The organism is Enterobacter sp. BIDMC 29 (assembly GCF_019378755.1).
GTDB classification, from domain to species: Bacteria; Pseudomonadota; Gammaproteobacteria; order Enterobacterales; family Enterobacteriaceae; genus Enterobacter; species Enterobacter ludwigii.
The window spans coordinates 2548460-2605173 of the sequence record NZ_CP080000.1 but is presented as its reverse complement, the minus strand read 5'-3'; the positions used below and the strand labels follow the sequence as shown (position 1 = coordinate 2605173).

The 56714-nt window shown below is 55.7% G+C and carries 53 protein-coding genes (1 of these 53 cut by a window edge); 30 read left to right on the top strand and 23 right to left on the bottom strand.

The genetic code is table 11. From position 1 onward, the window contains the following. The 3 genes in view from JTA15_RS11585 to celB are tightly spaced (at most 3 nt apart) and all read right to left on the bottom strand, a layout consistent with a single transcriptional unit that may run on beyond the window. Positions 1-1415, bottom strand: the 5' portion of a protein-coding gene (locus JTA15_RS11585) for a M17 family metallopeptidase (RefSeq protein ID WP_219372316.1). 7 nt of this gene lie to the left of the window's left edge; only the first 1415 of its 1422 coding nucleotides appear in the window; it begins with the start codon at positions 1413-1415; its stop codon lies off the left edge, out of view. After that, positions 1415-2371 carry a N(4)-(beta-N-acetylglucosaminyl)-L-asparaginase gene (locus JTA15_RS11580; protein WP_150343709.1) on the bottom strand — a complete coding sequence of 319 codons (957 nt, stop codon included), beginning with the start codon at positions 2369-2371 and terminating at the stop codon, positions 1415-1417. Before JTA15_RS11580 ends, JTA15_RS11585 begins: the two co-directional genes overlap by 1 nt. Before the next feature lie 3 nt (positions 2372-2374). Next, positions 2375-3694, bottom strand: a complete 1320-nt coding sequence (gene celB / locus JTA15_RS11575; RefSeq protein WP_014171124.1) for a PTS cellobiose transporter subunit IIC — start codon at positions 3692-3694, stop codon at positions 2375-2377. Positions 3695-3839: 145 nt separating this feature from the next. Here celB and JTA15_RS11570 point away from each other — a divergent pair, with 145 nt between their 5' ends. Next, entirely contained in the window at positions 3840-4664 is an 825-nt protein-coding gene (locus tag JTA15_RS11570; RefSeq protein WP_219372315.1) for a helix-turn-helix transcriptional regulator, read from the top strand. Here JTA15_RS11570 and arsC read toward each other — a convergent pair. Both arsC and bepA read right to left on the bottom strand, forming a co-directional pair. Next, the gene (gene arsC, locus JTA15_RS11565) at positions 4661-5017 is read right to left on the bottom strand and encodes an arsenate reductase (glutaredoxin) (RefSeq protein WP_014171122.1); all 357 of its coding nucleotides are present in this window, start codon (positions 5015-5017) and stop codon (positions 4661-4663) included. The two genes, JTA15_RS11570 and arsC, sit on opposite strands and share 4 nt — an antisense overlap. 18 nt (positions 5018-5035) lie before the next feature. Continuing rightward, positions 5036-6499, bottom strand: coding sequence for a beta-barrel assembly-enhancing protease (bepA, locus tag JTA15_RS11560; protein ID WP_020883065.1), 1464 nt, complete (start codon positions 6497-6499; stop codon positions 5036-5038). A 221-nt stretch (positions 6500-6720) separates the two neighbouring features. Between bepA and JTA15_RS11555 the strand changes: the two genes are divergently transcribed. Next, positions 6721-7785, top strand: a complete 1065-nt coding sequence (locus JTA15_RS11555) for an AI-2E family transporter (RefSeq protein ID WP_014171120.1) — start codon at positions 6721-6723, stop codon at positions 7783-7785. A gap of 121 nt (positions 7786-7906) precedes the next feature. Here JTA15_RS11555 and bcp read toward each other — a convergent pair whose 3' ends face one another. After that, entirely contained in the window at positions 7907-8377 is a 471-nt protein-coding gene (bcp, locus tag JTA15_RS11550) for a thioredoxin-dependent thiol peroxidase (RefSeq protein ID WP_219372314.1), read from the bottom strand. Further along, complete coding sequence (locus JTA15_RS11545; RefSeq protein ID WP_014171118.1) at positions 8377-8946, bottom strand: glycine cleavage system transcriptional repressor; 570 nt, start codon at positions 8944-8946, stop codon at positions 8377-8379. Before JTA15_RS11545 ends, bcp begins: the two co-directional genes overlap by 1 nt. A gap of 145 nt (positions 8947-9091) precedes the next feature. On the opposite strand from JTA15_RS11545, the gene dapA reads away from it, so the two are divergent. From dapA to ypfH, 6 genes are all read left to right on the top strand, one after another. Further along, on the top strand, positions 9092-9970 hold the full coding sequence (gene dapA, locus JTA15_RS11540) for a 4-hydroxy-tetrahydrodipicolinate synthase (RefSeq protein WP_014171117.1): 879 nt from the start codon (positions 9092-9094) through the stop codon (positions 9968-9970). 16 nt (positions 9971-9986) lie between these two features. Continuing rightward, entirely contained in the window at positions 9987-11021 is a 1035-nt protein-coding gene (bamC, locus tag JTA15_RS11535) for an outer membrane protein assembly factor BamC (RefSeq protein ID WP_020883067.1), read from the top strand. Between the two features lie 109 nt (positions 11022-11130). Continuing rightward, on the top strand, positions 11131-11844 hold the full coding sequence (gene purC / locus JTA15_RS11530) for a phosphoribosylaminoimidazolesuccinocarboxamide synthase (protein ID WP_008501631.1): 714 nt from the start codon (positions 11131-11133) through the stop codon (positions 11842-11844). A gap of 119 nt (positions 11845-11963) precedes the next feature. After that, complete coding sequence (locus JTA15_RS11525) at positions 11964-12833, top strand: neutral zinc metallopeptidase (RefSeq protein WP_020883068.1); 870 nt, start codon at positions 11964-11966, stop codon at positions 12831-12833. Further along, positions 12833-14806: a tRNA(Met) cytidine acetyltransferase TmcA gene (locus tag JTA15_RS11520; RefSeq protein ID WP_219372313.1), complete on the top strand. Its 1974-nt coding sequence runs from the start codon at positions 12833-12835 to the stop codon at positions 14804-14806. The genes JTA15_RS11525 and JTA15_RS11520 overlap by 1 nt, the downstream gene beginning before the upstream one ends. A gap of 73 nt (positions 14807-14879) precedes the next feature. Next, the gene (gene ypfH / locus JTA15_RS11515) at positions 14880-15575 is read left to right on the top strand and encodes an esterase (RefSeq protein WP_032680517.1); all 696 of its coding nucleotides are present in this window, start codon (positions 14880-14882) and stop codon (positions 15573-15575) included. 36 nt (positions 15576-15611) lie between these two features. Here the strand turns inward: ypfH and JTA15_RS11510 are convergent, their stop codons facing one another. The 3 genes from JTA15_RS11510 to JTA15_RS11500 are packed head-to-tail and all read right to left on the bottom strand — an operon-like array spanning position 15612 to position 17322. After that, the gene (locus tag JTA15_RS11510) at positions 15612-15809 is read right to left on the bottom strand and encodes a YpfN family protein (RefSeq protein ID WP_014171111.1); all 198 of its coding nucleotides are present in this window, start codon (positions 15807-15809) and stop codon (positions 15612-15614) included. Positions 15810-15833: 24 nt separating this feature from the next. Beyond that, a complete protein-coding gene (dapE, locus tag JTA15_RS11505; protein WP_014171110.1) occupies positions 15834-16961 on the bottom strand; it encodes a succinyl-diaminopimelate desuccinylase in 1128 nt (375 codons plus the stop codon). Positions 16962-16971: 10 nt separating this feature from the next. After that, positions 16972-17322, bottom strand: a complete 351-nt coding sequence (locus JTA15_RS11500; RefSeq protein WP_014171109.1) for an ArsC family reductase — start codon at positions 17320-17322, stop codon at positions 16972-16974. Positions 17323-17709: 387 nt separating this feature from the next. On the opposite strand from JTA15_RS11500, the gene ypfM reads away from it, so the two are divergent. Further along, complete coding sequence (gene ypfM / locus JTA15_RS11495; protein ID WP_015572204.1) at positions 17710-17769, top strand: protein YpfM; 60 nt, start codon at positions 17710-17712, stop codon at positions 17767-17769. 109 nt (positions 17770-17878) lie between these two features. Here ypfM and acrD read toward each other — a convergent pair whose 3' ends face one another. Together acrD and narQ are read right to left on the bottom strand one after the other, a co-directional pair. Further along, entirely contained in the window at positions 17879-20992 is a 3114-nt protein-coding gene (gene acrD / locus JTA15_RS11490) for a multidrug efflux RND transporter permease AcrD (RefSeq protein ID WP_014171108.1), read from the bottom strand. 142 nt (positions 20993-21134) lie between these two features. After that, positions 21135-22829, bottom strand: coding sequence for a nitrate/nitrite two-component system sensor histidine kinase NarQ (narQ, locus tag JTA15_RS11485; RefSeq protein WP_219372312.1), 1695 nt, complete (start codon positions 22827-22829; stop codon positions 21135-21137). 152 nt (positions 22830-22981) lie between these two features. Here narQ and aegA point away from each other — a divergent pair, with 152 nt between their 5' ends. The 3 genes from aegA to JTA15_RS11470 all read left to right on the top strand — a co-directional run bounded on the left by aegA (position 22982) and on the right by JTA15_RS11470 (position 26768). Beyond that, positions 22982-24958, top strand: coding sequence for a formate-dependent uric acid utilization protein AegA (aegA, locus tag JTA15_RS11480; RefSeq protein ID WP_219372311.1), 1977 nt, complete (start codon positions 22982-22984; stop codon positions 24956-24958). Positions 24959-25025: 67 nt separating this feature from the next. Further along, positions 25026-25616, top strand: coding sequence for a GDP-mannose pyrophosphatase NudK (nudK, locus tag JTA15_RS11475; RefSeq protein WP_219372310.1), 591 nt, complete (start codon positions 25026-25028; stop codon positions 25614-25616). Between the two features lie 108 nt (positions 25617-25724). Beyond that, the gene (locus JTA15_RS11470; protein ID WP_219372308.1) at positions 25725-26768 is read left to right on the top strand and encodes a DUF1176 domain-containing protein; all 1044 of its coding nucleotides are present in this window, start codon (positions 25725-25727) and stop codon (positions 26766-26768) included. Here the strand turns inward: JTA15_RS11470 and tkt are convergent. Both tkt and tal read right to left on the bottom strand, forming a co-directional pair. After that, positions 26765-28753 carry a transketolase gene (gene tkt, locus JTA15_RS11465; RefSeq protein ID WP_025203492.1) on the bottom strand — a complete coding sequence of 663 codons (1989 nt, stop codon included), beginning with the start codon at positions 28751-28753 and terminating at the stop codon, positions 26765-26767. The two genes, JTA15_RS11470 and tkt, sit on opposite strands and share 4 nt — an antisense overlap. Positions 28754-28772: 19 nt before the next feature. Continuing rightward, entirely contained in the window at positions 28773-29723 is a 951-nt protein-coding gene (gene tal, locus JTA15_RS11460; RefSeq protein ID WP_014171101.1) for a transaldolase, read from the bottom strand. A 290-nt stretch (positions 29724-30013) separates the two neighbouring features. Between tal and maeB the strand changes: the two genes are divergently transcribed. Beyond that, positions 30014-32293, top strand: a complete 2280-nt coding sequence (gene maeB / locus JTA15_RS11455) for an NADP-dependent oxaloacetate-decarboxylating malate dehydrogenase (protein WP_014171100.1) — start codon at positions 30014-30016, stop codon at positions 32291-32293. 18 nt (positions 32294-32311) lie between these two features. On the opposite strand, the gene hemF is transcribed toward maeB, so the two are convergent. Together hemF and amiA are read right to left on the bottom strand one after the other, a co-directional pair. After that, positions 32312-33211, bottom strand: coding sequence for an oxygen-dependent coproporphyrinogen oxidase (gene hemF / locus JTA15_RS11450; RefSeq protein ID WP_219372307.1), 900 nt, complete (start codon positions 33209-33211; stop codon positions 32312-32314). Beyond that, a complete protein-coding gene (gene amiA / locus JTA15_RS11445) occupies positions 33211-34086 on the bottom strand; it encodes an N-acetylmuramoyl-L-alanine amidase AmiA (RefSeq protein ID WP_014171098.1) in 876 nt (291 codons plus the stop codon). Before amiA ends, hemF begins: the two co-directional genes overlap by 1 nt. A gap of 212 nt (positions 34087-34298) precedes the next feature. Here amiA and JTA15_RS11440 point away from each other — a divergent pair, with 212 nt between their 5' ends. From JTA15_RS11440 to pdxK, 10 genes are all read left to right on the top strand, one after another. Further along, the gene (locus tag JTA15_RS11440; RefSeq protein ID WP_020883079.1) at positions 34299-34724 is read left to right on the top strand and encodes a GNAT family acetyltransferase; all 426 of its coding nucleotides are present in this window, start codon (positions 34299-34301) and stop codon (positions 34722-34724) included. After that, positions 34711-35160, top strand: a complete 450-nt coding sequence (locus JTA15_RS11435) for a DUF2919 domain-containing protein (protein WP_219372305.1) — start codon at positions 34711-34713, stop codon at positions 35158-35160. The genes JTA15_RS11440 and JTA15_RS11435 overlap by 14 nt, the downstream gene beginning before the upstream one ends. A gap of 63 nt (positions 35161-35223) precedes the next feature. Continuing rightward, positions 35224-35799 carry an RpoE-regulated lipoprotein gene (locus JTA15_RS11430; RefSeq protein WP_020883081.1) on the top strand — a complete coding sequence of 192 codons (576 nt, stop codon included), beginning with the start codon at positions 35224-35226 and terminating at the stop codon, positions 35797-35799. Between the two features lie 92 nt (positions 35800-35891). Then, positions 35892-36791 (top strand): Dyp-type peroxidase, encoded by a 900-nt coding sequence (locus tag JTA15_RS11425; RefSeq protein WP_014171094.1) that lies wholly within the window; start codon positions 35892-35894, stop codon positions 36789-36791. 175 nt (positions 36792-36966) lie between these two features. Further along, entirely contained in the window at positions 36967-37980 is a 1014-nt protein-coding gene (locus tag JTA15_RS11420) for a sulfate ABC transporter substrate-binding protein (RefSeq protein ID WP_219372303.1), read from the top strand. Further along, positions 37980-38813 (top strand): sulfate/thiosulfate ABC transporter permease CysT, encoded by an 834-nt coding sequence (gene cysT / locus JTA15_RS11415; RefSeq protein WP_020883084.1) that lies wholly within the window; start codon positions 37980-37982, stop codon positions 38811-38813. Before JTA15_RS11420 ends, cysT begins: the two co-directional genes overlap by 1 nt. Continuing rightward, positions 38813-39688: a sulfate/thiosulfate ABC transporter permease CysW gene (cysW, locus tag JTA15_RS11410; RefSeq protein ID WP_020883085.1), complete on the top strand. Its 876-nt coding sequence runs from the start codon at positions 38813-38815 to the stop codon at positions 39686-39688. Before cysT ends, cysW begins: the two co-directional genes overlap by 1 nt. Beyond that, on the top strand, positions 39678-40772 hold the full coding sequence (gene cysA / locus JTA15_RS11405) for a sulfate/thiosulfate ABC transporter ATP-binding protein CysA (RefSeq protein WP_014171090.1): 1095 nt from the start codon (positions 39678-39680) through the stop codon (positions 40770-40772). Before cysW ends, cysA begins: the two co-directional genes overlap by 11 nt. A gap of 112 nt (positions 40773-40884) precedes the next feature. Beyond that, positions 40885-41796, top strand: a complete 912-nt coding sequence (gene cysM, locus JTA15_RS11400; protein ID WP_014171089.1) for a cysteine synthase CysM — start codon at positions 40885-40887, stop codon at positions 41794-41796. Positions 41797-41801: 5 nt separating this feature from the next. After that, entirely contained in the window at positions 41802-42638 is an 837-nt protein-coding gene (gene pdxK, locus JTA15_RS11395; protein WP_025203495.1) for a pyridoxine/pyridoxal/pyridoxamine kinase, read from the top strand. A 44-nt stretch (positions 42639-42682) separates the two neighbouring features. Here pdxK and crr read toward each other — a convergent pair whose 3' ends face one another. From crr to cysZ, 5 genes are all read right to left on the bottom strand, one after another. Next, positions 42683-43192 (bottom strand): PTS glucose transporter subunit IIA, encoded by a 510-nt coding sequence (gene crr / locus JTA15_RS11390; RefSeq protein WP_003861316.1) that lies wholly within the window; start codon positions 43190-43192, stop codon positions 42683-42685. Between the two features lie 40 nt (positions 43193-43232). Beyond that, a complete protein-coding gene (gene ptsI, locus JTA15_RS11385; RefSeq protein ID WP_014171087.1) occupies positions 43233-44960 on the bottom strand; it encodes a phosphoenolpyruvate-protein phosphotransferase PtsI in 1728 nt (575 codons plus the stop codon). Positions 44961-45004: 44 nt separating this feature from the next. Beyond that, positions 45005-45262, bottom strand: coding sequence for a phosphocarrier protein Hpr (gene ptsH, locus JTA15_RS11380; protein WP_000487600.1), 258 nt, complete (start codon positions 45260-45262; stop codon positions 45005-45007). Positions 45263-45579: 317 nt separating this feature from the next. Further along, positions 45580-46551 (bottom strand): cysteine synthase A, encoded by a 972-nt coding sequence (cysK, locus tag JTA15_RS11375; protein WP_020883087.1) that lies wholly within the window; start codon positions 46549-46551, stop codon positions 45580-45582. Between the two features lie 163 nt (positions 46552-46714). Then, complete coding sequence (cysZ, locus tag JTA15_RS11370) at positions 46715-47476, bottom strand: sulfate transporter CysZ (protein WP_014171085.1); 762 nt, start codon at positions 47474-47476, stop codon at positions 46715-46717. A 230-nt stretch (positions 47477-47706) separates the two neighbouring features. Between cysZ and zipA the strand changes: the two genes are divergently transcribed. From zipA to JTA15_RS11355, 3 genes are all read left to right on the top strand, one after another. Next, a complete protein-coding gene (zipA, locus tag JTA15_RS11365) occupies positions 47707-48693 on the top strand; it encodes a cell division protein ZipA (RefSeq protein ID WP_219372301.1) in 987 nt (328 codons plus the stop codon). Positions 48694-48762: 69 nt separating this feature from the next. Next, positions 48763-50778, top strand: a complete 2016-nt coding sequence (ligA, locus tag JTA15_RS11360; RefSeq protein ID WP_025203500.1) for an NAD-dependent DNA ligase LigA — start codon at positions 48763-48765, stop codon at positions 50776-50778. Position 50779: 1 nt separating this feature from the next. Beyond that, the gene (locus tag JTA15_RS11355) at positions 50780-50995 is read left to right on the top strand and encodes a DUF3820 family protein (protein ID WP_014171082.1); all 216 of its coding nucleotides are present in this window, start codon (positions 50780-50782) and stop codon (positions 50993-50995) included. On the opposite strand, the gene JTA15_RS11350 is transcribed toward JTA15_RS11355, so the two are convergent. After that, complete coding sequence (locus JTA15_RS11350; RefSeq protein WP_014171081.1) at positions 50992-51987, bottom strand: bile acid:sodium symporter family protein; 996 nt, start codon at positions 51985-51987, stop codon at positions 50992-50994. The two genes, JTA15_RS11355 and JTA15_RS11350, sit on opposite strands and share 4 nt — an antisense overlap. An 89-nt stretch (positions 51988-52076) precedes the next feature. Between JTA15_RS11350 and JTA15_RS11345 the strand changes: the two genes are divergently transcribed. Then, a complete protein-coding gene (locus JTA15_RS11345) occupies positions 52077-53012 on the top strand; it encodes a LysR family transcriptional regulator (RefSeq protein ID WP_014171080.1) in 936 nt (311 codons plus the stop codon). Here the strand turns inward: JTA15_RS11345 and JTA15_RS11340 are convergent. Next, positions 53009-53350: a FlxA-like family protein gene (locus tag JTA15_RS11340; RefSeq protein WP_020883093.1), complete on the bottom strand. Its 342-nt coding sequence runs from the start codon at positions 53348-53350 to the stop codon at positions 53009-53011. The two genes, JTA15_RS11345 and JTA15_RS11340, sit on opposite strands and share 4 nt — an antisense overlap. A 207-nt stretch (positions 53351-53557) precedes the next feature. Here JTA15_RS11340 and xapA point away from each other — a divergent pair, with 207 nt between their 5' ends. The 3 genes from xapA to JTA15_RS11325 all read left to right on the top strand — a co-directional run bounded on the left by xapA (position 53558) and on the right by JTA15_RS11325 (position 56646). Continuing rightward, a complete protein-coding gene (xapA, locus tag JTA15_RS11335) occupies positions 53558-54382 on the top strand; it encodes a xanthosine phosphorylase (protein WP_014171078.1) in 825 nt (274 codons plus the stop codon). A gap of 51 nt (positions 54383-54433) precedes the next feature. Next, complete coding sequence (locus tag JTA15_RS11330; RefSeq protein ID WP_219372299.1) at positions 54434-55690, top strand: nucleoside permease; 1257 nt, start codon at positions 54434-54436, stop codon at positions 55688-55690. Between the two features lie 68 nt (positions 55691-55758). Then, positions 55759-56646 carry a LysR family transcriptional regulator gene (locus JTA15_RS11325; RefSeq protein WP_020883096.1) on the top strand — a complete coding sequence of 296 codons (888 nt, stop codon included), beginning with the start codon at positions 55759-55761 and terminating at the stop codon, positions 56644-56646. Positions 56647-56714: the final 68 nt, after the last annotated feature.

The window sequence follows — 56714 nt, the reverse complement described above, 5'->3', positions numbered from 1 at the left end:
TCTTCCAGCAAATGCTCAACCAGAAGTGGAATGGGTCTGCCTGAGGCCACGCTTTTTCCGTACTCACGCCACAGCGCCGTGCCGCTAATATCCAGATGGGCCCATGGAATGGTCGGCGGGCAAAAATGGTGTAACAGCCAGGCCGCCGATGCGCTGATCGCCGCATTATTGGGTGGGGTATTGCACAGGTCGGCGATGGCGCTGTCGGTCTGTTTTTTTAGCCGTGCATCCAGCGGCAGGGACCACACCTCATCACCGCTCCGTTTCCCCGCGCGGGTGAGCGCCTGACGCAGCGCTTCGTCCTGCGTCATTAACCCACTCAGCTCGTACCCCAGCGCTTTTACGACGGCACCGGTTAAGGTCGCCATATCAATAATATAGCGAGCCTGCGGATGACGCTGGCTGGCCCAGGCGATCGCATCCGCCAGTACCAGCCGGCCTTCGGCATCGGTATTGTTGATTTCAACCGTGATACCGTTGCAGGCGCTGGCCACCGTGCCCGGCTGCATCGCATCCGGTCCTATGGCGTTTTCCGCCAGCGCCAGTACGCCCATAATACGAACCGGCAGGCCGAGTTCTGCCACGCTCAGCATCAACCCGAGCACGTTCGCTGCCCCGCACATGTCATATTTCATGGTGTACATGCCCGCGCCTTCCTTCAGCCACAGGCCACCGGTATCAAACGTTATGCCTTTGCCCACGTAACAGCGTACCGGGCCATCAGCGATGCCGTTATAGTGAATGGCCAGCAGCCGCGGTGGACAGGTCGCGCCTTTACCGACGGCATGCAGAAGCCCCAGACCCTGTTCAATAATTTGCTTCTCATCAAGCACTTCACACCGCAGGGCGGGGAAGGCGGCGCACAGCTTTTGCGCTTCGTCGACGACATACTGCGGCGTACAGCGATCGGACGGCATATCCGCCAGACGTCGCGCGGCGACCATTCCTCGGGCAATGGCCTGCTGTTGCTGGAAGAGAGCGTCCAGCCTTTCACGCTGTTGCGGATGACACAGGGCGGTGACATGGCGAAGGCGAACGCTTTTGCCATCGGTTTTCTTAAGCTGCAGATCGCGAAGGTCATGCGCCTGGTTAAAGAGAAAACGCAGAACCTGCGTCAGCACCACCTCGTCAATATCCGTGACATCCAGTACCACATCGGCGCTGACCGGGGCTGCCAGCAGTGGACGGAGGGCGGCGAGTAACCCTTCTGTCAGACTGTCCTGCCAGAGCGCATCCGGCAGCAGCGTGATTCTGGCAAACGGGGCACAGCCAAAGCGGGTATCCGCGACGGCGTTTTGTTCACGCATTTCAGCGATGAGTGCGGTGTCCGGCAGTAACGCGCAGGCGGCCCGGGCAATAAGATGACTCTGGGGCTTTGCGTCTGCAAGGGCGGTGATAAGTTCAAAGGTAATCATTATGACTCCTCAACTGGCGCGCGGATCCGCGCGGCATAGGCCTGCATCCATTCCTCATCCACGGGCTGATAGTGCGTTTTTTCCCGCAGGCGCTCGGCGCGAAATACGGTGAGAGGCTGGCGGGCCGTTGCCACCACAAATGAGAAGGTTTTGATGTTGGTTGCGGCGCCGAATTCGCCTTTATTATTCATGCACACCACCGAGAGATCGCCCGCGCGGCCAAAGCGCGACATCAGTTTGTCTTCCAGTTCGAAGACCACCGAGTCCGCCGCCTGCTGCGGTGACATGCCCTGTGCCATGCGGCGAACAATTTCGTAGCTGGTGCAGCCTTTCATCAGGTCTTCCCCCACGCCGGTGGCGGTGGCGGCACCGGTTTCACTGTCGCAGTAAAAGCCGGAGCCGATAATCGGCGAGTCGCCAATACGGCCGCGCTTTTTCATAAACAGACCGCTGGTGGAGGTCGCCACGCTCATCGACCCCATTTTGTCGAGGCCAATAATCCCGACGGTGTCATGCCCATCGTACGGGCTTAAGCCTTTGTCCAGCGTCTCCCGGCAGCGCTTACGGTAATGCTGCATCGCGCGGTCGGTAAGCATGGTTTTGTTGGCAAACCCCTGACTCAGCGCCCATTCGCGCGCGCCCTGGCCGACCAGCAGGCTGTTATAGCGCTGGCGGCTTAGCGCATGGGCGACACGCACCGGGTTCGCAATATCAACCAGATCTCCCACGGCCCCAAACGCAAGCGTATCGCCATCCATATACGCCGCGTCCAGTTCGACTTCGCCATTTTCGGTTGGCAGCCCGCCGTAGCCGACGGATTTATACAACGGGAAGTCCTCGACGGCAGCAACGGCATCGACCACCGCTTCTGCTACCGGTTTCCCCGCAGCCAGCGCAGACGCAGACTCCGTGACCCCTTCAAGCGCCATTCGCCAGGTTGCGATAATTCCCCACATGCTTTACTCCTGTTTTGCAAGGGTTGGGTCGGTTTGCGTCACGGTGGCAATCTCCGCGGCGCGGTATTGTTTATCCACGATACGCATGAAAGGCAGATACAGCATGGCGCCAATCAGCAGGTTGATAAGCTGCATCACGCTGCCGCTGAGATGCCCCGTGACGATAAACCCGCTGATCACCGGCGGTAACGTCCAGGGGATAAACACCCCGGTGGTCACAGCGACGGCACCCATTTTCATCGCAGCATATTGCACGGTAACCAGGACCAGCGGCACCAGATTGAATGGGATCAGCATGATGGGGTTCATGATAACCGGCAGGCCAAACAGAATCGGCTCGTTGATGTTAAACACCGAGGCCCCCGCGCCGAGACGCGCCACCTCGCGCATGTTTTTGCTGCGGGCAAAAATCAGCATCGCAATCACCAGCGAGAGCGTTGCCCCTGCGCCACCCATCCAGATCATGTCAAAAAACTGTTCGGTGATAATGTGCGGCGGCGTCGTACCCGCCTGAATGGCGGCGATGTTATCGGTCTGGTTCTCCATCCACAGCGGGCGAATGATGCCGTTGATCATTGAGCCGGAGTTAATGCCCACAGACCACAGAATGGTGATGCTGAACACCGTCATCAGCGCGCCGAAATAGGAGGTCCCGTAGTGGCGAACCGGCGTGGCGACCACCTCGTAAATAAACTGGTGAATGGTGTTGTAGTGGGTGTTTTCGAAAATGATGCGGATAATAAGCACCAGAATCATTACCAGCAGGGCCGGGATCAGTGCGGCGAACGATTCCTGCACCGCCGGCGGCACGCCATCAGGCATTCTGATGACCAGCTTTTTGCGCTTCAGCCAGCAGAACAGCTCCGTCCACAGCAGAGAGCCAATCATCGCCACGAACAGCCCTTTGCTGCCAATCCACTCCACCGGCATGACCGTGATACCGCCGTTTTCGGCCACTTTGATAAAAGGTGTCAGGATTAAAAAGGCGACCAGAGCCAGAATGCCGCAGGAGATGCGATCTTCGCCGTAGTGTTCAGCCAGGCGAAACGCCACCAGGAAGCTGATAAACAGCGACATGGTTGAGAACACCGCGTTGAACGGAATTTCAATGATGGCACTCCAGCTTTCACCAAATGCCTGAGACATAAACTGCTGATAGGTTTGGTTCGGAAAAGAGGAGATGACCAGCAGAATCGAGCCGACGATGATAAACGGCATGAAGGAAACATAGGCCCCGCGTATGGCGCCCAGATGCCGCTGTTGCGCAGTTTTGGCCGCCAGCGGCATCAGTTTTGCTTCAAGAAATCCCAGAACATTGTTCATTGTGAACTCCGTACAAGATTGAGTGGTGTTGTTATGTTATGTCTGTGGATTATCAGTGAAGCGCGGTGGCTGAAAGGTGAAACAGGTCACAAAGCACTCGCTAAGATATTATAAATCTCATGAGATTGGTTATGGAGTTACAGCGATGGAAATCAAATTGCACGCCAATGCCACCACCACGCCGCGGATCCGTCGCTATCTGCAACAATCCAATAAAAGCGACAGAGAACTGGCTACGGAGCTGGGTATTTCCGTGACGACCGTGCGGCGATGGCGCAATCGCGATCGGGTTTCTGACAACCATACGACCCCAAAAGTGATACACAAAGCTATGAGACAAGAGCAGGTTGACCTCGTTAATGCCCTGCGTGATATCACGGGCGCACCGCTGGATGAACTGCTGCTGCTGGTTAACGCGGTGCTGGGGATTTCCGTTTCGCGGGCGACGCTGAACCGTTATCTCCGTCCCGCTTCTGCGAAACGCAAGGGCATTGAACTTCACGGGAAAAAAGCGCTAAAGGCAGGCGTTTTACCCACAAAACTGCTGGTGCATCACCAGCCTTTATCGCTGCATATGGATGATGGCGGGGAGCAGCATCTGCTGTGGGGGCGCGAGCCGGTGAGCGGCTGGTGTTATGCCCGGCTCTATGCGGGAATTTCATCACAGCTGCTGAACAACTGGATGTGTGAGTTGCTGAACGCCTGTCCGGCTGATATCCAATCTGTTGAGACTTTCGGTTTTGAACCCGACTTACCCGCGGGTGAACCTGTCGTAAAAGTACAGCCGACCAGGCACAAGGCTGTGCAGGTTGCGGTACCGCTCGGCGACATCATTCCACGAGTGAATGCTGTTCCGTTAGGACAGGTGTTGATCGAGATGTGCGAGTTTTACAATCGGGGCAAAGCGCAGAAAAAGCTGGGAGAGAGCACGCCGCAGGCCTTTCTGGAAGCGCTGCGGCGTAAGGATTAGAGAATCTCGAGCACTTCTTCCGGCGGGCGTCCAATACGCGCCTGACCGTTTGCGACCACAATGGGGCGCTCAATCAGTTTCGGATTTTCAACCATCGCCTGAATCAGCTCAGCCTCGGTTAGACGACTGTCATTCAGATTGAGCGACGTATACAGGTCCTCTTTCTGGCGCATTAGCTCTCTGGCACTGCCCATTCCCAGCATGTGCAGCAGCTGACGAAGCGTCTGTGCATCTGGCGGTGTCTCCAGATACAGCACCACTTCCGGGTCAATGCCGTTCGACTTCAGCAGGCTAAGGGTGTCGCGGCTCTTCGAGCAGCGTGGGTTGTGGTAGATTTTTACCGCGTCTGTCATGACCTGAATTCTCCTTTATTACATCTTCTCGTACGGCTTAAAGCGCTGCTGCAGACCGCGAAGCTGATCGATACGCGCATCGTAACGGGCCTGCTGCAGACTGCCGAGCTTAACCTGGGAACTGGCACTGCTCAGGAGGGAAATCGCCTGATCAAGACGCCCCACCAGGGCAAAGCCTTCGGCGCGTGCCGCAAGCTCCTGATCGCGGTTGCCCAGCTGCGCTTCTGCCTGGGCAAGCAGATCCCAGCCGTTCTGATCGTCTTTATTGTTAAAGGTGTAGCGGTTCAGAATGTTCGCCGCTTCAGCAGGCTGACCACCCTGTAAGTAAGCATTCGCCAGGTTAAGCTGCAGCACCGGGTTAGTCCGCACCTCTTTTGCCCCTTTCAGGCGATTAATCGCATCGGTGGCTTTTTTCTGCCCCAGATCGATATCCGTGGCGAGATCGAGATACCACGGGTTATTCGGATCGGCGGCGAGAAGTGGCTGCAGCGTTTTACGCGCTTCGTCATATTTGCTGGCTTCCATCGCCTGTAACGCCTGGCCATACTGAGCCGCGTTTTTCTCACGCACGTTGCCTTTCGCCAGCGCATCCAGCAGGTCGCTGGTCAGCTGGTTACGCCCGGAATTGTACATTCCAAGCGTTCGCACTTTTGCCATGTAGAAATCCTGCGACGACTGAACCACGACCGGGCGCATCTGGTTGGCACGGTTACGCGCATCCGACAGACGGCTTTCCGGTAAGGGGTGCGTCAGCAAAATTTCCGGCGGACGGGAGGAGTAGCGCGCCTGGTCGAGCAGCTTTTCGAGGAAGCTCGGCATGGCCTGCGGGTCAAAGCCCGAACGTTGCAGCACCTGAATGCCAATACGATCCGCTTCCTGTTCATTTTGCTGGGTGAAACTGATCATCCCCTGACGTGTTCCCGCCAGCGTACCGGTTAACGCCGCCATCCCGGCCTGCGGGCTGGCCATTGCCAGCAGAATGGAACCCAATGCGCCAACCCAGGTCAGCGGAGCGTTACGCTTCTGGTCTTCCATTGCCCGGGCAAGGTGGCGCTGGGTGACGTGAGAGATTTCGTGCGCCATGACCGAGGCCAGCTGACTTTCGTTATCAGAGTAGCGGAATAACGCCGAATGCAGCACCACGTTGCCGCCAAAGAAGGCGAAGGCGTTGATTTCGTCATTATTGATTAAATAGAAGTGGAAGGGGGTTTTTACCGAGTTGGCGTGCGCGACCAGGCGCATGCCCAGCCCGTTAATGTACTGAACCAGCAACGGGTCGTTAATCAGCGGCGCGCTGCCACGCAGCTGACGAACGTAATAATCCCCCATCTGCATTTCCTGCCCAATGGAGAGCGTGCTTCCTGCTGTAGTGCCCATGTCCGGCAATGAATCGGACGAGTCAGCGAAAGCTGGCAACACCTGACCGACCGTCAGTGCGGCAATCAGTGTCGCAACCAGTGTTTTTCTCAACTGCCTGAACATAACCACTGTCCTGTATTTGGGATGTGCTAATTTGACCGATGAACCGGCATATCGTTCATCTCCACTGCCCTGCGAGTGTAGCCGTGTTGAGGCATGAAGAAAATCCCATTCATCAGGGTTTTGCGGATCGTGGCAGAGAGACAAAAAGCGAAAGTCTTTTTTGTGACAGTTAGATACAATTCACGTTCTCACTCCCGCCATCCGATTCAGGGAAGGGTTGTATGCTCGAAATGTTAATGCAGTGGTACCGCCGTCGGTTTAGCGACCCGGAGGCCATTGCTTTGTTGGTTATTCTCGTCGCCGGGTTCGGCATTCTGTTCTTCTTCAGCGGTCTTCTCGCCCCCCTGCTGGTCGCGATTGTGCTGGCGTACCTGCTGGAGTGGCCAACGGCGCGTCTGGAAAATATAGGCTGTTCCCGTCGCTGGGCGACCAGTATCGTCCTGGTGCTGTTTGTCGGCATCCTGCTGTTAATGTCGTTTGTCGTTATGCCTGTGGCCTGGCAACAGGGGATTTACCTTATCCGCGATATGCCCGGCATGCTGAATAAGCTTTCCGATTTTGCCGCCACGCTGCCGCGCCGATATCCCGCCCTGATGGATGCCGGGATCATTGATGCGATGGCCGAAAACATGCGCGCCCGCATTATGACAATGGGCGATTCCGTGGTGAAATATTCCCTGGCGTCGCTGGTAGGGTTGCTCACGCTGGCCGTCTACCTTGTTCTCGTTCCGTTAATGGTTTTCTTCCTCGTCAAAGATAAAGAGCAGATGCTGAACGCGGTGCGGCGCATTCTGCCGCGTAATCGCGGGCTGGCCGGGCAGGTGTGGGAAGAGATGAACCAGCAGATCACCAACTACATTCGCGGCAAAGTGCTGGAGATGATTGTGGTGGGTGTGGCTACCTGGATTGGTTTTTTAATTTTCGGGCTTAACTACTCGCTGCTGCTGGCGGTGCTGGTGGGGCTGTCGGTGCTCATTCCCTACATCGGTGCCTTTGTGGTGACCATTCCGGTTGTCGGCGTTGCGCTGTTCCAGTTTGGTCTGGGGACCGAGTTCTGGAGCTGCTTCGCGGTGTACCTGATCATTCAGGGACTGGATGGCAACCTGCTGGTGCCGGTGCTGTTCTCCGAAGCGGTGAACCTGCATCCGCTGGTGATTATCTTATCCGTGGTGATTTTCGGCGGGCTGTGGGGATTTTGGGGCGTGTTCTTTGCCATTCCGCTGGCAACGCTGATCAAAGCAGTGGTTCACGCGTGGCCGGATGTGCCTGCGGTTGAGGATAAGTAGATAGTTGTGCGGCCTGATACCCTCTCCCGTGGGGAGAGGGGCAAATATCAAAAACGGTAACCTGCGTTACCGTATTGCATTTACCGCGTAGGTCGGGTCAGGCGAAGCCGCGGCCCAACGATCAGGCGCTTTGTTTGAGCCAGTTCAGCACCACGTCGTGGTGGTTGCTGGTTTTGAAGTCATCAAACACATGTTCAACTTTACCTTCAGCGTCAATCAGGAAGCTGATACGGTGAATGCCGTCGTAGGTTTTGCCCATAAAGGTCTTCTCGCCCCAGACGCCAAACTGCTCGCATACCTGGTGGTCTTCGTCAGAAAGCAGCGTGAAGTTAAGCAGCTCCTTTTCAGCAAATCGTGACAGCTTTTCTGGCTTATCGGTGCTGATACCCAGCACTTCCACGCCGACTTTTTTCAACTCGTCCATGTTGTCGCGTAAGCCGCAGGCCTGTACGGTGCAGCCCGGGGTCATGGCTTTCGGGTAAAAATAGACCAGAACACGCTGTCCCTGGAAGTCGGTCAAATTTACTTGCTCACCATCCTGGTCAGGTAAGCTAAATTTCGGTGCGATGTCACCGGCTTTCAGTGGGTTCATTACTCAACTCCATCCTGTTCATGCTGCGAATAATTGACGACGCTTATACTGCCTTGCGCGTTTAATTCTGTACAGAGGGCTTTGAACGCTTGCTCGATATTTGACGCATCCTGCGAGGCAGGGCTGTGCGCGGTAATCTGAATAAAAAGGGTGGGAATGGCGCTGCCGTCACCCGGCTGCGTTCGGGAAACGAGTTCGGCAATATTCATCTGATGGCTGTCAAATAACGCGGTGAAGCGCTCAATCAGATGGGGGGAATCGGGGACTTCAACCTGCACCCAGACGGTCGCGGGCAGGGCCGGACGTGGGCGAGCAGTGGTGCGTTTCATCACGATCAGCAAATCCAGCTCCGCACCTTTGAGCGGCAGGGTCGATTCGATAAGGGTAATGGCATTCCATGTCCCGGACAGCAGCATAATAAACGTGAACTCTTCGCCCAGCATAGCCAGACGACTGTCCTCGATATTACAGCCGCAGCTGCTCACATGGCGGGTGATGGTGTTCACGATACCCGGCCTGTCAGCACCCAGCGCAGTGATAACCAGGTAATGTTGTGATGAGGTTGTCAAACCTGTTCTTCCTTTGCATGGTTAAGTCTTCCTAAGGAAAGCATAAAAAAAACATGCATACAACCGCCTGAGGGCCTCAGGTCGCTTGCTTTTATTACAGTTCCAAACGTACCATTGAGGCTCTTGTTCGCACAGAGGATGGCTCATGTTCACGGGAAGTATTGTCGCGCTTGTTACACCGATGGATGAAAAAGGTAATGTCTGCCGGTCAAGCATGAAGAAGCTGATTGATTACCATGTCGCCAATGGAACCTCGGCGATCGTTTCGGTAGGGACTACCGGTGAATCTGCAACGCTAAGCCACGAAGAGCACGGCGATGTGGTGATGCTGACCCTGGAACTGGCTGACGGGCGTATCCCGGTCATCGCAGGGACAGGCGCTAACGCCACGGCAGAAGCTATCAGTTTGACCAAACGTTTTAACGACAGCGGCATCGTGGGCTGTCTGACGGTGACCCCTTATTACAACCGTCCTACTCAGGAAGGTCTGTTCCAGCATTTCAAAGCCATCGCAGAACATACTGACTTGCCACAAATTCTGTATAATGTGCCGTCCCGTACTGGCTGCGATATGCTGCCGGAAACCGTTGGTCGTCTCTCGAAAGTAAAAAATATTATCGGGATTAAAGAGGCGACAGGGAACTTAAGCCGCGTTCATCAGATCAAAGAGCTGGTTTCAGACGACTTTATCCTGTTGAGCGGCGATGATGCGACCGCACTGGACTTTATGCAGCTCGGTGGCCATGGCGTGATCTCCGTAACGGCGAACGTTGCGGCCCGCGATATGGCTGAAATGTGCAAACTGGCGGCTGCCGGTCACTTTGATGAAGCTCGCGTGATTAATCAGCGTCTGATGCCGTTGCATAATAAATTATTTGTCGAACCCAATCCGATCCCCGTGAAATGGGCGTGTAAGGAGTTGGGACTTGTAGCAACCGATACGCTGCGTCTGCCAATGACACCGATTACCGACCACGGTCGTGAAATTGTCACGGCAGCGCTGAAGCATGCCGGTTTGCTGTAGAGTTTAGGGAGATTTGATGGCTTATTCAGTACAGAAGTCGCGCCTGGCGAAGGTTGCGAGTGTTTCGCTTGTTATGCTGCTCGCTGCCTGTAGTTCAGACTCGCGCTACAAGCGCCAGGTGAGCGGTGATGAATCCTATCTGGATGCGACCCCGCTTGCTGAACTTCACGCACCGGCTGGTATGATCCTGCCGATTCAGAACGGCGATTACAATATTCCCGTGACCAACGGCAGCGGCCTGGTCGGTAAAGCGCTCGATATTCGTCCGCCAGCACAGCCTTTGGCGCTGGTGAGCGGGGCGCGTACCCAGTTCACCGGTGATACGGCGTCGCTGCTGGTTGAAAGCGCCCGCGGTACCACCCTGTGGCCGCAGGTTGTGAGCGTCATTCAGGCGAAGAACTACACCATCGATAAACGCGATGATGCCAGCCAGACCTTAACCACCGACTGGATCGAGTGGAACCGTCTGGACGAAGATCAGCAGTACCGTGGGCGTTATCAAGTCTCCGTTAAACCTCAGGGTTATCAGCAGGCGGTTACCGTTAAGCTGTTGAACCTGGAGCAGGCGGGTAAACCGGTTGCGGATGCCGCATCAATGCAGCGTTATAGCACTGAAATGCTGAACGTGATTGCCGCGGGTCTGGATAAGAACGCCAGCGACGCCGCTAACGCAGCGCAGAGCCGCAACGGCGCGACGTTTGACGTTCAGAGCGGTGCGGATGACACCGGTCTGCCAATGCTGGTTGTGCGTGCACCGTTTAACCAGACCTGGCAGCGCCTGCCAGCGACGCTGGAAAAAGTGGGCATGAAAGTGACCGACAGCACCCGTTCAACCGGGAGCATGACGGCAACCTATAAGCCGCTGTCTGACAGTGCATGGCAGGAACTGGGCGCCACCGATCCACAGCTGGCTTCCGGCGACTACAAGATTCAGGTAGGTGACCTCGATAACCGCAGCAGTCTGCAGTTTATCGATCCGAAAGGCCACACGCTGACCCAGTCGCAGAACGATGCGCTGGTGGCCGTCTTCCAGGCTGCATTCAGCAAATAAATACGAGGGCTGGTTAATCCAGCCCTTTTTATTTTCGTGCTACGCAAACGTGTGCGTGGCATAATATCCCCAGTTTTGAACACCAATCATCACACCAGGAGTAATGAAGATGCAGAAGCAAGCTGAGTTGTATCGTGGCAAAGCGAAGACCGTATACAGCACGGAAAACCCGGATCTGTTGGTGCTCGAGTTCCGCAATGATACGTCAGCAGGGGATGGCGCACGCATTGAGCAGTTCGATCGTAAAGGCATGGTGAACAACAAGTTCAACCACTTCATTATGACCAAACTGGCCGAAGCGGGTATCCCGACCCAGATGGAAGCGCTGTTGTCCGATACGGAATGTCTGGTGAAAAAACTGGATATGGTTCCGGTTGAGTGCGTCATTCGTAACCGCGCAGCAGGCTCCCTGGTGAAGCGTCTTGGTATTGAAGAAGGTATTGAGCTGAATCCACCGCTTTTTGACCTGTTCCTGAAAAACGATGCCATGCACGATCCGATGGTCAATGACTCTTATTGCGAAACCTTCGGCTGGGTAAATAAAGAGAACCTGGCGCGCATGAAAGAGCTGACCTACAAAGCCAACGACGTGCTGAAAAAACTGTTTGATGACGCGGGTCTGATCCTCGTCGACTTCAAACTGGAGTTCGGCCTGTTCAAAGGCGAAGTGGTTCTGGGTGATGAGTTCTCTCCGGACGGTAGCCGTCTGTGGGATAAAGAAACGCTGGATAAAATGGACAAAGACCGTTTCCGTCAGAGCCTGGGTGGCCTGATTGAAGCGTACGAAGCGGTTGCTCACCGTTTAGGCGTTAAGCTCGACTAACTCCCTCATCGCCAAAGGATATGTATATCCTTTGGCGTCTTACCCTTGTTTCCTATGGTAATCTTGCCGTTAACCGCCTACGATCATAGCTATTATTAATGGAATAGTTCGAGGTGGTTATGCGCTGGCAAGGGCGTCGTGAAAGTGACAATGTAGAAGACAGGCGCAGCGATAGCGGCGGCGGTCCTTCAATGGGTGGGCCTGGCTTCCGGTTACCCAGCGGAAAGGGCGGGATTATTCTGCTGATTGTGGTACTGGTCGCGGGGTACTACGGTGTCGATCTGACCGGTTTAATGACCGGCCAGCCTCTGCAGCAACAGCAGCATTCTGAGCGTTCAATCAGCCCGAACGAGGATGAAGCGGCCAAATTTACCTCCGTTATTCTCGCCACCACAGAAGAAACCTGGGGTCAGCTGTTCGAGAAAATGGGGCGTACCTATCAGCAACCCAAGCTGGTGATGTACCGTGGCGCCACCCGTACCGGATGCGGCACCGGACAGTCGGTGATGGGGCCGTTCTACTGTCCGGCAGACAGCACCGTCTATATCGATCTCTCTTTCTATGATGACATGAAACGCAAGCTTGGCGCTGACGGCGATTTTGCCCAGGGCTACGTCATTGCGCATGAAGTCGGGCACCATGTGCAAAAACTGCTGGGGATAGAACCCAAAGTACGCCAGCTTCAGCAAAACGCCTCTCAGGCTGAGGTAAACCGTCTTTCCGTACGCATGGAACTGCAGGCGGACTGCTTCGCGGGCGTCTGGGGGCACAACATGCAGCAGCAGGGCGTACTGGAATCCGGTGACCTGGAAGAGGCGCTCAATGCCGCGCAGGCTATCGGTGACGATCGTCTTCAGCAGCAGAGCCAGGGCCGCGTCGTGCCGGACAGCTTTACTCACGGCACGTCACAACAACGATACAGCTGGTTCAAACGCGGTTTCGACAGCGGTGACCCGGCGCAGTGTAATACCTTCGGCAAAGCCATGTAATGGTGGCGTTTGAACATCTGATTCGCGAGCTTGAGCACAAAGGTCATCGTCGGCTGGTGGTGCTGAGCGGCGATGAGCAGTGGACATTCACGCAGGCATCAGCCCTGCGTGATGCCTTGCCCGGAGACTGGCTGTGGCTGGCGGATAACGCGTCCAGAGCTATCAGCGGGCTGCTGGGACGCGAGTTTCGGCACGCAATTTTTGATGCCCGCGCCGGGTTTGACGTCTCAGCCTTTGCGGCCCTGAGCGGGACGTTGCGTGCCGGTAGCCTTCTGGTGCTGCTGGTACCGCCCCCTGACGTGTGGGCGGAACAACCTGATAGCGATTCACTGCGCTGGAGTGACAGCGCCGAACCCATCGCCACGCCAAATTTTATTCACCACTTTTGCCGGACGATTGCCGAGGATCCCGAGGCGATAGTCTGGCTTCAGCACCAGCCTTTATCGCTTCCTGCACGATCCGACGCCCCTGACTGGCAGCCTGCCAGCGGTGCGCCGCAGCGCGAGCAGGCTGAGATCCTGGCAGCACTCCTGGCCATGAAACGCGGCGTTGTGGCCGTTACGGCCCCGCGCGGACGCGGGAAGTCTGCGCTGGCGGGCATGCTGTTGAGCCGCACGCAGGGCAGTGCCATTGTCACCGCGCCATCAAAAGGTGCGACGGAGGTTATCGCCCGTTTTGCCGGCGAACGTTTTCACTTTATGGCCCCGGACGCGCTGCTGGCCTCTGAAGAGCAGGCCGACTGGCTGATTGTCGACGAAGCCGCTGCCATCCCCGGACCGCTGCTTGAAAAGCTGGTCGACCGTTTCCCGTGCGTCCTGCTGACCACAACGGTGCAGGGTTACGAAGGAACTGGAAGAGGCTTTCTGCTTAAGTTCTGTAGCCGGTTCAGCGGGTTGCAGCGGTATACCTTATCAACCCCGGTACGCTGGGCTGCAGGATGTCCTCTTGAGCGGGTCGTCGCCAGCGCACTGCTGTTTGACGATACGCTTATCGATCGCAGCCCAACAGGCGCCATACAGTTGACCTCTCTGGCTCCGGAAGCATGGGCGAGCAACCCGGCGCTGGCGGCGAGTGTGTATGAGCTGCTTTGTGCGGCACATTATCGCACCTCACCGCTTGATTTACGCCGCATGATGGACGCGCCCGGCCAGCACTTCGCCGTCGCCCAAACGGACTCTGTCATTGCCGGGGCGCTCTGGCTGGTGGAAGAGGGGGGATTAACGGCGCAGCTCAGCCGTGCCGTCTGGGCGGGGTTCCGCCGTCCTCGCGGGAACCTGGTGGCGCAGTCCCTTGCCGCGCATGGCGGCTCCCCGCTGGCGGCAACGCTCAAAGGCCGACGGGTGACCCGAATAGCGGTACATCCTCGTCGTCAACGGGAAGGCATCGGACAGGCGCTGATCCGCAACGCAAGCGGCGAGGATTACCTGTCGGTGAGCTTTGGCTATACCGATGAACTGTGGCGTTTCTGGCAGCGATGCGGCTTTGTGCTGGTGCGCATGGGCAGCCATCGCGAAGCCAGCAGCGGCTGTTATACCGCAATGGCCTTGCTGCCGCTCAGCGACGCGGGGCGACAGCTGTGTGAGCAGGCGCATCAGCGACTGCGCCGCGATGCGCGCGTGTTATCGGCCCTGAACGGTGAAAAGATCCCGGTGGACGATGGCTGGGAGGCTACCCTTAATAGTGACGACTGGCTGGAGCTGGCGGGCTTTGCCTTTGCCCACCGCGCGTTTTCTACCTCCGTCGCGGCGTTAACGCGGTTGCTGCTAAGCGTGGACATGCCGCTGCCCGCCCTGCGCGGGAAAGTGGAGGCGAGAAGTGATGACGCCCGGCTCAGCGCTGAACTGCTTCTTTCGGGGCGAAAAGCGTTACTGGCCAGGCTTCGCAGTGAAACGGCGCAAGCGCTTGAAAGCCTTGAATCTGCACGCTGTCAGCAGCTGAAAGACGACATTTTGCAATGGCAATTTTTTCAATGACTTCTTCAGTAAAGTGGCATGGTCATTCCTCCTGAGAGGCGTAGAATCCAGGCCATCAAATAAGGAGACCGCCATGAAACACGATCATTTTGTTGTTCAAAGCCCTGATAAACCGGCTAAACAGTTACTGCTTCTGTTTCATGGTGTTGGCGATAACGCCGTCAATATGGGCCAGATTGGCAGCTGGTTTGCCCCGGTATTTCCGCAGGCGCTGATTGTCAGTATTGGCGGAGTGGAGCCGTGTGGTCCGAACGGACGGCAGTGGTTCTCCGTTCAGGGCGTTACGGAAGAGAACCGCCAGGCACGTATTGACGCCGTCATGCCTGTCTTTATCGACACCGTGCGTTACTGGCAGCAGCAGAGCGGCGTTGGTGCCGATGCGACCGCGCTGATTGGCTTTTCGCAGGGGTCTATCATGTCCCTGGAGAGCGTAAAAGCGCAGCCAGGTCTGGTGTCGCGTGTGATTGCTTTTAACGGTCGCTTTGCGACGTTACCGCAACGCGCGACGACGCAGACCACGATCCATCTGATCCACGGTGGTGAAGACCGTGTGATTGAACTTTCGCATGCAGTTGCCGCGCAGGAAGCACTGATCCGCGAAGGCGGGGATGTGACGCTGGATATTGTAGACGATCTGGGGCACGCGATTGATGACCGCAGCATGCAGTTTGCGCTCGATCATCTGCGTTATACCGTACCGAAGCACTACTTTGATGAAGCGCTCAGCGGCGGCAAGCCAAATGACGATGATATCGTCGAGTTTATGTGATGTAGCCCCCTCTCCCACAGGAGAGGGGACAGAGAATCACTTCTTCTGGTCTTTCTTCGGCCAGTCGTCATCATCGTCCCACTTATCGTTAAAATCACGATGCGGTGGAAGATCCGGTTTGTTGGCGAGAAACTTTTTGTGATCAACGCGCTTAAGATCTTTAATGACGTTAAGTAACACGCCGACCAGAAACACTAACACCAGAATCCACCAGTACTTTGAAAGCCAGTCCATTCGCTATTCCTCTCAGAGCGTTCGTCAGGCGACGAGTTGCTCCATAATTCGTTGATACATACGGGCCAGCAGCTGCAAATCAGCAGCATTCACACATTCATTTATTTTATGAATGGTTGCGTTCACCGGCCCCAGTTCGACAACCTGGGCCCCCATCCGGGCAATAAAGCGTCCGTCTGAGGTGCCACCTGTCGTCAGCAGTTGTGGCTTAATTTCATTATAGTGCTCGATGGCGTTCACTACCGCATCCACCAGTTTGCCGCGCTGGGTCAGGAACGGCTGGCCGGAAAGCCACCAGTCCACGGTGTAACGCAGATTATATTTTTCCAGCAGCGCGATAACGCGCGCTTTGATCATCTCATCGGTCAGTTCAGTGCTGAAGCGGAAGTTAAACTGGACAAAGAAATCACCCGGGATCACGTTGTTGCTGCCGGTACCGGCCTTCAGGTTTGCAATCTGCATGCTGGTCGGCGGGAAGAACTCATTGCCTTTGTCCCACTCGATGGTCACCAGTTCATTCAGCATCGGTGCCGCGCGATGGACCGGGTTATCGGCCAGGTGTGGATAGGCAACGTGCCCCTGAACGCCATGAAGGGTCAAATTGCAGGTCAGCGAACCACGGCGACCATTTTTGACGACGTCTCCCACCACTTCCGTACTGGACGGCTCGCCGACCAGGCAGTAGTCGAGACGCTCATTGCGGGCCATCAGCGCCTCAACGACCTTCACGGTGCCGTTATGGGCGCTGGCTTCTTCGTCAGAGGTGATCAGAAACGCGAGGCGGTTTCTGTGGTTCGGATGTTGGGCAACGAAGCGCTCTGCCGCCACGACCATCGCCGCCAGCGAGCCTTTCATGTCTGCCGCACCGCGCCCGAACAACATGCCATCGCGGATGGTCGGTTCAAACGGCGGGTTGATCCAGCGATCCGCATCACCTGCGGGAACGACGTCGGTATGTCCGGCAAAGGCCAGCGTTTCGCCCTGACCGCGCCACGCCCAGAAGTTCTGGGTGTCGCCAACGTCCATGCGTTCAACGGTGAAACCGATGGCACGCAGGCGCTCAATCATTAATGCCTGACAACCTGCGTCGTCCGGGCTAAGGGAGGGACGGCGAATAAGCTGCTGAGTCAGCTCAATGACCGGGCATGACATAAACTACACCTCAACGAAAAAAGTCGGAATAAAGGGTTTCACTGAAACCCAGCAGCATAGGCTGCCCGGGCGCGCAGAGCAATGGGCGTTTGATGATTGCCGGCATTTCGAGCATCAGTTTGGCGGCACTGTCGGCGTCGTTGATGCCAGCCCGGACGGCTTCATCCAGTTTACGCCAGGTGGTACCACGGGTATTCAGCAGCGCCTCCCAACCCAGTTCCTTGATAGCGGTATGCAGAAATTCTGCATCAAGCCCGTCAACGCGATAGTCATGGAAACGGTACTCCACGTTGTTCGCTTCCAGCCAGCGGCGTGCTTTTTTGATGGTGTCGCAATTTTTAATGCCGTACATCACAACCATGGTGAATCCTTTTGTTCTTATGATGATTAAATGTTCAGTAATTTCGAAGATATATCCTTAAGTGGAATATAACACATTCAGGAATTGTCTTGATTTACACTTCTTCTTAATTCAACTCACAACTGTACGCTGAATATTCTTTCATCATTTAAGCATAGATGTCCATAAGACCGAAAATGCTAATGAACTCAGGCGGTAATTTAAATCTCACCTGCCTGTATGGTTATTTCAAAATATTGCTGAGCGTCACACAAAATTTAAGGCCCTGCGTTCATATTTATCATAAATCCCTGACAGTAGCGGGGTACAATCACAGCGATAGGTTAGACGGTCTTCACAATGATGATACGTTTTCGTAGAATGCGCATAATAATAAGAGAGGTAGTTATGATTGAACGTGAACTGGGGAACTGGAAAGATTTTATCGAAGGCATGCTTCGTAAATGACATTCAGTAAGAATTGCAAGAGCACTTAAATAAGTAAAATAACCATAGTGTGAATTAATCACACACCCTAAAAGGCGGCCCTGAGAGCCGCCTTTTTTATTACGCACTGTTATTCAGGACGTTCCTTCAGCGGGAAGCGGCGACGCACCAGCACAAAGAACAGTGGCACAAAATAAATGGCCAGGACGGTTGCCGAAATCATGCCTCCCATCACCCCTGTACCTACCGCATGCTGGCTGCTGGAGCCCGCACCGGTGCTGGTTGCCATCGGTAATACCCCAAAGACAAATGCCAGCGACGTCATCAGGATCGGACGCAAGCGCTGACGGCAGGCGTGCAGTGTGGCCGCCATCAGCTCGTGGCCTTTGGCATTCATCTCGTTGGCAAACTCAACAATCAGGATCGCGTTTTTCGCCGACAGGCCGATCACGGTGAGCAGCCCTACCTGGAAGTACACATCATTCTCCAGACCGCGCATCCAGGTCGCCAGCAGCGCACCGATGACGCCAAGCGGCACCACCAGCATGACCGAGAACGGAACGGACCAGCTTTCATACAGCGCGGCAAGACAGAGGAAGACCACCAGCAGGGAAAGCGCGTAAAGCGCAGGCGCCTGTGCCCCGGAGAGCCGCTCCTGATAAGACATCGCCGTCCACTCCAGCCCAAACCCGGCAGGCAGCTGTTGCACCAGTTTCTCCATGGTGTCCATGGCGGTACCGGTACTGACGCCCGGCGCGGCTTCACCGACGATTTCTACCGCCGAATAGCCGTTATAGCGTTCCAGACGCGGCGAACCACTCTCCCAGTGCGACGAGGCGAACGCCGAGAACGGCACCATCCCGCCAGCATTATTACGAACAAACCAGCGGTTAATATCATTCGGCAACATACGGAACGGCGCGGCGGACTGGACATACACTTTTTTCACACGCCCACGATCCATAAAGTCATTCACATAGCTTGAGCCCCAGGCCGTCTGCAGGGTGTCGTTAATGTCGTCGATGGAAACACCCAGAGCCTGCGCCTTACGCTGATCAATATCCACCTGCAGCTGCGGGCTGTCATCCAGGCCGTTATGACGAACGCGGGTCAGGTCAGCGTCTTTGCCCGCCAGCGCTAACAGCTTATCGCGCGCCGCCATCAGCGCCGTGTGGCCTGCACCGGCGTGATCCTGCAGCTCCATGTCAAACCCGGCAGAACTGCCCAGCCCGCTAATGGCCGGTGGGCTGCTGGCAAAGACGCGCGCTTCGTTGATCTTCGTAAACGCGTGGGTGGCGCGTTCAATGATGGCCGACGCGGTCCCCGTTTTTGTGTCGCGCTCGTCCCAGTCCTTCAGGCGTACAAACATACGGGCAACGTTCTGCCCGTTACCACCCGGGCCAGAGCCCACGGTGGAGAAGACCGACACCACATTATCTTTCTCCTGGGTGAAGAAGTACTGTTCGACTTTTTCGACCACTTTCAGCGTCTGCTGCTGCGTCGCGCCGCTCGGAAGTTGCACGGAGGTGGTGAACATTCCCCGGTCCTCCATTGGCAGAAACGAGGTAGGCAGATGCAGGAATAGCCAGACCATTCCACCCAGCAGCACTACGTAAATCAGCATCCAGCGCAGGCTGCGGTGCAGCACTTTACCGACAGCGGATTCATAGCGCGCGGCATTGCGGTTAAACATGCGGTTAAACCAGCCGAAGAACCCTTTCTGACCATGCTGCTCGCCTTTGTGCAAAGGCTTAAGAAGGGTAGAGCAGAGCGCAGGGGTCAGGATCAGCGCCACCAGTACCGAAAGCACCATTGCCGAGACGATGGTTATCGAGAACTGGCGGTAAATAGCACCGGTTGTGCCGCCAAAGAAGGCCATCGGGATAAAGACCGCCGAAAGCACCATGGCGATGCCGACTAACGCGCCCTGTATTTGCCCCATCGATTTACGCGTGGCCTGGCGCGGGGAAAGGCCTTCCTCGCTCATGATGCGCTCGACGTTTTCAACCACCACGATGGCGTCATCCACCAGAAGGCCAATTGCCAGCACCATTGCAAACATCGTCAGCGTGTTGATGCTGTAGCCAAACGCGTAAAGCACCGCGAAGGTGCCCAGCAGGACCACGGGGACGGCTATGGTCGGGATCAGCGTCGCCCGGAAGTTTTGCAGGAACAGGTACATGACCAGGAAGACCAGCGCGATGGCTTCCAGCAGGGTCTTCACCACATCCTCAATCGACGCTTTAACGAAGGAGGTGGTTTCGTAGGCGACTTTGTATTCAAGGCCGTGAGGGAAATAGTTCGACAGCTCGTCCAGTCGGTCTAACACCAGTTTCGCCGTCGCCATTTCATTTGCGCCGGAGGCCAGTTTAATCCCCAGGCCGGAGGCGGGATTACCGTTAAAGCGGCTCAGGTAGTCGTACTTTTCCGCGCCCATTTCCACCGTAGCGACATCGCCCAGCCGCACTTCTGAACCGTCCTGATTCACGCGCAGGGTGATGTTGCGGAACTGTTCCGGAGTCTGAAGCAGCGATTGCGAGTTAATGGTGGCATTCAGGGCTTGTTTTTCGACGGAAGGCGTTCCTCCCAGCTGCCCTACGGCAATCTGGGCGTTCTGCGATTTGATGGCGTCCGTCACGTCAGTCGCCGTCATCTGGAAGCTGTTCAGCTTGTCAGGATCGAGCCAGATGCGCATTGAATATTGTGACCCGTAGGCGTCGATATCCCCTACGCCGTTAATACGGCTGAGCGGGTCCTGAATGTTACTGGCAACGTAGTCCGCAATATCCTGCTTATCCATGGAACCATCGGTGGAGACAAACGCGATGGTCAAAATATTGGTATCCCCCGTTTTACGTACGGTAACGCCCTGATTCTGCACTGCCTGCGGCAGTTTTCGCATGGCTGACTGCAGCTGGTTTTGTACCTGCTGCACCGCTTCGTCCGGGTCAGTCCCGGCCGTAAAGCTCAGGGTCACCGTCGCCTGGCCCGTGGCGCTGCTTTGTGAGGACATGTACATCAGGTTATCCAGACCCGTCATGTTCTGCTCGATAACCTGCGTCACGGTATTTTCCAGCGTCTGTGCCGAGGCGCCGGGATAGTTTGCTGTGACACGCACGTTAGGAGGTGCCAGATCGGGGTATTGCTCAACGGGAAGTGAAGTAATGGCCAGGACACCTGTCAGACACAACAGAATGGCAAGTACCCAGGCAAAAATGGGGCGATCGATGAAAAAATTCGCCATGAAAAATTGACCTCGTTTTGCTGCACGTCATTATTGTTTATTGCCCGCACCACTTTAGCGGCAAGACGAAGACCAAACGTGGAGAAATAAAGGAGATAATGTAAATTATCATGCGCGTTTCTCTGCGCTGCCCCCTTTACGGTTATTTACCTGTTAACGCCAGCGACGAAGGGAATGTCACGCTCACCTGCGTTCCCCCATTTTGTGGCTGCGAAAAGTGCAGGGTACCGCCGAGCCGTTCCGCGCGTTCACGCATTATATTCAGCCCGTAATGTCCCGGCGGCTCGCTGGCTTCGCCAATCCCGATGCCATTGTCGCGAATGCTCACGCTGTGCGTGCCGTCCACGGCGGTGATACAGCTTACGGTGATCTCGCTGGCCTGCGCGTGCTTGATTGCGTTCAACACCGCTTCACGCACGATCTGCAGCAGATGCACCTGCTTTTGTGCGTCAAGGGCCAGCGAGGAGAGGCGACAGTCAAGATGCAGCTTTGCCTGCGTCTGGCTCTGCAGGCCGTCGAGTGACTCCTGAAGGGCTGCCGGCAGGTTAGCGTGGTTGAGCGTCAGGCGGAAGGTGGTGAGCAGCTCGCGAAGCTGATGCCAGGCATTGTTAAGCTCGCGGGAAAAGTCGGTGATGATGGTCTGCGCCGGGGCATTCTCTTGCGGTACGGCACGCTTAAGCAGCGCAAGCTGGATCCGCAGATACGACAACACCTGCGCGAGGGAATCATGCAGTTCGCGGGCAATCGTCGCGCGCTCCTCCATCAGCAGCAACTGCTGGTAATGCTTTTGCGCCTGGTTGAAGTAAAGCCCGCGCCCGAGCATTGTCGCCACGCTTCTCATCAGCGGAAGCGGGACGCTGTCCGTCTCGCTCTGCCAGCGCAGCTCGCCGTAGAGCGTGTCCTGCATCAGCACCGGCAGGTTTTGCAGCGGCATGTCGGCTGCCTCACTCCCTTCACACAGACGCCAGTCGTCGCTGGTCCGTAACTCCAGATAATTCATCCGGGTGTATTCATGGACGATTTGCAATATATGCCGGAAACAGTGGCTGTCTATCTGTCCGGTGTTGAGCGCCTGCGAACATTTGAACAGCATTTCGAGCTGCTGATGCGCCTCGTTCAGGTGCCGGGTCTTTTCCGCAACCGAATCTTCAAGCGAGCGATAGAGGGTGTGTAACTCCGCCGACATATGGTTAAAGGCGCGGGACAGCTGACCGAGTTCATTCGGCAAAGCGGTATCCGGTGCCGGGGTATCAAATTGCCCCCGTTCAACGCGTTCGCTTGCGGCGACCAGATTGTTGAGCGGCAAGACCACCTGGCGACGGATGCCTCGCAGGGTAAACACCGTCAGCAGCAGGATCCCCAGCGCGCCAGCCAGAGAGAGCAGGGTCACCGTCTGAATTTTATGTTCGGTATAGTGCTGAAGGGCGAGCACAAAGGCATCAATACGGCCAACAAAATCTTCGATATGGGTTTGATACCACGCGAGATCGCCGCGGGCGATGTGCGTATCCATCTCCTGCCAGGCCAGATGCAGCTGCTGGTAGCGCTGTATGACATCGTCCGGCACGTACCAGCGGTTCAGCTTTTGTAGTGCAGGTGCGCTCAGGGTGTGTTGCCAGTGTTGGCGATGCTGTGTCAGGGAAGGGCTGTTGCGCTGCATCTCATAGCCCAGCCGGTAACTCTGCATACGCAGTGAACCCGCAATATTGATGGCTTCGGCGTCACGCTGGCTGCTGGCAAGCGTCAGCAGCGCGACGGTGCTGGTCAGAACGGATAACACAATCATCGAAAAGAAAGCCCAGGCCAGGCTTGCGGAAACAGGGCGTTTAACGGTCACAGAACGGCTTCCTGAATAAAATTGATCTGCCACAGGTTCACTGGAAATAGTTTGGCATTCCGGGCAATTGAACATTGCCTGACGACGCTGTGATGAGTAAATACCATATTCATACAAAGAATAAGGTTATTGAACCAAAAACAGGTGTCGTTATGAATCGTTTTATTATGGCTAACAGCCAGCAATGTATTGGGTGCCACGCCTGCGAAGTTGCCTGCGTAATGGCGCATAATGATGAGCAACATGTCCTGAGCGAGCGCCATTTCCATCCCCGTATTACGGTCCTTAACTCTGGCGCGCAGAACAGCCCCGTCACCTGTCACCACTGTGAAAATGCCCCGTGTGCACTCAGTTGCCCGAACGGCGCCATCAGCAAACGCGATGACAGCGTACAGGTGAATCAACAAAAATGCATCGGTTGTAAAGCCTGCGTGGTTGCCTGTCCCTTCGGCACAATGGAGATTATCGTTACGCCACTCGACAACGGCAGTGCAAAAGCCTCGGCGTATAAATGCGATCTCTGCCTGACCCGCCCGCAGGGCCCGGCCTGTATCGAAAATTGCCCGGCAGATATGCTGACGCTGGCGACGCCAGACGTGCTGGATAACCTGGCAAAATCGCGCCGTCAGCGCACCGCCAGGCTGGAGGCGCAGCCCTGGCACAGTGAGGCAGTCAGCGAGGAGACGGCACCCACCAAACTGCAGCAGATGCACAGCACACCGCCACGCGGCGAACCCGACAAACTGGCTGCCGAAGAGCGGGTTGGCCATTTCAATGAAATATACCTGCCGTTTCGGACCGAACAGGCCAGACGCGAGGCATCGCGCTGCCTGAAATGCGGAGAGCACAGCATATGTGAATGGACCTGCCCGCTGCACAACCACATTCCGCAGTGGATTGAACGGATTAACGCCGGTGACATCCTCGGCGCGGTCGAACTTTCTCATCAGACCAACTGTTTACCTGAAATTACCGGCCGGGTCTGCCCGCAGGACAGGTTATGTGAAGGTGCCTGCACCGTGCGCGATGCGTCAGGGTCGGTGACCATTGGCAACCTCGAGCGCTACATCTCGGACCAGGCGCTGGCGTTGGGCTGGCGACCGGATATGTCTGGCGTTTCTTCGGTGGGAAAACGCGTCGCGATTATCGGCGCGGGGCCTGCCGGACTGGCATGCGCGGATGTGCTGGTGCGCAGCGGAGTGAGCGTGACGGTCTATGACAGGCATCCCGAAATCGGCGGCTTGCTGACCTTCGGCATTCCGGCCTTTAAGCTGGATAAATCCCTGCTCGCACGACGCAGAGAGATTTTTACTGCGATGGGGGTTCACTTCGAGCTGAACTGCGACGTGGGCAGCGATGTGTCGTTGTCTCAGTTGCAAACAGATTACGACGCCCTGTTCATTGGCGTGGGAACCTATCGTTCGATGAAAGCAGGCATCCCCCATGAAGATGCGCCGGGCGTCTACGATGCGCTGCCGTTCCTGGTGGGGAACACGCGCCACGTCATGGGGCTGGACGCGACGGCCAACGAACCGTTTATCGACACCCGTGGACTCAATGTGGTGGTGCTGGGCGGGGGCGATACCGCAATGGACTGCGTGCGCACCGCGTTACGTCACGGCGCGGCAAAAGTCACCTGCGCCTATCGCCGGGATGAAGCCAATATGCCGGGCTCGAAAAAAGAGGTGAAGAATGCGAAAGAAGAGGGAGCCGCATTTGAATTTAACGTCCAGCCCGTTGAATTGACCCTTGCTGCTGACGGCAAGGTTAACGGCATCCGGATGCTGCGCACCCGGATGGGAGAGCCGGATGCGCAGGGGCGTCGTCGACCCGTCCCGGTGGAGGGCAGCGAGTTTGTCATGCCGGCCGATGCGGTGATTATGGCTTTTGGTTTTAACCCACATGCCATGCCCTGGCTGGAGAGTCAGGGCGTCAACACCGATGACTGGGGGCGAATCATTGCCTCGGTGGAAAGCCGCTATCGTTACCAGACGTCTAACCCGCAAATTTTCGCCGGCGGTGATGCGGTGCGCGGCGCTGATCTGGTGGTGACGGCGATGGCGGAAGGGCGTCATGCGGCGCGGGGGATCCTCGACTGGCTTGAGGTCAGTGTGCCGAAAATGCACTAAACCAGGCGGGCGACAAAGCGGGTTTCACGGCGTACTATAGGAAGACTCATTGTGTCGTGGAGCCCGTATGACCCTGAAAATTGACGTTATCAAAGACAAAATCCTTTCTGAAAACTACTTTGTCCTGCGTAACATCACTTACGATTTAACCCGTAATAACGGTGAAGTGATCCGCCATAAACGCGAGGTCTATGACCGCGGCAATGGCGCCACCATTTTGCTCTATAACCGTGAAAAGCAGAGTGTGGTGCTGATCCGTCAGTTCAGGGTAGCAACATGGGTCAATGGCAACCCTGACGGAAGGTTGATTGAAACCTGTGCGGGCCTGCTTGATGACGACGAGCCGGAAGTGTGCATCCGCAAAGAGGCCGTCGAAGAGACTGGCTTTGAAGTGGGAGAGGTCAAAAAGGTCTTCGAGCTGTTTATGTCGCCTGGCGGCGTGACGGAAATCGTCCATTTCTTCATCGCGGAATACAGCGATGCGCAGCGTACTCACCGCGGCGGTGGCGTGGAAGATGAAGATATTGAAGTGCTGGAGTTGCCGTTTTCCCGGGCGCTGGAGATGATGCATGCCGGGGAAATCAGGGATGGTAAAGCTGTGATATTACTACAGTATCTTCAAACGACCGGGCTGATGAACTCCTCTTTCGAACGGTGATAGATTGTATTTCGGATAAATCTATCCGATAAATCCGATTGAGCAACCCGGGCGGGAACACGAAGATACAGCCCAGTTAAGCGTTTTCGTTCCGGGATTGTGCCATTCATGCGCTATTGCGTCTCTCTTCTCTGCCTGTTTTGCGTGCTCACCTCCTCGCAGGTGTGGGCTGCGCCTGCCCAGCAATTATTTTCTGACTGGCAGGTGACCTGCAATAACCAGAATTTTTGCCTCGCACGCAATACCGGTGAACACCGGGGGCTGGTCATGACGCTCAGCCGCAGTGCCGGCGCGAAAACCGACGCTACGCTGCGTATCGATCTCGGCGGCCTTGCTGACCCTGCAGTGAAAGAAGCGGATATTGCGCCACGGTTGTTGCTGGATAAGGTTCCTCTCAAGCTGGATCGGCAGCACTGGCAGTTAACCCCGTGGCATCTGAAAAGTGATGATGCCGCCACCATCACGGCGTTTCTGAAAAATATCCAGGAAGGAAAAGCCCTGACCTTGCGCGGTGGTGACCAGGTTATCTCTCTGAACGGCCTGAAAGCCGCGCTGTTGTTTATTGACGCGCAGCAGAAACGTGTCGGGAGTGAAACGGCCTGGATAAAAAAAGGTGACGATCCGCCGTTAAGCGTGCCGCCTGCACCCGCCTTAAAAAAGGTGGCGGTAGTCAATCCGACGCCGACGCCGCTCTCCCACGCCGAATTGAACGACCTGCTGGATTATGGCACCTGGCGGATGAACAACAGCCAGTGCTCGCTCGATCCTAACCGCCGTGAAGTGCGCGTCACCGCGTTAACCGATGAAAAAGCATTGCTGATTATTAGCTGTGAGGCGGGGGCGTATAACACGGTCGATCTGGCCTGGCTGGTATCGCGCAAAAAGCCGTTTTCTTCCCGCAATGTAAGGCTGCGTCTGCCTTTCACCCCTGCAGACGATAGCAGTGAAATCGAATTGATGAATACCCGCTTTGATGAGAAAACGCGCGAGCTGACTACGCTCGCGCTGGGGCGCGGTATTGGCGATTGTGGGGTCCAGACGCGCTGGCGTTTTGACGGCCAGCGTTTCCGCCTGGTGCGTTATGCAGAAGAGCCCAGCTGCGATAACTGGAATGGGCCAGATGCCTGGCCCACGTTGTGGATCACGCGCTAAATTACGCTCAGCGCCTTCTCAACCACATTCTCAACGGTAAAGCCAAAATACGGGAACAGCTTGTCGGCAGGCGCCGACTCGCCGTACCCACGCATCCCGACGATGGCACCCTTGAGCCCGACATATTTGTACCAGTAGTCGGCGATACCCGCCTCGACGGCCACACGGGCTGCGACGTTAGAGGGCAGGACCGATTCACGGTAGGCCTCATCCTGAGCATCAAAAATGTCGGTGGACGGCAGGGATACCACGCGTACCGCATGACCTTCGGCGGTCAGTTTTTCCGCGGCCTTCACGGTAATTTCCACCTCAGAACCGGTAGCAATCAGGATGACATCCGGTTTGCCGCCGCTGTCTTTCAGGATGTACCCGCCGCGGGCGATATTTTTTACCTGCTCCGGCGTGCGTTCAATCTGGGCCAGGTTTTGCCGCGACAGAATTAATGCCGTTGGCCCCGTGTGGCGCTCAACCGCCAGCTTCCAGCCAACCGCCGCTTCGACCTGATCGCACGGACGCCAGGTGCTGAAGTTTGGCGTCAAACGCAGGCTCGCCAGCTGCTCAACGGCCTGGTGCGTGGGACCGTCTTCACCCAGACCAATCGAATCGTGGGTGTAGACCATGATCTGCCGCGCTTTCATTAATGCCGCCATACGCGCCGCGTTACGGGCATACTCAACGAACATCAGGAAGGTAGCAGTGTAGGGCACAAACCCGCCGTGATGGGCGATGCCATTGGCAATGGCGGTCATCCCGAACTCACGCACCCCGTAGTGGATATAGTTCCCGGCAATATCCTCTTTCAGCGATTTTGAGCCAGACCAGATGGTCAGGTTACTTGGAGCCAGATCCGCGGAGCCGCCCAGCAGTTCAGGCAGGAGGGGGCCGATGGCGTTCAGGGTGTTTTGCGAGGCCTTACGGGTGGCAATTTTCGCCGGGTTAGACTGCAGATTTTCAATCAGCGCCTGGGTTTTCGCATCCCAGTCCTCCGGCAGGCCACCGCTCATGCGACGCGAGAATTCAGCGGCCAGTTCCGGGTGGGCTTTTTGATAGGCAGCAAATTTTTCATTCCACGCGTGCTGGGCTTTTTCACCCTCTTCGCGGGCGTCCCACTCGCGGTAGATCTCTTTCGGGATCTCAAACGGTGGGTATTTCCAGCCCAGTTTCTGCCGGGTCAGCGCCACTTCTTCTTCACCCAGCGCCGCGCCGTGGGCTTCCTCTTTACCCGCTTTGTTCGGTGAGCCGAAACCGATGGTGGTGCGACAGATGATCAGGGATGGTTTGTCCTTCACGCTTTGCGCTTCCTGAATCGCTTTTTTCACCGCTTCTGGGTCGTGGCCGTCAATTTCATGCACTACGTGCCAGTGGTAGGCCTCAAATCGTTTTGCCGTGTCGTCGGTAAACCAGCCTTTGGTCTCCCCGTCGATGGAGATACCGTTGTGATCGTAAAATCCGATCAGCTTGCCCAGCCCCAGCGTGCCCGCCAGCGAACAGACTTCGTGAGAAATCCCCTCCATCAGACAGCCGTCACCCATAAACACATAAGTGTAGTGATCGACAATCTCGTGGTCTGGCTGGTTAAACTGCGCCGCCAGCGTGCGTTCGGCTATCGCCAGCCCGACCGCGTTGGCTAACCCCTGGCCGAGCGGCCCGGTGGTGGTCTCCACACCCGGCGTATAGCCTATCTCCGGGTGGCCCGGCGTTTTTGAGTGCAGCTGGCGGAAGTTTTTTAACTCGGATAGCGGCAGGTCGTAGCCGGAAAGGTGCAGCAGGCTGTAGAGCAGCATGGAGGCGTGGCCGTTAGAGAGAATAAAACGGTCACGATCGTACCAGCTGGGGTCGTTCGGGTTGTGCTTCAGGAAATCATTCCACAGCACTTCGGCAATGTCAGCCATGCCCATGGGGGCGCCAGGGTGGCCGGAATTGGCTTTCTGCACGGCATCCATACTGAGGGCGCGAATGGCATTGGCTAGCTCTTTACGGGACATAATTCACTCCGTGGCAAGGTTAAAGTTTGGCGGCAAGAAGATCTTCAAGTTTGCGCTGGTCGACGGCGAACAGGCGGATGCCTTCCGCCAGTTTTTCGACGGCCATTGCGTCCTGATTGTGCTCCCAGCGGAATTCCGCTTCGGTCATGGCTTTAGGTTTGGGGAGAACGGTTGATGTGGGCACCAGTTTGCGGATAACCGTCTCCTCTTTGTCCTGCAGCTCTTTAAGCAGGTTAGGGGAGATGGTCAGGCGGTCACAGCCTGCCAGGGCGAGGATCTGCTCGGTACGGCGGAAGCTGGCGCCCATCACGATGGTTTCGTAGCGGTGCTGTTTGTAATAGTCGTAGATATTACGCACCGATTTCACGCCCGGGTCCTCATCCACCACGTACGGATCCATCGGCTGTTTAGCCTGATACCAGTCATAGATTCGCCCGACGAACGGAGACACCAGGAAGACGCCGGCTTCGGCACAGGCGCGCGCCTGCGCAAAGGAGAACAGCAGCGTCAGATTGCAATGGATCCCCTCTTTTTCCAGAACTTCCGCCGCGCGGATCCCTTCCCAGGTTGAGGCCAGTTTAATCAGAATGCGCGATTTATCGATGCCCTGCTCCTGGTAGAGCTCAACCAGGCGGCGGGCTTTCGTGATGCTCTTCTCCTGATCAAAGGAGAGACGGGCGTCAACTTCGGTAGAGACGCGTCCCGGGATACTTTTCAGAATTTCCGCACCGAAATTAACGGCCAGCTTGTCGCTCGCTTCGGCGACCTGCTGCTCCTGTGTTTTACCGCGCTGTTTACCGTAGTCGATAGCGTCATCAATCAGATGACTAAAATGAGCAAGACCGGCCGCTTTGAGCAGCAGCGAAGGGTTAGTGGTCGCATCTTCGGGCTGATAGTGGCGAATCGACTCGATATCACCGCTGTCGGCGACCACGGTAGTGAATTGTTTGATGCCGTCTAGTTGGTTCATAAATAATTACTCCTTGGAAATAAAAGAGTTACTCGAGTGCGTTAGTTCACACTTCTGCGAAAATCATGATGGACTTAACAAAAAAGCATAGCAGACGGGGGAGGCATTGCTTTCTGAGACGGGTAACATGGTTGTTATAAATTGATAACAATTTTTATTCTGCAATGGTGAGAGTTTGGCAGCCTTCAAAGTTTATGTGGCTGCCTGCGGCGATACTAGGCGGCACACCAGGGTGTGCTTCAGGATCGCAAACGTCACCCTTTTGACCGATACGTGAAAGGAAAAATAAGATGGATGATCAGTTAAAACAGAGTGCTCTCGATTTCCACGAGTTCCCTGTCCCAGGTAAAATTCAGGTCTCCCCGACAAAACCGCTGGCGACTCAGCGCGATCTGGCGCTGGCCTACTCACCCGGCGTCGCGGCGCCGTGCCTCGAAATCGAAAAAGATCCGCTGGCAGCCTATAAATACACCGCGCGTGGCAACCTGGTCGCCGTAATCTCTAACGGGACGGCGGTGCTGGGATTAGGCAATATTGGTGCGCTGGCCGGTAAGCCCGTGATGGAAGGCAAGGGCGTTCTGTTCAAGAAATTTGCCGGTATTGACGTGTTCGATATCGAAGTGGATGAGCTCGATCCTGATAAATTCATCAACGTGGTTGCCGCGCTGGAACCGACCTTCGGTGGGATCAACCTCGAAGACATCAAAGCGCCGGAATGTTTCTATATCGAGCAGAAACTGCGCGAGCGTATGAACATTCCCGTGTTCCATGATGACCAGCACGGTACCGCGATTATCAGCACCGCGGCCATTCTGAACGGTCTGCGTGTGGTTGAGAAAAATCTCTCTGACGTGCGTATGGTGGTCTCCGGCGCAGGCGCGGCGGCAATCGCCTGTATGAACCTGCTGGTGGCGCTGGGCATGCAGAAGCACAACATTGTGGTCTGCGACTCCAAAGGCGTTATTTACAAGGACCGTGAGCCGAACATGGCGGAAACCAAAGCGGCCTACGCGGTAGAAGACGACGGTAAACGCACGCTGGAGGACGTGATTGACGGCGCGGATATCTTCCTTGGCTGTTCAGGCCCGAAAGTGCTGACCCAGGAGATGGTGAAGAAAATGGCGCGTGCGCCAATGATTCTGGCGCTGGCAAACCCGGAGCCGGAAATTCTGCCGCCGCTGGCAAAAGCCGTGCGTGAAGATGCCATTATCTGTACCGGTCGTTCCGATTACCCGAACCAGGTGAACAACGTTCTCTGCTTCCCGTTCATCTTCCGCGGGGCGCTGGACGTGGGGGCGACGGCGATCAACGAAGAGATGAAGCTCGCGGCCGTTCATGCCATTGCGGAACTGGCGCACGCCGAGCAGAGCGAAGTGGTCGCCTCGGCGTATGGTGACCAGGATTTGAGCTTTGGCCCGGACTACATCATTCCAAAACCATTCGACCCGCGTCTGATTGTCAAAATCGCCCCGGCGGTTGCTAAGGCGGCAATGGACTCCGGCGTGGCGACGCGCCCCATCAAAGATTTCGATGCTTACGTCGATAAGCTCACCGAGTTTGTCTACAAAACCAACCTGTTTATGAAGCCCATTTTCTCCCAGGCGCGTGCCGACGCGAAACGCGTGGTGCTGGCGGAAGGGGAAGAGGCGCGCGTTCTGCATGCTACGCAGGAGCTGATCACCTTAGGTCTGGCGAAGCCAATCCTGATCGGTCGTCCGAGCGTTATCGAGATGCGTATTCAGAAGCTGGGGCTGCAGATCAAAGCGGGTGTGGATTTTGAGATCGTTAATAACGAATCCGATCCGCGCTTTAAAGAGTACTGGAACGAATACTACGCGATCATGAAACGTCGCGGGATCACCCAGGAGCAGGCGCAAAAGGCCGTGATCAGCAACACCACGGTGATCGGGGCGATCATGGTCCACCGCGGTGAAGCGGATGCGTTGATCTGCGGCACGATCGGTGATTACCACGAGCACTTCAGCGTGGTGCAGGAGATCTTCGGCTATCGCGAAGGGGTCCACACCGCCGGGGCGATGAACGCGCTGCTGCTGCCAAGCGGCAACACCTTTATTGCCGACACCTACGTTAACGACGATCCGAGCCCGGAAGAGCTGGCGGAGATCACCGTGATGGCGGCAGAAACCGTGCGTCGCTTTGGTATTGAACCGAAGGTGGCGCTGCTGTCGCACTCCAACTTCGGTTCGTCAAAATCAGCGGCGGCGTGCAAAATGCGCCAGACGCTGGAGCTGGTTCGTCAGCGTGCGCCGGAACTGATGATTGACGGCGAGATGCACGGTGATGCTGCGCTGGTGGAGAGCATTCGTAACGAACGCATGCCGGACAGTCCGCTGAAAGGTTCTGCAAACGTGCTGATTATGCCGAACGTGGAAGCGGCCCGCATCAGCTACAACCTGCTGCGTGTCTCCAGCTCTGAAGGGGTCACCGTAGGACCGGTGCTGATGGGCGTGGCGAAGCCAGTGCACGTGTTGACGCCGATTGCTTCGGTGCGTCGTATCGTGAATATGGTGGCACTGGCGGTGGTTGAAGCGCAGACGCAGCCGCTGTAAGCGCTGCGCCTGCCGGTATTACACCCAGTCCCGAATCGTAATAAAGTCTTTCAGGGCAGCCTCCGGGCTGCCTTCTTTTGGCTCGTAGCTGTACTCCCAGCGAACCAGCGGCGGCATCGACATCAAAATGGACTCCGTGCGCCCGCCGGTCTGCAGGCCAAACAGCGTACCGCGATCCCATACCAGGTTGAACTCTACGTAGCGCCCGCGGCGGTAAAGCTGGAACTCGCGCTCGCGCACGCCGTAGTCGGTATCTTTACGCCGCGCCACGATCGGCAGATAGGCCCCGGTATACCCTTCACCTACCGCCCGCATAAAGCTGAATGCGGTATCAAAATCTGGCGTGTTGAGATCGTCAAAGAACAGCCCGCCAATGCCGCGCTGCTCATCGCGGTGCTTCAGATAAAAATAGTCATCGCACCATTTTTTAAATTTCGGGTAGATGTCGTCCCCAAACGGCTGACAGAGATCGCGTGCGGTGGTGTGCCAGTGCACGGCATCTTCTTCAAACCCGTAGTAGGGCGTTAAGTCAAAACCGCCGCCAAACCACCAGACCGGATCGGACCCGGGTTTTTCAGCAATGAAAAAGCGCACGTTGGCATGGCTGGTCGGCACATACGGGTTGTGCGGATGAACCACCAGCGATACGCCCATTGCTTCGAAGCTGCGGCCTGCCAGTTCTGGTCGATGAGCCGTGGCGGAAGCGGGCATCGCGTCTCCGTGGACGTGGGAAAAATTGACGCCAGCCTGCTCAAAGATGCCACCGTTACGCAGCACGCGGCTGCGTCCGCCGCCACCGGCTTCGCGCTGCCAGCTATCTTCCTGAAATTCACCGCCATCTGCGGCGGCCAGTTTCTGGCAAATCTCATCCTGCAGCTGCAGCAGGAATGTTTTTACCAGCTGTGCATTGGGTTTCATCAACGTTTCCTGGAGTGCGCTTTCTGGTTATCGAACCAGTTGAAGTAACTGATTATGCCTGAGGCGATGGCGTTGGCGATCTTCTGGCGAAACGCGGTGGTGCCGAGCAGGCGCTCTTCCTCCGGGTTGGTGATGAACGACGTCTCCACCAGCACGGACGGAATTGACGGCGACTTAAGCACCACGAACGCCGCCTGTTCGGTGCTCCTGCTGTGCAGGCGATGCACCGGTTTAATCTTCTTCAGAATATGCGAGCCGAGCGTCAAGCTGTTTTTAATGGTGTCCGTCTGAACGAGGTCAAACAGCACCTGCTGTAACAGATGATCTTTGTCGGTGGCTTTTTTCCCCGCAACCTCATCCGCCCGGTTTTCACGATCGGAGAGATATTTCGCCATGGCGCTACTCGCCCCACGGTTGGAGAGGGCGAACACCGAAGCCCCCGCCGCCGACGGGTTGGTAAAACCGTCCGCGTGAATCGACATAAACAGATCGGCACCGTGCTGGTGGGCGATCTCTACGCGGTCGTACAGCGGAATAAACGTGTCGCCAGAACGCGTCAGGCGGGCGTCAATGCCATTGCTGCGTAAAATTGCGCGCACATTTTTTGCAATCGCTAACACGACATGCTTTTCTTTCGCACCGTTTTTACCAATAGCGCCGGTATCAATTCCGCCGTGACCGGGGTCCAGCATGACCAGACGCTTCGCGCCCGGCTTTTTCGATTTCGGTTTACTGTGTCCGTTACTGGTTTTGAGCGTGCTCTCTTCTTTAGCCTGAGCCTGCTGTGCGATGCCCGTTAACGTTAAGGCCGCCAGCCCCGCTTTGAGAACCTGACGACGCGATGTGAGTGCTTTTAATGGTTTGAATGTGCTCATGCGGCCTGAATTGTAAAAATTGGGGTCCTGGTGTTATATCGTATCGTGATTAGCGTTACGACAGTCCTTATTGAGAATTGTTTTACTTTTCATTTCAATACGTGACAAAGTGACATTATGCCAAATTTTGGCGAGTTTTTCCCCGGTTATTGGCTAAACGCGATGTTCACGCCATAATCACTGTTTTTAAACCCGAAAAGGCGGTTAATACCATGGAGATACGCGTTTTTCGCCAGGAAGATTTCGAAGAGGTGATCACCCTTTGGGAGCGCTGCGATCTGCTGCGTCCGTGGAACGATCCGGAAATGGATATTGAACGTAAGCTGAATCACGACGTCAGTCTGTTTCTGGTGGCAGAAGTCAACGGCGAGGTGGTGGGAACAGTGATGGGCGGGTACGATGGCCATCGCGGCTCGGCCTATTATCTGGGCGTGCACCCGGAATTTCGTGCGCGCGGCATCGCCAATGCGCTGCTCAATCGGCTGGAAAAGAAACTCATTGCCCGCGGCTGCCCGAAGATTCAGATCATGGTGCGGGAAGATAACGACGTGGTGCTGGGCATGTATGAACGCCTGGGTTATGAACACGCGGACGTACTGAGCTTAGGTAAGCGCCTGATAGAAGATGAAGAGTACTGAGATCCATCCGGCAGATTATGATGCGCAAGGGCGTGTCAGGCTGCCCTTTTTGTTCTGGTGCGTTCTGCTGCTGCAGGCCCGTACCTGGGTGCTGTTTGTGATGGCCGCCGCGTCGCGCGGGCAGGGCGATACCCTTCTGACGCTCTTTTATCCCGATCACGATGCCTTCTGGCTCGGCTTGCTGCCGGGCGTACCGGCAGTGATGGCGTTTTTATGCAGCGGGCGACGGCATACGATCCCGCGTCTGTGGGGTGTGCTTCGCTGGCTGCTGATCCTCGCTCAGCTTGCGCTGCTCGTCTGGCAACCGGTGCTCTGGTGGGGCGGTGAACCGCTTACGGGGATCGGTATTGCGCTGGTCGTAGCGGATATCGTGGCGCTGCTGTGGCTGCTGACGAATCCCCGCCTTCGCGCCTGTTTTACGCATCAGGAAGATTAACCTGGCACTTTTTGCCGATACCGCACTCCAACAAGCGTTGATTTAACACGTAAGGACGTTTCAATGAAATCGCTGCGTTTACTTTTATGCGCTCTCCCGCTGGCGTTAACCGGCTGTTCAACGCTCTCATCAATTAACTGGTCTGCGGCCTATCCGTGGAACTGGTTTGGCTCTTCAACGGAAGTGACCGAGCAGGGCGTGGGTAAAATTACCGCCGCGACGGCGCTGGATCAGGACGCCCTTCAGGATGCACTGGGTGGCGGTTATCGCCTGCGCAGCGGCATGAAAACAGAAAACGGCAATATCGTGCGTTATTTCGAAGCGCTGAAGGGTGACACGCTGGCGCTGGTGATTAACGGTGATAAAGGCACGGTAAACCGCATTGCTGTGATGGACGACGACATCCCAACCGAAAGCGGTGTGAAAGTGGGAACCCCGTTTAGCGAACTCTATAAACAGGCCTTCGGCAACTGCACCAGTGCCCCGTCTGACGACGGCGTGGCGGTGGAATGTAAAGCGCAGGGCAGCCAGCACATCAGCTATCTCTTCACCGGTACCTGGAGTGGTCCGGAAGGTTTAATGCCGTCTGACGACACGCTGAAAAGCTGGAAAGTGAGCAAAATTATCTGGAAGCAGTAATTTGCGCCTGGACAAACCGTCTCGCTGAAATACGGGTATAATAGCCGCCATCAATGCCACGCTGACGTGGCATCTTTATTTCAGGAGGAGCGATGTCTCAGGTTCAGAGTGGCATTTTGCCAGAACATTGCCGCGCGGCGATTTGGATTGAAGCCAATGTTAAAGGGGATGTGGATGCCCTGCGTGCGGCCAGTAAAGCGTTCGTTGATAAGCTGGCCACCTTCCAGGCCAAATTCCCGGACGCCCATCTGGGCGCGGTCGTTGCCTTTGGTCATAACGTCTGGCGTCAACTGAGCGGTGGCGAAGGCGCCGAAGAGCTGAAGGATTTTATCCCTTACGGTAAAGGCCTGGCACCCGCAACGCAGTTCGACGTGCTGATCCACATTCTCTCGCTGCGTCATGATGTGAACTTCTCTGTTGCCCAGGCGGCGGTTGCGGCTTTTGGTGACAGCATTGACGTTCAGGAAGAGATCCACGGTTTCCGTTGGGTGGAAGAACGCGACCTGAGCGGCTTCGTTGACGGAACTGAAAACCCGGCGGGTGAAGAGACGCGTCGTGAAGTGGCGGTGATCAAAGACGGTGTCGACGCGGGCGGCAGCTATGTGTTCGTCCAGCGCTGGGAGCACAACCTCAAGCAGCTGAACCGCATGAGCGTGCATGACCAGGAGATGATGATTGGCCGTACGAAAGAGGCCAACGAAGAGATCGACGGCGATGCCCGTCCTGTCACCTCTCACCTGAGCCGCGTTGACCTCAAGGAAGACGGGAAAGGTCTGAAGATTGTTCGCCAGAGCCTGCCATACGGCACAGCAAGCGGTACCCACGGTCTTTACTTCTGTGCGTACTGCGCGCGCCTGCATAACATCGAACAGCAACTGCTGAGCATGTTTGGCGATACCGACGGCAAGCGTGACGCCATGCTGCGCTTCACCAAACCGGTGACCGGCGGCTACTACTTCGCCCCGTCCGTCGAGCGTCTGCTGGCGCTGTAAGTGCTGTCCACCCTCTCCCGCACGGAGAGGGCTGGGGTGCGGACCACGACGGGCTGCACCCTTATTCTCTTTTCTGCTTGTAAATCACCAAACGGTATATAAAACCGTTACTCCTTTCGTCCTCGTTATAAATATTATGACTATAAGATAGTCATCACATTTATAAGGGTGCGCAATGGCCGTTACTGTACTGAAAAAAGGATCGCTGGCACTGGCAGGTTTGCTGCTGGTGGCACAGGCGCAGGCTACTGAGCTGCTGAACAGTTCGTATGATGTTTCCCGCGAGCTGTTTGCCGCCCTTAACCCACCGTTTGAACAGCAGTGGGCGAAAGACAACAACGGCGACAAGCTGACCATTAAACAGTCACACGCAGGGTCGTCCAAGCAGGCGCTGGCCATTCTCCAGGGGCTGAAAGCGGATGTGGTGACCTATAACCAGGTCACTGACGTGCAGATCCTGCACGACAAAGGCAAGCTGATCGCCGCTGACTGGCAGAGTCGTTTGCCGAACAACAGCTCACCGTTCTACTCCACCATGGGTTTCCTGGTGCGTAAGGGCAACCCGAAAAATATCCACGACTGGAATGACCTGGTGCGTTCCGACGTGAAGCTGATTTTCCCGAATCCAAAAACCTCCGGTAACGCGCGCTATACCTATCTGGCAGCGTGGGGCGCGGCGGACAAAGCTGACGGTAACGATAAAGCGAAAACCGAGCAGTTCATGACCCAGTTCCTGAAAAACGTCGAGGTGTTTGATACCGGCGGTCGCGGCGCGACCACGACCTTTGCAGAGCGCGGCCTGGGCGATGTGCTGATCAGCTTTGAGTCGGAAGTGAATAATATCCGCAAACAGTACGAGGCGCAGGGTTTCGAGGTCGTTATCCCGAAAACCAATATCCTCGCCGAGTTCCCGGTAGCGTGGGTAGATAAAAACGTGCAGTCCAACGGCACAGAGAAAGCGGCAAAAGCTTACCTCAACTACCTGTACAGCCCACAGGCGCAGACGATCATTACCGATTACTACTACCGCGTGAATAACCCGGATGTGATGAACAAACTGAAGGATAAATTCCCGCAGACCGAGCTGTTCCGCGTGGAAGACCATTTCGGCTCCTGGCCTGATGTCATGAAAACGCATTTTGCCAGCGGCGGTGAGTTAGACAAATTGCTAGCGACGGGGCGTAAGTAATGTTTGCAGTCTCTACCAGACGTGTGCTGCCGGGCTTTACCTTAAGCCTCGGGACCAGCCTGCTGTTCGTCTGCCTGATCTTATTGTTGCCGCTCAGCGCGCTGGTGATGCAGCTTGCGCAAATGAGCTGGGCGCAGTACTGGGAAGTGATAACCAACCCGCAGGTCGTCGCAGCCTATAAGGTGACGCTGCTGTCGGCGTTTGTGGCGTCCATTTTTAACGGGGCCTTTGGCCTGCTGATGGCGTGGATCTTAACCCGCTACCGTTTCCCGGGCCGTACGCTGCTCGACGCGTTAATGGACCTGCCGTTTGCGCTGCCGACGGCGGTGGCGGGGTTAACCCTTGCCTCGCTCTTTTCCGTGAACGGATTTTACGGTGAGTGGCTGGCGAAGCTTGATATCAAAGTGACCTATACCTGGCTCGGTATCGCGGTCGCGATGGCGTTTACCAGTATTCCTTTTGTTGTACGCACCGTGCAGCCTGTGCTCGAAGAATTAGGCCCTGAATATGAAGAAGCGGCGGAAACGCTGGGTGCCACGCGCTGGCAGAGCTTCCGCAAGGTCGTCCTGCCTGAGCTTTCTCCGGCGCTGCTGGCCGGTATCGCGCTGTCGTTTACCCGTAGCCTCGGTGAGTTCGGCGCGGTTATTTTCATTGCCGGGAACATTGCGTGGAAAACCGAAGTCACCTCGCTGATGATTTTTATCCGCTTGCAGGAGTTTGATTACCCGGCGGCGAGCGCGATTGCCTCGGTCATTCTTGCCGCATCGCTGCTGCTGCTCTACTCAATTAACACTCTGCAAAGTCGCTTTGGTCGACGCGTGGTAGGTCACTGATGGCGGAAGTTACTCAATTGAAGCGATACGATGCTCCCCGTATCAACTGGGGAAAATGGTTTCTGATTGGTACGGGCGTGTTGGTGTCCGCCTTCATTCTCGTCGTGCCGACGATTTATATTTTTGTTCAGGCGTTCAGCAAGGGGTTGATGCCCGCGCTGGAAAACCTGGCGAACCCGGATATGCTGCACGCCATCTGGCTGACCGTACTGATTGCACTTATCACGGTGCCGGTCAACCTGGTGTTCGGTACGCTGCTGGCCTGGCTGGTAACGCGCTTTAACTTCCCGGGACGTCAGCTGCTGCTGACCCTGCTGGATATCCCGTTTGCCGTGTCGCCGGTAGTGGCCGGTCTGGTGTATCTGCTCTTCTACGGCTCTAACGGCCCGCTGGGCGGCTGGCTGGATGAGCATAACCTGCAGGTCATGTTTGCCTGGCCGGGCATGGTGCTGGTCACGGTGTTTGTAACCTGTCCGTTTGTGGTGCGCGAACTGGTCCCGGTGATGTTAAGCCAGGGCAGCAACGAAGATGAAGCAGCAATTCTGCTGGGCGCATCCGGCTGGCAGATGTTCCGCCGCGTGACGCTGCCGAATATTCGCTGGGCGCTGCTCTACGGCGTCGTGCTGACCAATGCCCGCGCCATTGGCGAGTTCGGTGCAGTTTCGGTCGTCTCGGGCTCCATCCGCGGCGAAACGCTGTCGTTACCGTTACAGATTGAATTACTGGAACAGGACTACAACACCGTCGGTTCCTTTACTGCCGCAGCGTTACTGACGCTGATGGCGATTTTGACCCTGTTTTTGAAGAGTGTGGTGCAGTGGCGTTTAGAGAACCAGGAAAAACGTCAGCACCAGGAGGGAAATCATGAGCATTGAGATTGCCAATATTAAGAAGTCTTTTGGTCGCACCCAGGTGCTGAATGATATCTCGCTGGATATCCCTTCCGGACAAATGGTGGCACTGCTCGGGCCGTCTGGCTCGGGTAAAACCACGCTGCTGCGCATTATCGCCGGGCTTGAGCATCAGACCAGCGGACATATTCGTTTTCACGGTACCGACGTAAGCCGTTTGCACGCCCGCGACCGTAAAGTGGGCTTTGTGTTCCAGCATTACGCGCTGTTCCGCCATATGACCGTGTTCGATAACATCGCTTTCGGTCTGACTGTGCTGCCTCGCCGCGAGCGCCCGGATGCGGCCACCATCAAAGCGAAAGTGACCAAACTGCTGGAGATGGTACAGCTTGCGCATCTGGCTGACCGCTTCCCGGCGCAGCTTTCCGGCGGCCAGAAGCAGCGCGTCGCGCTGGCGCGGGCCCTGGCCGTTGAGCCGCAAATTCTGCTGCTGGATGAGCCGTTTGGCGCGCTGGATGCGCAGGTGCGTAAAGAGTTACGCCGCTGGCTGCGTCAGCTGCATGAAGAGCTGAAATTCACCAGCGTCTTCGTCACCCACGATCAGGAAGAGGCGATGGAAGTCGCGGACCGCGTGGTGGTGATGAGCCAGGGGAACATCGAGCAGGTTGATGAACCAGAGCAGCTCTGGCGTGAACCGGCGACCCGATTTGTCCTCGAGTTTATGGGCGAAGTTAACCGGCTGCAGGGCACCATCCGCGGTGGGCAATTCCACGTGGGCGCACACCGCTGGCCGCTGGGATACACCTCCGCACATCAGGGGCCGGTCGATCTGTTCCTGCGTCCCTGGGAAGTGGACGTGAGCCGCCGGACGAGTCTGGATTCACCGCTGCCGGTGCAGGTGCTGGAAGCTAGCCCTAAAGGGCACTACACCCAATTGGTGGTACAACCGCTGGGCTGGTATACCGAGCCGCTGACGGTGGTGATGCGTGATGACGAGCCGCCGTACCGGGGCGAACGCCTGTTTGTTGGGCTGCAGCATGCCCGTATTTATCATGGCAATGAGCGCATAGAGACGCGCGAGGATATTGCTCTGGCGGAGTCAGCCTGATAGGTTAATGACACGTAGTTTGACCGGAGGCGCTGCGCTTAGCCGGTCTGGAATATGATCTCCGTATGCCCGGAGCGCTGCGCGCCACCGGGCTTTTTATTGGACAGCGATCTTGAACACATTAGAACACACCATCGGCAACACCCCTCTGGTCAAACTTCAGCGCATGGGGCCGGACAACGGCAGCGAAATCTGGGTCAAACTCGAAGGCAATAACCCTGCCGGTTCGGTGAAGGACCGGGCTGCGTTGTCCATGATTGTGCAGGCCGAAAAACGCGGTGAAATTCAGCCCGGCGACGTGCTGATTGAAGCCACCAGCGGTAACACCGGTATTGCGCTGGCAATGATTGCCGCGCTGAAAGGCTATCGCATGACGTTGCTGATGCCCGATAACATGAGCCAGGAGCGCCGTGCGGCGATGCGCGCCTATGGTGCCGAACTGATTCTGGTCTCTAAAGAAGAGGGGATGGAAGGGGCGCGCGACCTGGCGCTAGCCATGGCCGAACGCGGTGAAGGCAAACTGCTCGATCAGTTTAATAACCCGGATAACCCGTACGCTCACTACACCACTACCGGTCCGGAAATCTGGCAGCAGACCAACGGGCGCATCACTCACTTCGTCTCCAGCATGGGCACGACAGGGACCATTACCGGCGTATCCCGTTTTCTGCGCGAGCAGGAAAAGGCGGTAACGATTGTGGGTCTGCAGCCGGAAGAGGGGAGCAGCATACCGGGTATTCGCCGCTGGCCGGCGGAATACATGCCGGGCATTTATAACGCCCAGCTGGTGGATCAGGTGCTGGATATTCATCAACGCGAGGCGGAGAATACGATGCGTGAACTGGCCGTGCGTGAAGGTATCTTCTGCGGGGTCAGCTCGGGTGGCGCGGTAGCGGGAGCATTGCGTGTTGCGCAGGCACATCCCGGGGCTGTCGTGGTGGCGATTATCTGCGACCGCGGCGATCGCTATCTTTCTACCGGCGTCTTTGGTGAAGAGAGTTATACGCAGGGGGCGGGGATTTAAGCGTCATGGAGATGATTTTATTCCGGGATAACACCCGGGCGCAGCAAACCGATATTGTCGCGGTACAGTCGCAGGTGGTTTACGGCAGCGTGGGGAACAGCATTGCGGTGCCGAACATTCGTACCCACCGGCTGACCGTCACCGCCGTGCCGACCGTGCTGTTCAGCAACACGCCGCACTACGATACCTTTTACGGTGGCGTGATCCCCGATGAGTGGTTCAGCGGGTATCTTAAGGCGCTGGAAGAGCGCGAGATCCTGCGCGAGCTTAAAGCCGTTACCACGGGCTACATGGGCAGCGCCAGCCAGATAAAATGCCTGGCGCAGTGGCTCACCACGATCAAAGCGCAGCATCCTGACCTGCTGGTGTTGGTTGACCCCGTTATTGGCGATATTGACAGTGGGATGTATGTGAAACCTGATATCCCTGAGGCGTATCGGGAGTACCTGCTGCCACTGGCGCAGGGGATCACGCCTAACGTCTTTGAGCTGGAAGTGCTAAGCGGTAAGCCGTGTCGTACGCCTGAAAGCGCTATAGCGGCAGCGCAGGGGTTACTTTCCGACACGCTGAAATGGGTGGCCATCACCAGTGCGCCGGTGGCGGACGATCCGGAGAATATTCACGTGGTGCTGGTTACCCGAGACGGTGTGACCGTCAGTGCGCATCCGCGTGTTGAAACGGACCTGAAAGGCACGGGCGACCTCTTCTGTTCAGAGCTGGTGAGCGGGATCGTTGAGGGCAAAACCGTTGCCGATGCGATTCGCATGGCAGGAGACCGCGTCACAGATGTGATGATTTATACGCAGTCGAAAGGCTACGACGAGCTTATCCTGCCCGCATAAACAAAAATGGCGCCCGAAGGCGCCATTTTTCTGTGCGGCAAGAATTACTTCTTGATGCGGATAACCGGGGTTTCACCCACGGTGACGCTGCCAGACAGTTTGATCAGTTCTTTGATTTCGTCCATGTTGGAGATAACAACCGGCGTCAGGGTAGACTTGGCTTTTTCTTCCAGCAGTGGCAGATCGAATTCAATCACCGGGTCGCCAACTTTAACACGCTGGCCTTCTTCCGCGATACGTTTGAAGCCTTCGCCTTTCAGTTCAACGGTGTCGATACCGAAGTGAACGAACAGTTCGATACCGCTATCAGATTCGATAGAGAACGCATGGTTGGTTTCAAAAATTTTACCGATGGTGCCGTCAACTGGAGCAACCATTTTGTTGCCAGTTGGTTTGATAGCAATGCCATCACCAACGATTTTCTCAGCAAACACTACATCCGGCACGTCTTCGATGTTGACGATCTCGCCGGAGAGCGGAGCAACAATCTCAATAGTTCCGGAGTCTTTCTTATCATCAGAAACCAGAGATTTCAGTTTATCGAACAAACCCATGATCTTCTCCTAAGCAGTAATTTGGGCCGCATCTCGTGGATTAGCAGATTGTTTTTTCTTCAATGAACTTGTTAACCAGCGTCATTAACTCGTCCGTTGTCGGTTGAGCAAGAGCCTGCTCTGCTAACACCTTCGCATCTTCGAAGTTCGTGTTACGGATAATCTTCTTAATGCGCGGGATGGAAATGGCGCTCATAGAGAATTCGTCCAGACCCATACCCAGCAACAGAAGTGTAGCACGTTCGTCGCCTGCAAGCTCACCACACATGCCAGTCCATTTACCTTCTGCATGAGAAGCATCAATAACTTGCTTGATCAAGTTCAGTACGGACGGTGACATTGGCTGGTAGAGATGTGAAATCATATCATTACCACGGTCAACTGCCAGGGTGTACTGCGTTAAATCATTGGTACCGATACTAAAGAAATCAACTTCTTTGGCTAAATGACGCGCAATGGTCGCCGCCGCAGGTGTTTCCACCATCACGCCGATCTCAATTGACTCGTCAAATGCTTTACCTTCGTCGCGCAGTTCCTGTTTGTAGATTTCGATCTCTTTCTTCAGTGCACGCACTTCTTCAACAGAGATGATCATCGGGAACATGATGCGCAGTTTACCGAAAGCAGACGCACGCAGGATAGCGCGAACCTGATCGCGCAGGATCTCTTTACGATCCATCGCGATACGAATCGCACGCCAGCCCAGGAACGGGTTCTCTTCTTTCGGGAAGTTCATGTACGGCAGCTCTTTGTCGCCACCGATATCCATGGTACGGACGATAACCGCCTGAGAGCCACACGCTTCAGCCACAGCTTTGTACGCAGCAAACTGTTCTTCTTCAGTTGGCAGCGCGTCACGGTCCATGAACAGGAATTCAGTACGATAGAGACCCACACCTTCCGCGCCGTTGCGCTCAGCGCCATCGACGTCACGTACGGTACCGATGTTTGCGCACACTTCAACCTGATGACCGTCCAGAGTGATGGCTGGCAGGTCTTTCAGCTTAGCGAGTTCCGCTTTTTCAGTCGCAACTTGCTCCTGAACCGCGCGCAGTTTTTCGATCTCTTCGTTAGTTGGGTTGACGTAAACCACGTTGTTTACGGCATCCAGAATCAGATAATCGTCGTTTTTAACCTGAGAGGTGACGCTACCGGTACCCACAATGGCAGGCAGTTCCAGAGAACGCGCCATGATAGAGGTGTGGGAGGTACGGCCGCCCGCGTCAGTGATGAAACCGAGGACCTTTTTCAGGTTCAACTGTGCGGTTTCAGACGGGGTCAGATCGGCGGCAACCAGGATGACTTCATCCTGAATAGCGCTCAGGTCGATAATGGCCAGACCCAGGATGTTGCGCAGCAGGCGCTTACCGATGTCACGTACGTCAGCCGCACGCTCTTTCAGGTATTCATCATCCAGTTCTTCCAGGGCAGTTGCCTGACCTTCGATAACTTCATGCGCAGCAGCGTCTGCCGTCATGCTTTTATCTTTAATCAGGGCTATGATTTCCTGCTCCAGCTCCTCATCTTCGAGCAGCATGATGTGCCCTTCGAAGATGGCTTCTTTTTCTTCACCGAAAGTTTCGCCAGCTTTAGTCTTGATTGCTTCCAGTTGCGCAGATGCCTTGGCACGACCGCTCAGAAAACGTTCAACTTCCTGATCAACCTTGTCGGCAGAAATTTTTTTCCGGTCGATGACGATCTCGTCTTCTTTCAGCAGCAGTGCTTTGCCGAAAGCGATACCCGGGGATGCTAAAATGCCTGAAATCATAACCCTACCTTACTTGTGACTGATATTTAAAAGAACCCGGAAACTTACTCGAGCTCAGCCATCAGTTTTACCAGATGCTCAACTGCTTTCTGCTCGTCTTCACCTTCAGCAGAGATGGTGACAACGGTACCCTGAGTCAGACCCAGAGTCTGCAGTTTGAACAGGCTTTTTGCGCTGGCGCTTTTGCCGTTGGAAGTCACAGTGATTTCAGAAGTGAAGCCTTTCGCTTCTTTAACAAACTGAGCAGCAGGGCGGGTGTGCAGACCGTTCGGAGCGGTAATGGTAACTTCTTGCTGGAACATTGTATTTCCCCAACTTATAGGTTTAGTGTTGTGGAACTAAAGTCTAGCCTGGCGACTTAACTTTAGCCTGTATTGTTAGCGCTGACGTTTCGATCGTCATTAAACATTATGCAGCGAAAGCAAGACTTGAACCAAATCATAAAATCGATTCAGCAAGGCTATTTCGTTCACTGATTAATTTCACGCATCAAAATAATTGCTGGTTTAAATACCAGACCCAACGGGGTGAATCAATGCCAGGAGGGGTAAAACTTTGAAGCAGGCCACAAAAAAGCACCCAAAAAGGTGCTTTTTTACGCGTTATTAACATGCTGGCATTACTGTTGCAGTTCTTTTTCAGTGAACAGATCGGCAAACAGTGCGGTGCTCAAGTAACGCTCACCCGATGAAGGCAGGATAACCACAATATTCTTATTGGTAAAGGCCTCATCTTCCTGAAGTTTGAGCGCTGCCGCAACAGCAGCACCGGAAGAGATGCCCGCCAGAATACCTTCCTCGTCCATCAGACGACGTGCGGTAGAGATAGCTTCTTCGTTGGTGATGGTCACCACTTTATCAATAAGCTTCAGATCCAGGTTGCCCGGAATGAAGCCGGCACCGATACCCTGAATTTTATGTGGGCCGGGTTTGATCTCTTCGCCCGCCAGCGCCTGGGTGATCACCGGTGAGTCGGTTGGTTCCACGGCAACGGTGATCAGGTCTTTTTTACCTTTTGTGCCTTTTATATAGCGCGACACGCCAGTCAGGGTTCCGCCGGTGCCTACACCGGAGATAAATACATCAACCTGACCGTCGGTATCTTCCCAAATTTCCGGGCCGGTGGTCTTTTCGTGAATTTCCGGGTTCGCCGGGTTGCTGAACTGTTGCAGCAGCAGATATTTCGCCGGATCGCTGGCAACAATCTCTTCTGCTTTCTGAATCGCACCCTTCATGCCTTTGGCACCTTCGGTCAGCACCAGGTTCGCGCCCAGCGCTTTCAGCAGTTTGCGACGTTCGATGCTCATGGTTTCAGGCATGGTCAGCGTCAGTTTATAACCGCGCGCCGCCGCAACATAGGCCAGTGCGATACCGGTGTTACCGCTGGTCGGTTCAACCAGCTCAACGCCTGGCTTCAGCACGCCACGTTTTTCAGCATCCCAAATCATATTTGCACCGATACGGCACTTCACGCTGAAGCTCGGGTTACGTGATTCGACCTTCGCCAGAATGCGTCCATTACCGATACGGTTCAGTCGAACCAGGGGCGTATGACCGATAGTCAGCGAGTTGTCTTCATAAATCTTACTCATGGCCTGTCCTTAACTGTATGAAATTGGGATACCGTCCCAGCATACCTGTTGAACAGGTAGGGGGAAGTAAGGAATTCGCATATCTATATACTGCAAGGAAATAATGGGGATCAGTATGGAATAAGGGGCGGCATAAGCCACCCCCTTTTTACACATTTTTGCATTACTTCCATAACGCGTGCTTAGCACGGTAGCAGTCAACCCACATCGCCGTTGCGCCGCAAACGGCGACCGGCATGATGAACAGGTTGAGCACTGGGATCATGGTGAACAGACTGGTCAGCGCCCCGAACTGCATATTCGCGACTTTTTGCGTGCGCAGGGCGCTGCGCATCGTTTTGAACGGCACCTTGTGGTTATCGAACGGATAATCGCAGTACTGGATTGCCAGCATCCAGGCGCTGAACAGGAACCACAGCACCGGGGCCACCGTCTGACCGACGCCAGGGACAAAATAAAGGATAAGCAGCACAATGGCGCGGGGAAGATACCAGGCAAACTTCTGCCATTCGCGCTTCATGATGCGTGGGATATCTTTCATGATCCCCAGCATGCCCGTATCCGGCGGCGTTGCGCCGGTAAGACGTGCTTCCAGCTGTTCTGCCAGCAGGCCGTTAAACGGCGCAGCTATCCAGTTTGCAATCGTCGAGAAGAAGTAGCCGAACACCAGCAGCACGGAGATAACCGCTACCGGCCAGAGCAGGTAATTCAGCCACTGCAGCCAGTCCGGCACATGGCTCATCAGCGAAGGGATCCAGCTCTCCAGTCTGGTGAACAGCCACCAGAACGCGCCGCCCATCAGGATAATGTTAATCAGCAACGGCAGAATGACGTAGCGACGAATCCCCGGCAGTGAGACCAGTTTCCAGCCCTGAGAAAAATACCAGACGCCGCTGCGCGGGGGAGAAGATGATGTTGAAACCATAACCAGGCTGTACTCCTTTTTTCACAACCAGTGGAATTGCCCGCCTATATTATCCACTTACGGACCAATGACCAGTTCGGAAATGTTCGAAAAAACAGCAAAAAGCACGATTTAGTTCATCTTTATGCTGTGAATGCTCTGCACACACTTGCACTTGACGTAAACGGCAAATACTCTTAGTGAGTAAATGTTTGCCGTGGTGGCAAGGTGTTAGAACAACAGAGAATATAATGATGCAGGATTTGCGTCTGATATTAATCATTGTTGGCGCGATCGCCATAATCGCTTTACTGGTACATGGTTTCTGGACCAGCCGTAAAGAGCGTTCCTCTATGTTTCGCGATCGCCCACTGAAGCGCATGAAGTCCAGTCGTGATGACGATGACAGTGAAAATGACATCGACGGAAGCGACGACGACGGCGTGGGTGAGGTTCGTGTTCATCGGGTCAATACTGCGCCCGGCGCGGCTCATGGGGAGCATGAAGCCCCTCGTCAGCCTCCGCAGCACCAGTATCAACCGCCGTATGCTTCTGCACAGCCGCGCCAGCAGGCGCCGCAGGCTGGAGAAGAGCCGGTGCGTCAGCCGCCGCAACAGCCTGTCCATCAGCAGCCTGCTGCGCCACAGCCGGTTCAGCAACAGCCTGTGCAGCAACCCGCGCTACAACAGCCTGCGCAGCCGGTATACCAACCGCAGCAGCCTGTTCACGTGCAGCCTGCACCTCAGCCTGCGCCGGCCCCGCTCGTTGAACCAGAGCCTGTGGTTGAGCCAGAACCGGTTGTTGAAAAACCGCAGCGTAAAGAAGCGGTCATCATCATGAACGTGGCTGCGCATCATGGCACCCACCTGAATGGCGATGTCCTGCTTAACAGCATTCAACAGGCAGGCTTCAAGTTTGGCGACATGAATATTTTCCATCGTCACCTGAGTCCTGACGGTAGCGGTCCGGCGCTGTTTAGCCTGGCCAATATGGTCAACCCTGGCACCTTTGACCCGGAAATGACCGGTGATTTCGTGACGCCGGGTGTCACTATCTTCATGCAGGTGCCGTCCTACGGTGACGAACTGCAAAACTTTAAGCTGATGCTGCAGTCCGCGCAGCACATTGCTGACGAAGTCGGTGGTGTGGTGCTCGACGATCAGCGTCGTATGATGACGCCGCAGAAACTGCGCGAGTATCAGGACCGCATCCGCGAAGTTAAGGAAGCCAACGCGTAATCATCGCGTTTACATCGACTCCTCCTCAACCCCCGCATGTCGGGGGTTTTTTCTCATTGATGGTGTGATATGGACTCAATCGAACAACAACTCACTGAACTGCGAACCACGCTTCGCCATCATGAATACCTCTATCATGTTATGGACGCGCCGGAAGTGCCGGATGCGGAGTATGACCGTCTGATGCGCGAGCTGCGCGAGCTAGAGGCGCAGCACCCGGAATTGATTACGCCCGACTCACCCACGCAGCGCGTGGGCGCGGAGCCGCTGGGTGCTTTCAGTCAGGTACGTCATGAAGTCCCAATGTTGTCTCTGGATAACGTCTTTGATGAAGAGAGCTTCCTCGCGTTTAACAAGCGCGTGCAGGATCGCCTCAAAAGCAGCGACTCCCTGACCTGGTGCTGCGAGTTGAAGCTGGATGGTCTGGCGGTCAGCCTTCTCTATGAAAACGGTGTGCTGGTGCGTGCCGCGACGCGGGGTGATGGTACGACGGGTGAAGACATTACCACCAACGTACGCACCATCCGTGCGATCCCGCTGAAGCTGCAAGGGGATAATATTCCAGCCCGACTGGAAGTGCGCGGTGAGGTATTCCTCCCGCAGGCGGGCTTCGAGAAAATCAACGAAGAGGCGCGCCGTACCGGCGGGAAAGTGTTTGCTAACCCGCGTAATGCGGCGGCAGGCTCCTTGCGCCAGCTTGATCCCCGTATCACCGCGAAGCGACCGCTTACTTTCTTCTGCTATGGCGTCGGGATTCTGGAAGGCGGTGAACTGCCGGATACCCATCTCGGACGTTTATTGCAGTTTAAAGCGTGGGGCCTGCCGGTGAGTAACCGTGTTCAGCTGTGCGACTCCCCGGAAGCCGTGCTGGCGTTCTACCACAAAGTGGAAGAAGACCGCCCGACGCTTGGTTTTGATATTGATGGCGTGGTTATCAAGGTTAACTCACTTGCGCTGCAGGAGCAGTTAGGCTTTGTGGCGCGCGCGCCTCGCTGGGCAGTGGCGTTTAAATTCCCGGCGCAGGAGCAGATGACCTTTGTCCGTGACGTGGAGTTCCAGGTGGGCCGTACGGGCGCGATTACCCCGGTTGCCCGTCTGGAGCCGGTGCAGGTTGCTGGCGTGCTGGTGAGTAACGCCACGCTGCATAACGCCGATGAAATTGAACGTCTCGGCCTGCGCATTGGTGACAAAGTGGTGATTCGTCGCGCGGGCGATGTTATCCCGCAGGTGGTGAACGTGGTTGAGTCAGAGCGTCCTGACGATACGCGCGCCATCGTGTTCCCGACGCATTGCCCGGTATGCGGATCTGACGTTGAGCGCGTTGAAGGTGAAGCGGTGGCTCGCTGTACGGGTGGCTTAATCTGCGGGGCACAACGTAAAGAGTCACTGAAGCACTTCGTTTCCCGTCGGGCGATGGACGTCGACGGAATGGGTGACAAAATTATCGATCAGCTGGTTGAGAAAGAATATGTTCATACGCCTGCAGATCTCTTTAAACTGACCGCGGGTAAACTCACGGGTCTTGATCGCATGGGACCGAAGTCGGCCCAGAATGTGGTTAATGCCCTGGATGCTGCCAAAGAGACGACTTTTGCCCGATTCCTTTATGCGCTCGGTATTCGCGAAGTGGGCGAAGCTACGGCGGCGGGGCTGGCGGCGTATTTCGGTACGCTGGAAGCTCTGGAAAAAGCGAGTATTGACGAGCTGCAGAGAGTCCCGGACGTGGGGATTGTCGTCGCGACGCATGTCTTTAACTTCTTTGCCGAAGAGAGCAACCGCGAGGTGATCGGCAAGCTGCTGGAAGAGGGCATCAGATGGCCGGCTCCGGTCGTGGTCAACGCTGACGAGATCGACAGCCCGTTTGCCGGCAAAACGGTCGTGCTGACCGGCAGCCTGAGCCAGCTTTCACGTGATGATGCTAAAGCGCGACTGGTTGCGCTGGGCGCAAAAGTGGCAGGCAGCGTGTCGAAGAAAACCGACCTGGTTATTGCCGGGGAAGCCGCCGGTTCGAAGCTTGCTAAAGCTCAGGAGCTGGGCATTGAGGTTATCGACGAAGCGGAAATGATGCGCCTGTTAGGAGAGTAACGTGGAGAAAGAGCAGCTCGTTGAGATCGCCAACACGGAGATGCCATTCGGTAAATATAAAGGCCGCAGGCTGATTGATTTACCGGAAGATTATTTGCTGTGGTTTGCCCGCAAGGATGGGTTCCCGGCCGGACGACTGGGTGAACTGATGGCTATCACGTTACTGATTAAAACCGAGGGGCTGACGCAGTTGGTTCAGCCCCTGAAACGTCCTTAAGCTTTCGCGGCGCGGGTCTCTTCCTGCGCCTGTTTTTCCGTCTGGCGTTTGTAACGACGCGCCAGCACCGCGCAGACCATCAGCTGGATCTGATGGAAAATCATCAGTGGCAGTACCATCATCCCTATCATTGAGGTCGGGAAGAGAATGTTTGCCATAGGAATGCCGTTCGCCAGGCTCTTCTTCGAGCCACAGAAGACAATGGTAATTTCATCGGCTTTGTTGAAGCCGCACTTGCGGGCCACAAAGACGTTTACGCCAATCACAATCGCCAGCAGAACAAGGCTGACCACCACGATAAACAGCAGCGAGCCTGCGCCCACCTTATGCCAGATGCCATTCACAACCGCTTCACTGAAGGCTGAATAGACCACCAGCAGAATCGATGACTGGTCGGTTTTTGAGATCCATTTTTTGTGCTTTGCAACAAACGCGCCCGTCCACGGACGAGAGAGATGGCCCAGCACAAACGGCAGCAGCAGCTGCAGACAGATTTTACCTACTTGTTCCAGGTTACCTTCCGCACCGTGCATGTTCATCAGCAGACCCACCAGCAGCGGCGAAACGAAAATCCCTAACAGGCTGGATGCCGACGCTGAACAGACTGCGGCTGCGACGTTACCGCCCGCCAGAGAGGTAAACGCGATAGCGGACTGCACGGTGGCTGGCAGAATGCACAGATACAGGAAGCCGGTATAAAGGGCCGGGTCGACATTCACCGGCGCCCACCATGCGAACAGTACGCCGAGTACAGGGAAGAGGATGAACGTGCTGCACATCACCCACAGGTGCAGTCGCCAGTGGCTCCCCCCCGCAATAATGGCTTCGCGCGAGAGCTTTGCGCCGTGCATAAAGAACAACAGCGCGATGGCCGCGGTCGTCAGTCCTTCAAAAAAAGGAACGAACCCGCCCCGCGCGGGGAAGAAGGAGGCCAGTAATACCGTGACAACCAGAGTAAGCGTAAACGGATCAAGAATACGAAATAGTTTCATAATGACTCCTGAAAACAGATATCGCTATTGTGCTTTTTTCCATTTGAGAAATAAAATTGATTTATTGCATCCATTCATGAATTAAACAGATGAATTATTCCTTACGCCAGCTTCGCATTTTCGTCACCGTAGCCCATGCCCGCAGCTTCAGTCGGGCAGGGGAGATCATCGGCCTGAGCCAGTCCGCAGTAAGCCACAGCGTGAAAGAGCTGGAGAGCCAGACGGGTGTCCGGCTGCTCGATCGCACCACGCGTGAAGTCGTGCTCACGGAAGCCGGACAGCAGCTGGCTCAGCGCCTTGAACGGCTGCTGGACGAACTCAACAGTACGCTCAGAGATGTAGGTCGACTGGGACAGCAGCTGTCGGGTACCGTGCGGGTTGCGGCCAGCCAGACGATATCCGCGCACCTTATCCCGCAGTGTATTGCAGAGGGTAATCATCGCTATCCGGATATCGATTTTGTTTTGCATGACAGGCCGCAGCAGTGGGTGCTGGAGAGCATCCGTCAGGGTGATGTGGATTTTGGTATTGTTATCGATCCTGGTCAGGTGAGTGACCTGGAGTGTGAAATTGTGCTTTCTGAGCCGTTTCTGTTGCTTTGCCGGGACGACGATCCGCTAGCCGCGCAGCCGTCTGTTCACTGGCAGGCGTTGCAGGGAGCGAACCTGGTATTACAGGATTATGCCTCGGGCAGCCGTCCGCTGATTGATTCTGCGCTGGTGACGCAGGGCGTTAAGGCGACCATTGTGCAGGAGATTGGACACCCGGCAACGCTGTTTCCCATGGTGGAGGCCGGCATAGGGATCAGTGTATTACCCGCCCTGGCGCTCCCTTTGCCGCAGGGAAGCCGTCTGGTCGTGAAGCGACTGACGCCTGCTATTGAGCGAAAACTGATGCTGGTACGGCGAAAAAACCGTTCGCTCTCCGGGGCTGCGCAGGCTATCTGGGAAGTGGTGCGTATCCAGGCGCAACGATTAACCGAGGCCCGTATACGCGATCCACTGTTTAACTCAACAGAGCGTTAGACGTAAATGTCTATTTGATGATTGTCTGATGCGTTCTTCGGACCTTCCACGTTGACCAGACTTTGCTCTTGTTTCTTCTGTGCTTCTTCCGCCTGCTGGCGCTGCAGCTGTGCGAGCTGTGCCTGCAGCACTTTGATTTGCACCTGGATAAGCTCCTGCTGTTTCTTCTTCTCTTCCGCACTGCCGGAACCGTTCGCAACCTCTTTTAACTGTTGAGTCAGCTTGGTTATCTTGTCAGTGATGCGGCTGATCTGGGCAGCGATATCGTTGCCGCCGGAAGAACGACTCCCGCCACCGCTGGTTTGAATGGGCTGGGTTGTAGCCTGAATGGTCGTCATACTTTTTCCTCTCGCTGTAAAACAGAGGTATCGGCGCCAACGCAATTAGCTTGAGCAAAACTGCCATATCTGGCAGGGAAAGGTATTGATACCAAATCAGTATTGATGGTGCAGAGAAAGTGTATTGGAGGTAACCCGCAGGCTCCAGATATAAGACTAAGGTCATGCGATCGGTGATATCGCGATCTTAATTCTCAAGGAGCTTTTATGACCCTCTCGAATAATCCCTGGTTCTCTGCCGACATCATTCGTGCCGCTAAACCTGATTTCACTCCGCGGGTTGCGTTTATTCTCGGCTCAGGTCTTGGCGCGCTCGCCGAGCAGATTGTTGACGCTGTGGTACTGAGCTATGAAAAACTGCCGGGCTTCCCGGTGAGCACCGTTCACGGTCACGCCGGTGAGCTGGTGTTGGGGCATCTTGCCGGTGTTCCGGTCGCCTGCATGAAAGGGCGCGGTCACTTCTATGAGGGCCGCGGCATCGCCGTCATGACCGATGCAATCCGCACCTTCAAACTGCTGGGCTGCGAACTGCTGTTCAGTACCAATGCCGCCGGTTCGTTACGTCCGGAGGTTGAACCGGGAAGCCTGGTTGCCCTCAGCGACCACATCAACACCCTGCCGGGTACCCCGATGGTCGGGTTGAACGATGACCGTTTTGGCGACCGTTTTTTCTCGCTGGCCAATGCTTATGATGCAGATTGCCGTGCCCTGCTGCAGACCGTGGCGAGCGAGAAGGGCTTTCCATTGCATGAAGGGGTGTTTGTCTCTTATCCAGGCCCTAACTTCGAAACCGCGGCTGAGATCCGCATGATGCAGATCATCGGCGGAGATGTGGTGGGAATGTCAGTGGTGCCGGAAGTGATCTCGGCGCGCCACTGTGGCCTGAAGGTGGTCGCCGTTTCGGCCATAACCAACCTTGCTGAAGGTTTGAGCGATGTAAAACTGTCGCATGAACAAACGCTTGCCGCCGCCGAACTTTCTCGCCAGAACTTCATCGATCTTATCTGCGGTTTTCTGCGCCAGCTTGCCTGAGCGAAACAACATCGTGGCCCGTGAGGGCCACTCTGCTATAAGGAATCGGGTATGAACATCACGACGCGCTTAAAGATGATGTCCTTTATGCAATATTTTATCTGGGGAAGCTGGCTCGTTACTCTCGGCGCTTACATGATTAACACCCTGGGTTTTTCCGGCTCGGACGTGGGTATGGTCTACAGCTCGAAGGGGCTTGCCGCGATCGTCATGCCCTCGCTGGTGGGCATTATTGCCGATAAGTGGCTGCGGGCAGATCGTGCATATGTGATTTGCCATCTCGTCTGTGCCGTTGCGCTTTGCTATGCCGCGCAGGTCAATGAACCGGGGCTGATGTTCTGGGTCATGCTGGTTAATGCCATGGCCTTTATGCCAACCATTGCGCTTTCGAATACCATTTCCTACTCCTGTCTTGAGCAGGCAGGGCTGGACACGGTGACGCATTTTCCAACGGTGCGGGTCTATGGCACGGTAGGCTTCATTGTGGCGATGTGGGCCATAAGCCTGATGGGTGCAGAGTTAACCAACATTCAGCTCTACATTGCTGCTGCCGCGTCGCTGGTGCTGGCGCTCTATTCACTGACGTTACCGGCCATTCCGGTGGCGAAGAATAAAACCTCATCGACGCTGGCAAGCAAACTTGGCCTGAATGCGTTCGTCCTGTTTAAACAGCCCCGAATGGCGGTGTTCTTTTTGTTTGCGATGCTGCTGGGCGCCGTGCTGCAAATCACTAATACTTTCGGTAGCCCCTTTCTGCATGATTTTGCGCGTAATCCGGCGTATGCGGAAAGCTTTATCGTGAAATATCCTTCTATTTTGCTCTCCGTCTCGCAGATGTCAGAGGTGCTGTTCATCCTGTCCATTCCTTTCTTCCTCCGACGTTTTGGCATAAAAACCGTGATGTTGATGAGCATGGTGGCCTGGATGCTGCGGTTTGGACTCTTTGCGTATGGCGATCCTTCCGCGACAGGCGTCGGGCTGTTGATGCTGTCAATGCTGGTCTACGGTTGCGCGTTCGACTTCTTCAACATCTCCGGTTCGGTGTTTGTCGAACAGGAGGTAAGCGCTGATATCCGCGCCAGCGCGCAAGGGCTGTTTATGACGACCGTTAACGGTATCGGTGCTTATTTCGGATCGGTATTGAGCGGCGCGGCGGTAGATTATTTCTCCGTGGATGGGGTGAAAGACTGGCAGACCATCTGGCTGGTATTTGCGGCGTATGCGTTGGTGCTCGCCGTAGTGTTTTATTTCAGCTTTAACTATCGCCACACCAGTAAAAACAGCGAGTTGCGCACAGTTGCGCATTAAAGTTTTCCCGGCAGGCGGTGAAAGGCTTTAAGGTGGGAGCATAAGTGTTATCGCCAGGATATGTGTTGATGGAACGCGTCTACCGAACCGACCTCAAGCTGCTGCGCTATTTTCTGGCCGTCGCTGAGGAACTTCATTTTGGACGGGCTGCGGCCCGTCTCAATATGTCGCAGCCGCCGTTGAGCCTGCATATAAAAGAGCTGGAAAGTCAGCTCGGTACCTTACTGTTTATTCGCCACTCACGAAGCGTCGCCTTGACCCATGCGGGTAAAGTATTGATGGAAGAGTCCCGTCGACTGCTTGCCAGCGCAAACCAGGCACTGGCGCGGGTCGAACAAATTGGACGGGGTGAGGCGGGGCGGATTGCGCTGGGCATTGTCGGTACCGCCATGTGGAGCGAAGTGCGCACGGTCATGCGCACATTTTTGAAAGAGCATCCGAACGTTGATGTCGTCTTTCGCGAAAAGTCGCCGGTAATGCAAATGGCGCTGCTGGAGCGTCGGGAGCTGGATGTCGGGATCTGGCGAATGGCAACCGAGCCCACCGCAGGGTTTACCAGTATCCGCTTACGGGATGCGGCGTTTCTGGTTGCGCTGCCGGAGGATCACCGGCTGGTGGGGGAAAGCGCAATTGCGCTCACCGAACTGCAGAATGAGTACTTTGTAACTATGCCGTCTGCGCATTCTGACTGGTCGTTCTTACAGCGAGTGTGTCAGCAGGCCGGTTTTTCACCGATGATAGTGCGTGAAGCCGATGAACCGCAGACGGTGCTGGCAATGATCAGTATGGGAATGGGGATTACGTTAGCTGCTGACAGCTATGCGCAAATGCAGTGGCCCGGTGTGGTATTTCGTCCATTACAGGTACGTATACCGGCAGATTTGTATGTGGTGTATGACGAGAAGCAGGCGACGCCGGCGATTAAGTCGTTGATAGCAACGTTGACGGAAGAGTGATGTTATACCGCAGATAGCAAAAAAGCGCCTTTAGGGCGCTTTTTTACATTGGTGGGTCGTGCAGGATG

What these genes read in the sequence shown, in the direction of transcription:
- JTA15_RS11580 (WP_150343709.1), bottom strand. Translation starts at nt 2,371, where the DNA reads ATGTGGGGAATTATCGCAACCTGGCGAATGGCGCTTGAAGGGGTCACG.
- celB (WP_014171124.1), bottom strand. Translation starts at nt 3,694, where the DNA reads ATGAACAATGTTCTGGGATTTCTTGAAGCAAAACTGATGCCGCTGGCG.
- JTA15_RS11570 (WP_219372315.1), top strand. Translation starts at nt 3,840, where the DNA reads ATGGAAATCAAATTGCACGCCAATGCCACCACCACGCCGCGGATCCGT.
- arsC (WP_014171122.1), bottom strand. Translation starts at nt 5,017, where the DNA reads ATGACAGACGCGGTAAAAATCTACCACAACCCACGCTGCTCGAAGAGC.
- bepA (WP_020883065.1), bottom strand. Translation starts at nt 6,499, where the DNA reads ATGTTCAGGCAGTTGAGAAAAACACTGGTTGCGACACTGATTGCCGCA.
- JTA15_RS11555 (WP_014171120.1), top strand. Translation starts at nt 6,721, where the DNA reads ATGCTCGAAATGTTAATGCAGTGGTACCGCCGTCGGTTTAGCGACCCG.
- bcp (WP_219372314.1), bottom strand. Translation starts at nt 8,377, where the DNA reads ATGAACCCACTGAAAGCCGGTGACATCGCACCGAAATTTAGCTTACCT.
- dapA (WP_014171117.1), top strand. Translation starts at nt 9,092, where the DNA reads ATGTTCACGGGAAGTATTGTCGCGCTTGTTACACCGATGGATGAAAAA.
- bamC (WP_020883067.1), top strand. Translation starts at nt 9,987, where the DNA reads ATGGCTTATTCAGTACAGAAGTCGCGCCTGGCGAAGGTTGCGAGTGTT.
- purC (WP_008501631.1), top strand. Translation starts at nt 11,131, where the DNA reads ATGCAGAAGCAAGCTGAGTTGTATCGTGGCAAAGCGAAGACCGTATAC.
- JTA15_RS11525 (WP_020883068.1), top strand. Translation starts at nt 11,964, where the DNA reads ATGCGCTGGCAAGGGCGTCGTGAAAGTGACAATGTAGAAGACAGGCGC.
- JTA15_RS11520 (WP_219372313.1), top strand. Translation starts at nt 12,833, where the DNA reads ATGGTGGCGTTTGAACATCTGATTCGCGAGCTTGAGCACAAAGGTCAT.
- ypfH (WP_032680517.1), top strand. Translation starts at nt 14,880, where the DNA reads ATGAAACACGATCATTTTGTTGTTCAAAGCCCTGATAAACCGGCTAAA.
- JTA15_RS11510 (WP_014171111.1), bottom strand. Translation starts at nt 15,809, where the DNA reads ATGGACTGGCTTTCAAAGTACTGGTGGATTCTGGTGTTAGTGTTTCTG.
- dapE (WP_014171110.1), bottom strand. Translation starts at nt 16,961, where the DNA reads ATGTCATGCCCGGTCATTGAGCTGACTCAGCAGCTTATTCGCCGTCCC.
- JTA15_RS11500 (WP_014171109.1), bottom strand. Translation starts at nt 17,322, where the DNA reads ATGGTTGTGATGTACGGCATTAAAAATTGCGACACCATCAAAAAAGCA.
- acrD (WP_014171108.1), bottom strand. Translation starts at nt 20,992, where the DNA reads ATGGCGAATTTTTTCATCGATCGCCCCATTTTTGCCTGGGTACTTGCC.
- aegA (WP_219372311.1), top strand. Translation starts at nt 22,982, where the DNA reads ATGAATCGTTTTATTATGGCTAACAGCCAGCAATGTATTGGGTGCCAC.
- nudK (WP_219372310.1), top strand. Translation starts at nt 25,026, where the DNA reads ATGACCCTGAAAATTGACGTTATCAAAGACAAAATCCTTTCTGAAAAC.
- JTA15_RS11470 (WP_219372308.1), top strand. Translation starts at nt 25,725, where the DNA reads ATGCGCTATTGCGTCTCTCTTCTCTGCCTGTTTTGCGTGCTCACCTCC.
- tkt (WP_025203492.1), bottom strand. Translation starts at nt 28,753, where the DNA reads ATGTCCCGTAAAGAGCTAGCCAATGCCATTCGCGCCCTCAGTATGGAT.
- tal (WP_014171101.1), bottom strand. Translation starts at nt 29,723, where the DNA reads ATGAACCAACTAGACGGCATCAAACAATTCACTACCGTGGTCGCCGAC.
- maeB (WP_014171100.1), top strand. Translation starts at nt 30,014, where the DNA reads ATGGATGATCAGTTAAAACAGAGTGCTCTCGATTTCCACGAGTTCCCT.
- hemF (WP_219372307.1), bottom strand. Translation starts at nt 33,211, where the DNA reads ATGAAACCCAATGCACAGCTGGTAAAAACATTCCTGCTGCAGCTGCAG.
- amiA (WP_014171098.1), bottom strand. Translation starts at nt 34,086, where the DNA reads ATGAGCACATTCAAACCATTAAAAGCACTCACATCGCGTCGTCAGGTT.
- JTA15_RS11440 (WP_020883079.1), top strand. Translation starts at nt 34,299, where the DNA reads ATGGAGATACGCGTTTTTCGCCAGGAAGATTTCGAAGAGGTGATCACC.
- JTA15_RS11435 (WP_219372305.1), top strand. Translation starts at nt 34,711, where the DNA reads ATGAAGAGTACTGAGATCCATCCGGCAGATTATGATGCGCAAGGGCGT.
- JTA15_RS11430 (WP_020883081.1), top strand. Translation starts at nt 35,224, where the DNA reads ATGAAATCGCTGCGTTTACTTTTATGCGCTCTCCCGCTGGCGTTAACC.
- JTA15_RS11425 (WP_014171094.1), top strand. Translation starts at nt 35,892, where the DNA reads ATGTCTCAGGTTCAGAGTGGCATTTTGCCAGAACATTGCCGCGCGGCG.
- JTA15_RS11420 (WP_219372303.1), top strand. Translation starts at nt 36,967, where the DNA reads ATGGCCGTTACTGTACTGAAAAAAGGATCGCTGGCACTGGCAGGTTTG.
- cysT (WP_020883084.1), top strand. Translation starts at nt 37,980, where the DNA reads ATGTTTGCAGTCTCTACCAGACGTGTGCTGCCGGGCTTTACCTTAAGC.
- cysW (WP_020883085.1), top strand. Translation starts at nt 38,813, where the DNA reads ATGGCGGAAGTTACTCAATTGAAGCGATACGATGCTCCCCGTATCAAC.
- cysA (WP_014171090.1), top strand. Translation starts at nt 39,678, where the DNA reads ATGAGCATTGAGATTGCCAATATTAAGAAGTCTTTTGGTCGCACCCAG.
- pdxK (WP_025203495.1), top strand. Translation starts at nt 41,802, where the DNA reads ATGGAGATGATTTTATTCCGGGATAACACCCGGGCGCAGCAAACCGAT.
- crr (WP_003861316.1), bottom strand. Translation starts at nt 43,192, where the DNA reads ATGGGTTTGTTCGATAAACTGAAATCTCTGGTTTCTGATGATAAGAAA.
- ptsI (WP_014171087.1), bottom strand. Translation starts at nt 44,960, where the DNA reads ATGATTTCAGGCATTTTAGCATCCCCGGGTATCGCTTTCGGCAAAGCA.
- ptsH (WP_000487600.1), bottom strand. Translation starts at nt 45,262, where the DNA reads ATGTTCCAGCAAGAAGTTACCATTACCGCTCCGAACGGTCTGCACACC.
- cysK (WP_020883087.1), bottom strand. Translation starts at nt 46,551, where the DNA reads ATGAGTAAGATTTATGAAGACAACTCGCTGACTATCGGTCATACGCCC.
- cysZ (WP_014171085.1), bottom strand. Translation starts at nt 47,476, where the DNA reads ATGGTTTCAACATCATCTTCTCCCCCGCGCAGCGGCGTCTGGTATTTT.
- zipA (WP_219372301.1), top strand. Translation starts at nt 47,707, where the DNA reads ATGATGCAGGATTTGCGTCTGATATTAATCATTGTTGGCGCGATCGCC.
- ligA (WP_025203500.1), top strand. Translation starts at nt 48,763, where the DNA reads ATGGACTCAATCGAACAACAACTCACTGAACTGCGAACCACGCTTCGC.
- JTA15_RS11350 (WP_014171081.1), bottom strand. Translation starts at nt 51,987, where the DNA reads ATGAAACTATTTCGTATTCTTGATCCGTTTACGCTTACTCTGGTTGTC.
- JTA15_RS11345 (WP_014171080.1), top strand. Translation starts at nt 52,077, where the DNA reads ATGAATTATTCCTTACGCCAGCTTCGCATTTTCGTCACCGTAGCCCAT.
- JTA15_RS11340 (WP_020883093.1), bottom strand. Translation starts at nt 53,350, where the DNA reads ATGACGACCATTCAGGCTACAACCCAGCCCATTCAAACCAGCGGTGGC.
- xapA (WP_014171078.1), top strand. Translation starts at nt 53,558, where the DNA reads ATGACCCTCTCGAATAATCCCTGGTTCTCTGCCGACATCATTCGTGCC.
- JTA15_RS11330 (WP_219372299.1), top strand. Translation starts at nt 54,434, where the DNA reads ATGAACATCACGACGCGCTTAAAGATGATGTCCTTTATGCAATATTTT.
- JTA15_RS11325 (WP_020883096.1), top strand. Translation starts at nt 55,759, where the DNA reads ATGGAACGCGTCTACCGAACCGACCTCAAGCTGCTGCGCTATTTTCTG.